The sequence below is a fragment of the Streptomyces sp. 71268 genome (assembly GCF_029392895.1).
In the GTDB taxonomy this organism is placed as follows: domain Bacteria; phylum Actinomycetota; class Actinomycetes; order Streptomycetales; family Streptomycetaceae; genus Streptomyces.
Genome location: NZ_CP114200.1, coordinates 5,399,829 through 5,457,499, shown reverse-complemented (window position 1 = coordinate 5,457,499; position 57,671 = coordinate 5,399,829). Strand labels below are relative to the sequence as shown.

46 protein-coding genes and 1 pseudogene (1 of these 47 only partly in view) are annotated in these 57,671 nt (G+C 74.2%); 16 read left to right on the top strand and 31 right to left on the bottom strand.

Annotated elements, in window-relative coordinates:
- Positions 1-64 precede the first annotated feature (64 nt).
- Positions 65-2,209: a fructose-specific PTS transporter subunit EIIC gene (locus OYE22_RS21580; RefSeq protein ID WP_277324252.1), complete on the top strand. Its 2,145-nt coding sequence runs from the start codon at positions 65-67 to the stop codon at positions 2,207-2,209.
- Between the two features lie 79 nt (positions 2,210-2,288).
- Here the strand turns inward: OYE22_RS21580 and OYE22_RS21575 are convergent, their stop codons facing one another.
- The 8 genes from OYE22_RS21575 to OYE22_RS21540 all read right to left on the bottom strand — a co-directional run bounded on the left by OYE22_RS21575 (position 2,289) and on the right by OYE22_RS21540 (position 11,705).
- Entirely contained in the window at positions 2,289-3,245 is a 957-nt protein-coding gene (locus tag OYE22_RS21575) for a cation diffusion facilitator family transporter (protein ID WP_277321947.1), read from the bottom strand.
- Between the two features lie 223 nt (positions 3,246-3,468).
- Positions 3,469-4,686 carry a mannose-6-phosphate isomerase, class I gene (gene manA, locus OYE22_RS21570; RefSeq protein ID WP_277321946.1) on the bottom strand — a complete coding sequence of 406 codons (1,218 nt, stop codon included), beginning with the start codon at positions 4,684-4,686 and terminating at the stop codon, positions 3,469-3,471.
- Positions 4,687-4,962: 276 nt separating this feature from the next.
- Entirely contained in the window at positions 4,963-6,411 is a 1,449-nt protein-coding gene (locus tag OYE22_RS21565; protein ID WP_277321945.1) for an SIS domain-containing protein, read from the bottom strand.
- Positions 6,412-6,457: 46 nt separating this feature from the next.
- Complete coding sequence (locus OYE22_RS21560) at positions 6,458-6,640, bottom strand: Trm112 family protein (protein WP_277321944.1); 183 nt, start codon at positions 6,638-6,640, stop codon at positions 6,458-6,460.
- Positions 6,641-6,987: 347 nt separating this feature from the next.
- Positions 6,988-8,346: a phosphomannomutase/phosphoglucomutase gene (locus OYE22_RS21555; RefSeq protein ID WP_277321943.1), complete on the bottom strand. Its 1,359-nt coding sequence runs from the start codon at positions 8,344-8,346 to the stop codon at positions 6,988-6,990.
- 321 nt (positions 8,347-8,667) lie between these two features.
- Positions 8,668-10,284, bottom strand: a complete 1,617-nt coding sequence (locus tag OYE22_RS21550; protein ID WP_277321942.1) for an L-lactate permease — start codon at positions 10,282-10,284, stop codon at positions 8,668-8,670.
- 212 nt (positions 10,285-10,496) lie between these two features.
- Positions 10,497-11,042 (bottom strand): CAP family protein, encoded by a 546-nt coding sequence (locus OYE22_RS21545; RefSeq protein WP_277321941.1) that lies wholly within the window; start codon positions 11,040-11,042, stop codon positions 10,497-10,499.
- Between the two features lie 228 nt (positions 11,043-11,270).
- Positions 11,271-11,705 (bottom strand): DUF3499 domain-containing protein, encoded by a 435-nt coding sequence (locus OYE22_RS21540; RefSeq protein WP_277321940.1) that lies wholly within the window; start codon positions 11,703-11,705, stop codon positions 11,271-11,273.
- A 463-nt stretch (positions 11,706-12,168) separates the two neighbouring features.
- Here OYE22_RS21540 and OYE22_RS21535 point away from each other — a divergent pair.
- Positions 12,169-12,603: pseudogene (locus OYE22_RS21535) on the top strand (metallopeptidase family protein); the annotation flags it as partial.
- 206 nt (positions 12,604-12,809) lie between these two features.
- Here the strand turns inward: OYE22_RS21535 and OYE22_RS21530 are convergent.
- The 4 genes from OYE22_RS21530 to OYE22_RS21515 all read right to left on the bottom strand — a co-directional run bounded on the left by OYE22_RS21530 (position 12,810) and on the right by OYE22_RS21515 (position 19,463).
- Complete coding sequence (locus OYE22_RS21530; RefSeq protein ID WP_277321939.1) at positions 12,810-14,354, bottom strand: DUF5719 family protein; 1,545 nt, start codon at positions 14,352-14,354, stop codon at positions 12,810-12,812.
- Positions 14,351-14,800 carry a hypothetical protein gene (locus tag OYE22_RS21525; protein WP_277321938.1) on the bottom strand — a complete coding sequence of 150 codons (450 nt, stop codon included), beginning with the start codon at positions 14,798-14,800 and terminating at the stop codon, positions 14,351-14,353. Before OYE22_RS21525 ends, OYE22_RS21530 begins: the two co-directional genes overlap by 4 nt.
- Positions 14,797-18,465 (bottom strand): glycosyltransferase family 2 protein, encoded by a 3,669-nt coding sequence (locus OYE22_RS21520; protein WP_277321937.1) that lies wholly within the window; start codon positions 18,463-18,465, stop codon positions 14,797-14,799. Before OYE22_RS21520 ends, OYE22_RS21525 begins: the two co-directional genes overlap by 4 nt.
- Positions 18,466-19,199: 734 nt before the next feature.
- Complete coding sequence (locus OYE22_RS21515) at positions 19,200-19,463, bottom strand: WhiB family transcriptional regulator (RefSeq protein WP_176161945.1); 264 nt, start codon at positions 19,461-19,463, stop codon at positions 19,200-19,202.
- Positions 19,464-20,178: 715 nt separating this feature from the next.
- On the opposite strand from OYE22_RS21515, the gene OYE22_RS21510 reads away from it, so the two are divergent.
- From OYE22_RS21510 to OYE22_RS21500, 3 genes are all read left to right on the top strand, one after another.
- Positions 20,179-20,739 (top strand): cysteine dioxygenase family protein, encoded by a 561-nt coding sequence (locus OYE22_RS21510; protein ID WP_277321936.1) that lies wholly within the window; start codon positions 20,179-20,181, stop codon positions 20,737-20,739.
- Between the two features lie 62 nt (positions 20,740-20,801).
- On the top strand, positions 20,802-21,767 hold the full coding sequence (gene cofD, locus OYE22_RS21505; protein WP_277321935.1) for a 2-phospho-L-lactate transferase: 966 nt from the start codon (positions 20,802-20,804) through the stop codon (positions 21,765-21,767).
- A gap of 8 nt (positions 21,768-21,775) precedes the next feature.
- A complete protein-coding gene (locus OYE22_RS21500; RefSeq protein WP_277324251.1) occupies positions 21,776-23,143 on the top strand; it encodes a coenzyme F420-0:L-glutamate ligase in 1,368 nt (455 codons plus the stop codon).
- Positions 23,144-23,207: 64 nt separating this feature from the next.
- Here OYE22_RS21500 and OYE22_RS21495 read toward each other — a convergent pair whose 3' ends face one another.
- The 3 genes from OYE22_RS21495 to OYE22_RS21485 form a co-directional block, all read right to left on the bottom strand.
- Positions 23,208-24,113 carry a DNA-3-methyladenine glycosylase 2 family protein gene (locus OYE22_RS21495; protein ID WP_277321934.1) on the bottom strand — a complete coding sequence of 302 codons (906 nt, stop codon included), beginning with the start codon at positions 24,111-24,113 and terminating at the stop codon, positions 23,208-23,210.
- Between the two features lie 77 nt (positions 24,114-24,190).
- On the bottom strand, positions 24,191-25,273 hold the full coding sequence (locus OYE22_RS21490) for an NDP-sugar synthase (protein WP_277321933.1): 1,083 nt from the start codon (positions 25,271-25,273) through the stop codon (positions 24,191-24,193).
- Between the two features lie 156 nt (positions 25,274-25,429).
- The gene (locus tag OYE22_RS21485; protein ID WP_277321932.1) at positions 25,430-27,004 is read right to left on the bottom strand and encodes a peptidoglycan recognition protein; all 1,575 of its coding nucleotides are present in this window, start codon (positions 27,002-27,004) and stop codon (positions 25,430-25,432) included.
- A 136-nt stretch (positions 27,005-27,140) separates the two neighbouring features.
- On the opposite strand from OYE22_RS21485, the gene OYE22_RS21480 reads away from it, so the two are divergent.
- From OYE22_RS21480 to OYE22_RS21465, 4 genes are all read left to right on the top strand, one after another.
- Positions 27,141-27,911 (top strand): TIGR03089 family protein, encoded by a 771-nt coding sequence (locus tag OYE22_RS21480; protein WP_277321931.1) that lies wholly within the window; start codon positions 27,141-27,143, stop codon positions 27,909-27,911.
- 253 nt (positions 27,912-28,164) lie between these two features.
- Positions 28,165-29,367, top strand: coding sequence for an LCP family protein (locus tag OYE22_RS21475; RefSeq protein WP_277321930.1), 1,203 nt, complete (start codon positions 28,165-28,167; stop codon positions 29,365-29,367).
- Between the two features lie 219 nt (positions 29,368-29,586).
- The gene (locus OYE22_RS21470; protein WP_277321929.1) at positions 29,587-31,314 is read left to right on the top strand and encodes an LCP family protein; all 1,728 of its coding nucleotides are present in this window, start codon (positions 29,587-29,589) and stop codon (positions 31,312-31,314) included.
- 55 nt (positions 31,315-31,369) lie between these two features.
- A complete protein-coding gene (locus OYE22_RS21465; RefSeq protein ID WP_277321928.1) occupies positions 31,370-33,292 on the top strand; it encodes an LCP family protein in 1,923 nt (640 codons plus the stop codon).
- Positions 33,293-33,364: 72 nt separating this feature from the next.
- Here the strand turns inward: OYE22_RS21465 and OYE22_RS21460 are convergent, their stop codons facing one another.
- Entirely contained in the window at positions 33,365-34,393 is a 1,029-nt protein-coding gene (locus tag OYE22_RS21460) for a glycosyltransferase family 2 protein (protein ID WP_277321927.1), read from the bottom strand.
- Between the two features lie 258 nt (positions 34,394-34,651).
- Between OYE22_RS21460 and OYE22_RS21455 the strand changes: the two genes are divergently transcribed.
- Both OYE22_RS21455 and OYE22_RS21450 read left to right on the top strand, forming a co-directional pair.
- Positions 34,652-36,187, top strand: a complete 1,536-nt coding sequence (locus OYE22_RS21455; protein ID WP_277321926.1) for an LCP family protein — start codon at positions 34,652-34,654, stop codon at positions 36,185-36,187.
- Between the two features lie 170 nt (positions 36,188-36,357).
- Entirely contained in the window at positions 36,358-36,600 is a 243-nt protein-coding gene (locus OYE22_RS21450) for a hypothetical protein (RefSeq protein WP_277321925.1), read from the top strand.
- Between the two features lie 28 nt (positions 36,601-36,628).
- Here the strand turns inward: OYE22_RS21450 and OYE22_RS21445 are convergent, their stop codons facing one another.
- Positions 36,629-37,168 (bottom strand): acyl-CoA thioesterase, encoded by a 540-nt coding sequence (locus OYE22_RS21445; RefSeq protein WP_277321924.1) that lies wholly within the window; start codon positions 37,166-37,168, stop codon positions 36,629-36,631.
- Between the two features lie 387 nt (positions 37,169-37,555).
- On the opposite strand from OYE22_RS21445, the gene OYE22_RS21440 reads away from it, so the two are divergent.
- Positions 37,556-38,899, top strand: coding sequence for an LCP family protein (locus tag OYE22_RS21440; RefSeq protein WP_277321923.1), 1,344 nt, complete (start codon positions 37,556-37,558; stop codon positions 38,897-38,899).
- Between the two features lie 230 nt (positions 38,900-39,129).
- Positions 39,130-39,315: an antitoxin gene (locus OYE22_RS21435; protein WP_277321922.1), complete on the top strand. Its 186-nt coding sequence runs from the start codon at positions 39,130-39,132 to the stop codon at positions 39,313-39,315.
- Between the two features lie 182 nt (positions 39,316-39,497).
- Here the strand turns inward: OYE22_RS21435 and OYE22_RS21430 are convergent, their stop codons facing one another.
- Positions 39,498-40,463, bottom strand: a complete 966-nt coding sequence (locus tag OYE22_RS21430; protein ID WP_277321921.1) for a hypothetical protein — start codon at positions 40,461-40,463, stop codon at positions 39,498-39,500.
- Positions 40,464-40,917: 454 nt separating this feature from the next.
- Positions 40,918-42,039, bottom strand: coding sequence for an acyl-CoA dehydrogenase (locus OYE22_RS21425; protein ID WP_176166104.1), 1,122 nt, complete (start codon positions 42,037-42,039; stop codon positions 40,918-40,920).
- Positions 42,040-42,295: 256 nt separating this feature from the next.
- On the opposite strand from OYE22_RS21425, the gene OYE22_RS21420 reads away from it, so the two are divergent.
- Positions 42,296-43,636, top strand: a complete 1,341-nt coding sequence (locus tag OYE22_RS21420; protein WP_277321920.1) for a UDP-glucose/GDP-mannose dehydrogenase family protein — start codon at positions 42,296-42,298, stop codon at positions 43,634-43,636.
- A gap of 23 nt (positions 43,637-43,659) precedes the next feature.
- On the opposite strand, the gene OYE22_RS21415 is transcribed toward OYE22_RS21420, so the two are convergent.
- From OYE22_RS21415 to OYE22_RS21385, 7 genes are all read right to left on the bottom strand, one after another.
- Entirely contained in the window at positions 43,660-44,346 is a 687-nt protein-coding gene (locus OYE22_RS21415) for a response regulator transcription factor (protein WP_277321919.1), read from the bottom strand.
- Positions 44,347-44,430: 84 nt separating this feature from the next.
- On the bottom strand, positions 44,431-45,885 hold the full coding sequence (locus tag OYE22_RS21410; RefSeq protein WP_277321918.1) for a histidine kinase: 1,455 nt from the start codon (positions 45,883-45,885) through the stop codon (positions 44,431-44,433).
- 352 nt (positions 45,886-46,237) lie between these two features.
- On the bottom strand, positions 46,238-47,113 hold the full coding sequence (locus OYE22_RS21405) for an ABC transporter permease (protein WP_348652236.1): 876 nt from the start codon (positions 47,111-47,113) through the stop codon (positions 46,238-46,240).
- Positions 47,110-48,102, bottom strand: coding sequence for an ATP-binding cassette domain-containing protein (locus tag OYE22_RS21400; RefSeq protein WP_277321917.1), 993 nt, complete (start codon positions 48,100-48,102; stop codon positions 47,110-47,112). The genes OYE22_RS21405 and OYE22_RS21400 overlap by 4 nt, the downstream gene beginning before the upstream one ends.
- 512 nt (positions 48,103-48,614) lie before the next feature.
- Positions 48,615-49,142: a polyketide cyclase gene (locus tag OYE22_RS21395; protein WP_277321916.1), complete on the bottom strand. Its 528-nt coding sequence runs from the start codon at positions 49,140-49,142 to the stop codon at positions 48,615-48,617.
- A 79-nt stretch (positions 49,143-49,221) separates the two neighbouring features.
- A complete protein-coding gene (locus OYE22_RS21390) occupies positions 49,222-49,788 on the bottom strand; it encodes a hypothetical protein (protein WP_277321915.1) in 567 nt (188 codons plus the stop codon).
- The gene (locus tag OYE22_RS21385; RefSeq protein ID WP_277321914.1) at positions 49,785-50,219 is read right to left on the bottom strand and encodes a hypothetical protein; all 435 of its coding nucleotides are present in this window, start codon (positions 50,217-50,219) and stop codon (positions 49,785-49,787) included. The genes OYE22_RS21390 and OYE22_RS21385 overlap by 4 nt, the downstream gene beginning before the upstream one ends.
- A 196-nt stretch (positions 50,220-50,415) precedes the next feature.
- On the opposite strand from OYE22_RS21385, the gene OYE22_RS21380 reads away from it, so the two are divergent.
- Entirely contained in the window at positions 50,416-51,618 is a 1,203-nt protein-coding gene (locus OYE22_RS21380) for a helix-turn-helix transcriptional regulator (RefSeq protein ID WP_277321913.1), read from the top strand.
- 58 nt (positions 51,619-51,676) lie between these two features.
- Here the strand turns inward: OYE22_RS21380 and OYE22_RS21375 are convergent, their stop codons facing one another.
- The 4 genes from OYE22_RS21375 to OYE22_RS21360 all read right to left on the bottom strand — a co-directional run bounded on the left by OYE22_RS21375 (position 51,677) and on the right by OYE22_RS21360 (position 56,461).
- A complete protein-coding gene (locus tag OYE22_RS21375; protein ID WP_277321912.1) occupies positions 51,677-52,831 on the bottom strand; it encodes a methyltransferase domain-containing protein in 1,155 nt (384 codons plus the stop codon).
- A 366-nt stretch (positions 52,832-53,197) separates the two neighbouring features.
- Complete coding sequence (locus OYE22_RS21370; protein WP_277324249.1) at positions 53,198-54,406, bottom strand: dipeptidase; 1,209 nt, start codon at positions 54,404-54,406, stop codon at positions 53,198-53,200.
- A gap of 385 nt (positions 54,407-54,791) precedes the next feature.
- Positions 54,792-55,316 carry a 5-(carboxyamino)imidazole ribonucleotide mutase gene (purE, locus tag OYE22_RS21365; protein WP_277321911.1) on the bottom strand — a complete coding sequence of 175 codons (525 nt, stop codon included), beginning with the start codon at positions 55,314-55,316 and terminating at the stop codon, positions 54,792-54,794.
- Positions 55,313-56,461 carry a 5-(carboxyamino)imidazole ribonucleotide synthase gene (locus tag OYE22_RS21360; RefSeq protein WP_277321910.1) on the bottom strand — a complete coding sequence of 383 codons (1,149 nt, stop codon included), beginning with the start codon at positions 56,459-56,461 and terminating at the stop codon, positions 55,313-55,315. The genes purE and OYE22_RS21360 overlap by 4 nt, the downstream gene beginning before the upstream one ends.
- Positions 56,462-56,631: 170 nt before the next feature.
- Here OYE22_RS21360 and OYE22_RS21355 point away from each other — a divergent pair, with 170 nt between their 5' ends.
- Positions 56,632-57,147: a GtrA family protein gene (locus OYE22_RS21355; RefSeq protein WP_277321909.1), complete on the top strand. Its 516-nt coding sequence runs from the start codon at positions 56,632-56,634 to the stop codon at positions 57,145-57,147.
- Positions 57,148-57,315: 168 nt separating this feature from the next.
- On the opposite strand, the gene OYE22_RS21350 is transcribed toward OYE22_RS21355, so the two are convergent.
- Positions 57,316-57,671, bottom strand: the end of a protein-coding gene (locus OYE22_RS21350) for an ATP-binding protein (protein WP_277321908.1). It continues 898 nt past the right edge of the window; 356 of the gene's 1,254 nt are visible here — the last part of the coding sequence; its start codon lies beyond the right edge, outside the window; it ends in the stop codon at positions 57,316-57,318.

Genomic DNA, 57,671 nt, shown 5'->3' with positions numbered 1-57,671 from the left:
CGTGACCACCAGTTCGGCCGATGCGCCCGGCGGCGCGGCGGAGGGCGGGCTCCGGCTGCTCGCGGTGACCGCCTGCCCCACCGGGATCGCCCACACGTACATGGCCGCCGAGAACCTGACCCGGGCCGCCGAGGCGCTGGGGCACCGGATCAAGGTGGAGACCCAGGGGGCGATCGGGGCTGAAAACGTACTCTCCGACAACGATGTCAGCGAGGCGGACGCCGTCATCATCGCCGCCGACAAGGACGTCGACCGGAGCAGGTTCGTCGGCAAGCCGGTGCTGGTGGTCGGGGTGTCCGACGGCATCCACCGGCCCGAGGAGCTGATCGCGCGGGCGCCGGGCGCCCCCGTGCACGGCGGCGAAGGGGCGGAAGGTCGCGCGCGGGACGGGGCGGGCGCCGTACGCGACCCGGCGCACGTGCCGGGTGCGCCGGGTGCGCTGAACGAGGCTGATGTGCCGACCGGCGGCGGTAGCGGTGATGGTGGCGCCGGGCGGGGTGGCCAGCGAAGCGTGACGTACAGGGCGCTGATGAACGGCGTCTCGTACATGATCCCGTTCGTGGTCGTGGGCGGGCTGCTGATCGCGGCCTCGCTGGCGCTGGGTGGGGAGAGCACGTCCGAGGGGATCGTCATCCCCGACGGGTCGCTCTGGAAGGCCGTCAACGACATCGGCACGGTCGGTTTCGAGCTGATGATCCCGATTCTGGCCGGTTACATCGCGTACGCCATCGCCGACCGGCCCGCGCTGGCGCCCGGGATGGTGGGGGGTTGGATCGCGGCGCACGGCGAGTTGTACGGCTCGGAGGCGGGGGCGGGGTTCATCGGGGCGATCGTCGCCGGGTTCCTGGCCGGGTACCTGGTGCTGTGGATCAAGCGGGTGCGGGTGCCCCGGTTCGTCCAGCCGATCATGCCCGTGATCGTCATTCCGATCCTGGCCACCACGGCGCTCGGGCTCTTCCTCGTCCATGTCCTGGGCAGGCCGATCGCCTGGGTCTTCGAGCACCTCACCGACTGGCTCGGCGAGCTGACGGGCACCAGCGCGGCGCTGCTCGGCGTCATTCTCGGCCTGATGATCAGCTTCGACATGGGTGGGCCGGTCAACAAGACGGCCTTCCTGTTCGGTGCTGGCCTGGTCGCCGAGAACCCCGAGATCATGGGCATGTGCGCGGCGGCCATTCCGGTACCGCCGCTCGGGCAGGGCCTGGCCACGCTGATCCGTCGCCGGCTCTACGACGGCCAGGAGCGCGAGACCGGGCTGGCGGCGCTGTTCATGGGGTTCTTCGGGATCACCGAGGGGGCGATCCCGTTCGCGGCGGCCCGCCCGGCGCGGGTCATCCCGGCGAACATGCTGGGCGGCGCGGCGGCCGGGGCGGTCGCGGGGCTGGCCACGGTCACGGCGGTGCCGCACGGCGGGCCGGTCGTGGCGGCGTTCGGAGCCGTGGGCGGCACGCCGATGTTCCTGGTGGCGATCGCGATCGGCACGGTGGTCACGGCCCTGACGACGGTGGCCCTGCTGTCGCTGGAGGCGGGGGGACGGGTGGCGGGCGTGGCGGGCGTGGCCGACGGGGTGCCCGTGGCTGGTGCGGGTGGTGCGGAGCGCGAGGCGCCGGAGGCCGGGCGTACGACGGGGGCGCCGGCCGAGGCGGTGCGTACGGCGCGCTCCTCGGCCGAGGCCGTCCGTACGGAGTCGGCGTCGGCGCCCGCCGCTGCCCCCGCGCCCGCACCCGTACCCGCTCCTGTTGGGGCGGGGATGACGGGGCTGGCGCGGTACGTGTCGCGGGACAGCGTCGCGGGAGGGCTCGTGGCGGCGGACCGGGACGGGGCGATCCGCGAGTTGGCGGCGTTGGTGGCGCGGAGCGGGCGGGTCGCCGACGTGGCCGCGTTGGAGCGGGCGGCGCTGGAGCGGGAGGAGCGGGGGACGACCGGGCTCGGCGCGGAGATCGCCGTTCCGCACGCGAAGACCGACGCGGTGACGGCGCCCGTGGTCGGCTTCGCGCGCTCGGCCGAGGGCATCGAGTGGGGCTCCCCCGACGGCACCCGGGCCCGGCTGATCTTCATGATCGCCGTGCCCGAGGCCGCCGCGGGCGACGAGCACCTGCGCATCCTCGCGCGGCTGGCGCGGGCGCTCACGGATGCCGGCTTCCGCGCGAGGTTGCGGGACGCCCCGGACCCGGCGGCGCTCACGGAGGTGCTGGCGGAGATCCCGTAACGGGCCGCCCCGGCCCCGCTCCCCCGGCCGGGACGCCCCGGCGCGCGCTCCCCCGCCGCCGGCCGCGACGGCCCGTCGGTCAGGGGGCCGTCGGCTTGGTGGGGGAGGCGCCGGACGCGGCGGCCGTGGCGCTGTAGATGTCCGGCTCCAGGTAGATGACGCGGGCGATCGGGACGGCGGCGCGGATGCGTTCCTCGGCGGCGTCGATCGCCGCGGCCACCTCCGTCGCCGTGTCGTCGTGGCGTACCGCGATCTTGGCGGCGACCAGCAGTTCCTCCGGGCCGAGGTGCAGCGTGCGCATGTGGATCAGGCGGGTGACGGTCTCGCCGTCGACCACGGCCGCCTGGATCGCCTCCACCTGGTTCTTGTCGGCGGCCTCGCCGAGCAGCAGCGACTTGGTCTCGGCCGCGAGCACGATGGCGATCAGGACGAGGAGAACGCCGATGCACAGCGTCCCGATGCCGTCCCAGACGCCGTCGCCGGTGGCGAGGGCGAGGCTGACGCCGACGAGCGCGAGGACGAGGCCGACCAGCGCGCCGAGGTCTTCGAGGAGGACGACGGGAAGCTCGGGGGCCTTGGCGCGGCGGACGAACTGGGACCAGCTCAGCGCGCCGCGTACCTGGTTGGACTCCTTGATCGCGGTGCGGAAGGAGAACGTCTCGGCGATGATCGCGAAGACGAGCACGCCGACCGGCCAGTACCAGTGCTCGATCTCGTGCGGGTGCTTGATCTTCTCGTAGCCCTCGTAGAGCGCGAAGACGCCGCCGATGGTGAAGAGCACGATGGAGACGAGGAAGCCGTAGATGTAGCGCTCTCGGCCGTAGCCGAAGGGGTGCTGTGGGGTCGCCTCCCGCTTGGCCTTCTTGCCGCCGAGGAGCAGCAGACCCTGGTTGCCCGAGTCGGCCAGCGAGTGCACGCCCTCGGCGAGCATGGACGACGAGCCGCTGAACGCGAAGGCCACGAACTTGGCCACCGCGATGGCCAGGTTGGCGCCCAGTGCGGCGACGATCGCCTTGGTTCCGCCCGATGCACTCATGTGTGCCAGATGTCCCTTCCGCCGTGTCCGCCTGGCGCCTGACGCGGGGTCGGCGCTTTACGGCTGCTTTACGGCGGGCCATTGTTGCAGCCTTCCGCGGCTGAGCGGTGTCAAGGCGTGGCGTCGAGGTGCGGGTGGATGTCGGGCGGCTGTCGGTGGGGTGCGTGGCGGCCGCCGGCCCGGCGGTGCGTGTGGCGTTGGCGCGGGCCGGCGGGGCGGGGCGTCAGAGGGCGAGCGTGGCGCGGTAGAGCGTGCCCTCGCCGGTGAGTTCGACGGCCTCGGGGGCGGGCACGTAGGCCGACTCGCCCTGGGCCAGGCGCAGTTCGGTGGCCGCGCCGGGGGACGTCGGCCCCTGGGCGCGCAGCGTGACCTGGCCATCGGTGCAGAGCAGGACCTGCGGGGCGCCGGTCGGCAGCGGGCGGGGGGCGGCGTCGGCGGGCAGGACGTGGCGGGAGAGCCGGAACTCGTCGATGGGCGTCGCGTAGACCTCGGCGCCGTCCGGCTCCGCCTCGGGGCGCAGTACGCCGGGCGGGGCGCTCTCGAACCGTACGACCCGCAGCAACTCGGGAACGTCGACGTGCTTGGGGGTGAGGCCGCAGCGCAGCACGTTGTCTGAGTTGGCCATGAGTTCGACGCCGAGGCCGTTGAGGTAGGCGTGCGGGACGCCGGCGCCCAGGTAGAGCCCCTCGCCGGGCTGGAGCCTGACGTGGTTGAGCAGCATGCCGGCGATCACGCCGGGGTCGCCGGGGAAGCTGCGGGCGACGGCGGCGTACGCGGCGTAGGCGTCGGCGTGCGGGCCGCCCGCCGCGGCCAGCCGGGTGGCGGCCTCGGCCGCCTCGGTGACCGTGGCGGCCATGGCCTCGCGGTCGGCGCTGAGGACGGCGGTGAGCACCTCGCGCAGCGCGTCGGTGTCCGGCATGGCGCGCAGGATGTCCACGTACGGCTTGAGCGAGTCGACGTCGAGCGCGGCGAGCAGGTCGGCGGCCTCGGCGGGCGGGCGGAAGCCGCACAGGCCGTCGAAGGGGGTGAGCGCGCAGATCAGTTCGGGCTTGTGGTTGGCGTCCTTGTAGTTGCGGTGCGGGGCGTCGACGGGCACGCCGCGCCGCTCCTCGTCCGCGAAGCCGGCTCGGGCCTGGTCGAGGTCGGGGTGGACCTGGAGGGAGAGCGGGACCTGTGCGGCCAGCACCTTGAGCAGGAACGGCAGCCGGTCGCCGAAGCGGCGGACGGCCTCCGGGCCGAGTTCGGCCTCCGGGTCGGCGGCGATGACCTCGTTGAGGCCGACGGGGCCCGCGCCCCGGTCGACGCGCGAGGGTGCGCCCGGGTGGGCGCCCATCCACAGTTCGGCCTGCGGCTGGCCGGTCGGTTCGGTGCCGAGGAGTTCGGGGATGGCGGTGACGGACCCCCAGGCGTAGGGGCGCACGGTGTTGGCTAGGCGGTCCATGTGGGGGTTCCTGACTCTCGGTGGCGTACCGGTGCCGGCGGAGGTCGGACGGGCCGGGGCGGTCCGGGCGGCGTGGCGCGCGGACCGGCGGCGGGCGGGGCCCGGCCTCGGACCCGGGCCCGGTCGGGCGAGCGGGTGCGACGAGGGCCGGGGCCGTGGCGGGTGCCGGTGACGGGACGCTGTGGTGGTTGTGGTGCGGCGGGTTGCCGGGTGGTGCGGGTGACGTACGGGGTTACGCGGCCGACGGGTTGCCGACGGGTGCGCTCCCCGCGCTGTTCATGATCCCTCTGCGCCGGCAAGCGCCAGGTAAACGGCGGCGAAATCCGTGATGGCGAGAAGCTCGGCCGCGCGCTCCACGGCGTGTTCGGCGGTGGGTTCGAGCTCGCTGACCGGGGTGTCGTGCGAGAGCGCGAGTTCGCGGGCGGCCGGCGCGGCCGACAGGTCGGCGGTGACCGCCGGGACGTCGGGGGCGTCGGTGTCGGCGTCGGGGGCCTGCCGGTCGCGGAGCAGTACGACGCGGGCGCGCAGCGCCTCCGGCTCCTCCACCCGGTCCCGGAAGAAGTCGTCCGGGTCGGCTCCGCCGGCGAGCGGGCTGGTCAGCAGCGCGCCGTGGACCCGCAGCGCGTCGGGCAGCTCCGCGGTGAGCGCGGGCCGGCCGGCGACCGCGCCGAGCAGCCGGGCGAAGCGGCGGCCGACGGCCGCCGCGACCTCGCCCTCGGTCCACACCAGCGGCAGCGCGTCGGCCAGTTCGGCGGCGAGCGACTTGGCGGGGTTGCGGTAGGTGGCCTGGGCGGGGCCGCAGCGCTCGGCGACCTGGTCGAGCCGGTCGGCGACGCGTTGCAGCGTCTCGGGCGGCGCGTGCACCAGGCCGATCCGGTCGACGAGGGCGAGCAGCGGCGTGAGCACGGCCCACAGCGCGCCGGGCGAGGGGTCGGCGGGGTAGGGGTTGGTGCGCTGGGCCGCGAGGGGCTCGCCCGCGCCGTGCGGGTGGGTGCCGAGGGCTCCGACCGCGGGCGGCTCGGGCCTGGGGTGGGCCTCGCCGGGGGCCAGCGGCGGCGGGTTGGTGCCACCCTCGCCGGGCGCGGGGCGCTGGGGCTCGTCGGGCTGGTCGACCCCGGGGGCCGTGGGCCACTCGGCGTGCGGGGTGCCGGGCGGGGTCGGGTCCGCGCCGTACGGGTCGGCGTCGGCCGGCGGCTGGCCGTACCCGGTGCCGGGGTCCGGCTCCAGCAGCGGGGCCGGCGTGGTCGGGAGGTGCAGGCCACGGGCGCGCTCGACGGCCTCGACCAGCGGGGTGTCGGTCGGGGTGAGGGCCACCACGGTGCAGCCGCGCCGGTACGCCTGGTCCAGGAGTACGCCCAGGCCCGGTTCGGAGCCGTCCGGGCTGGTCACGGCCACCAGGTCGAGCGGGCCGGCCCAGCCGGGCAGGGTCCAGCGCAGGGCGCCGGCGGCGGGCGCGACGCCGGTGGGACGGATCAGGGTGACGGGCACGCTGCCGCCGGTGAGGGCGCCGAGCAGGTCGGCGGCGCACTCCGCCACGCTCCCGGGGCCCGCCACCAGGACCGCGCGGGGCCGGCCGTCGGGCTGGAGGTCCGCGATGCCCGCCTCGGCGGCGTACCGGGCGGCCGTGCGCACCCGCGCGCCGGACTCGGCGGCGCCGCGCAGCAGACCTCGGGTATCAGCACGGGCCAGGGCTTCGGGGGCGTCCAGGAGCGATTCGTCGAGCATGGTGCGTCGGCCTCCGATCGCCGTGGGGCGTGCGCGCGGTACGCGGTCAGGCGGGGCGGCGTGCCTCGTCCACCAGGAGTACGGGGATGCCGTCCCGGATCGGGTACGCCAGGCCGCAGCCCGCGCCCTCGCAGACCAACTCCGGCTCGGTCGCGGCCGACTCGTCCCGCAGCGGGGCGTGGCACGCCGGGCAGGCGAGGATCTCCAGGAGGCTGGCTTCGACCGGCATGGTCTTCCCTTCGGGACGGGCAAGTGCTGTGCGGCCCAGGGTACGCCGCCCAGCGGGCCGGGCGTGCGACGGGCACGGGGCCTCGGCGGCGGGCCCGGCCGCCGGTCGGGGCCGGGCCGGGACCGGGCGCTGGGGTCGGTCGGGGTGGCGCGGGGGCCGGCCGGGACCGCGCGGTGATCGGCCCGGGGCCGGCGGGCCGTGCGCGGGAGCCCGTACGAGGGCGTCGTACGGGCTCCCGCGTGCGCGCCCCGTACCCGGCGCCGGCGGGCGGGCCGGGCGCGGACGGGCGCGGCGGGCGGGTCAGCCGCGGGCGGGCCGGGCCCAGCGGGCCGGGCCCAGCGGGCGGGTCAGGCGCGGACGATGGCGAGGACCTCGTCGCGTACCTGGGCCACCGTCTGCGCGTCCCGGGCCTCCACATTCAACCGCAGCAGCGGCTCCGTGTTGGAGGCGCGGAGGTTGAACCACCAGGTGGCGGCGGTGACGGTCAGGCCGTCGAGTTCGTCGAGCTGGACGTCGGGGCGCTGCTCGAAGGCGGCCCTGACGGCGGCGGCCCGGCCCGGCTGGTCGGCGACGGTGCTGTTGATCTCGCCGGAGGCGGCGTACCGGTCGTAGCGGGCGACGAGCTGGGAGAGCGGGCCGTCCTGCTCGCCGAGCGCGGCCAGGACGTGCAGCGCGGCCAGCATGCCGGTGTCGGCGTTCCAGAAGTCGCGGAAGTAGTAGTGCGCCGAGTGCTCGCCGCCGAAGATCGCGCCGGTGCGGGCCATCTCCGCCTTGATGAAGGAGTGGCCCACGCGGGTGCGCACGGCCGTGCCGCCGGCCTCCTTGACGATCTCGGGCACGGACCAGGAGGTGATGCAGTTGTGAATGACCGTGCCGCCGGGGTGCTTGGCGAGTTCGCGCTCGGCGACCAGCGCGGTGATCGCCGACGGCGAGACCGGCTCGCCCCGCTCGTCGACGACGAAGCAGCGGTCGGCGTCGCCGTCGAAGGCAAGACCTATGTCGGCGCCGACGGCCCGGACCTTCGCCTGGAGGTCGACGATGTTCTTCGGGTCGAGCGGGTTGGCCTCGTGGTTGGGAAACGTTCCGTCGAGCTCGAAGTAGAGCGGGACCAGCTCGATCGGCAGGCCGTCGAAGACGGTGGGGACGGTGTGGCCGCCCATGCCGTTGCCCGCGTCCACGACCACCTTCAGCGGGCGGCTCGCGGCCAGGTCCACCAGGGAGCGCAGGTGGGCGGCGTAGTCGGCGAGCACGTCGCGCTGGGTGATGGCGCCGCGGGTGGCCGCGCTCGGCGGCGCGCCCTCGGTGGACCAGCGCTCGACCAGGGCGCGGATCTCGGCGAGGCCGGTGTCCTGGCCCACCGGGGCGGCGCCGGCGCGGCACATCTTGATCCCGTTGTACTGGGCCGGGTTGTGGCTCGCGGTGAACATCGCGCCGGGCAGGTCGAGCGCGCCGCTGGCGTAGTACAGCTCGTCCGTCGAGCACAGGCCGATCTCGGTGACGTCCACACCGAGCGCGGCGGCGCCCTCGGCGAAGGCCCGCGAGAGCCCCGGGGACGACGGGCGCATGTCGTGGCCGACGACCACCGCGTTTGCGTTCGTCACTTGTGCGAAGGCCGCGCCGAAGAGTGCGGCCAGCGTCTCGTCCCACTGGTCGGGGACGACCCCACGCACGTCGTACGCCTTCACGAGCTGCGACAGATCAGCCACGGCCTACTCCTTCTGGGCAACGTTGAAGGGTGCCAAATCTACCGGTGGCAGGGGGAACGCCCACCGGCCGGTGGCCCCCGCGGGCACGGCTACCGCCGCGGCGGCGGCCCCACGCTACGCCCTCGCCCCGCCGCCCCCGTACGGAGTCGGCCACCCCCACGGCCATGGGCCACCCGGGTGACGGCGCGGCCGGAGCCGGCGGCGGGGGGCCGGAGCCGGCGGCGGGGTGGCCGGAGCCGGCGGCGGGAGTCGGCGGCGGGGTGGCACGGCCTGGCGGCGGGGCGGCCGGGCCCGCGGCGGGGCCGGGGCGCGCCCGTGCCCTCACGGCAGCATCCAGCCCAGCACCGGCGTGCTCTGGGCCAGCACGATGAGGCACATCACCAGGAGCAGCCCCAGGCTCCACGGGAGCACCTTGCGCAGCAGGTCGCCCTCGCGGCCGGTCAGGCCCACGGCGGCGCACGCGATGGTGAGGTTCTGCGGCGAGATCATCTTGCCGAGCACGCCGCCCGAGCTGCCCGCCGCCGCCAGCAGCTCCGGCGAGAGGCCGGACTCGCGGGCGGCGGTGACCTGGAGCCCGCCGAAGAGCGCGTTGGCCGAGGTGTCCGAGCCGGTGACCGCGACGCCGAACCAGCCGAGCACCGGCGAGAGGAAGGCCAGCCCGCCGCCGGCCGCCGCGACGAAGTGGCCGATGGTGGCCGCCTGGCCGGACAGGTTCATCACGTACGCGAGCGCCAGCACCGAGGTCACCGTCACGATCGCGGCGCGCAGCTCCCGGACGGTGGCCAGCCACTCGCCGAGCGCCGCCCGCCAGGGCACCCGCAGCACCCGGGCGGTGCCGAGGCCGGCGAGCAGCACGAGCGTGCCGCCCGTGGCCAGCAGTGGCAGCGCGAACGCGTTGGCGGCCAGCCGCTCCCCGTCGGGGCTCGCCGCGTCGAGGAACGGCCAGTCGAACCGCCGGGTGGCCCGGCCGAGCAGTTCCTTGACCGGGCCGAGCTGCGCGATCGAGAAGACCGCGACGATCAGGGCGTACGGGGCGTAGGCGCGCAGCACCTCGGGGCGCGGGTCCACCCGGTCCACGTCAGCGCCGTGCGCGCCGGTGAGCACGGTCGCGCGAACCTGCTCGGTGGCCGGGCGGCGAGCGGACGGGGTGGCGGCCAGGGCCGCGGCGCCGGCGAGCGCGGCGGCGATGTCGGCGAGCTGGGCCGAGAGGTAGTTCGCCGCCGCGAACTGTGCGAGTGCGAAGGCGAAGCCGCAGGCGAGCGCGGGCCGCCAGGTCTCCCGCAGGCCGCGCGGGCCGTCCACGAGGGCGACCAGGAGCAGCGGCACCAGCAGCGCGAGCAGCGGGGTCTGTCGCCCGACGACCGCGGCGACGGTGTCCAGCGGCAACTCGGTGACCTGCGCGAGGGTCACCACGGAGGTGCCCATGGCGCCGAAGGCGACCGGCGCGGTGTTGGCGACCAGGGCGACCACCGCCGCCCTGACCGGATCGAAGCCGAGCGCGACCAACATCACCGAACAGATCGCCACCGGCGCGCCGAACCCGGCCAGCGCCTCAAGGAGCGCCCCGAAGCAGAACGCGATCACCAGCGCCTGCACCCGGGGATCGTCCGAGAGCCGGCCGAAGGAACGGCGGAGCACGTCGAAGTGGTGGGTGCGCACCGTCATCCGGTACACCCACAGGGCGTTGACGACGATCCACAGGATGGGGAAGAGGCCGAACAGCGCCCCCTGCGCCGCGCCGGACAGGGTCTGCTCGACGGGCATGTCGTACGCGCCCCAGGCGACGAGCCCGGCGACGGCGAGGCCGGCGAGCCCGGCACGCGGTGCCCGGACGCGCGCCGCGCCGAGCAGGGTGAGGACGGTGGCGAGCGGAAGGGCGGCGACGAGCGCGGACAGGGCGAGGGAACCGGCGACCGGTTCCAGTTGCGGCACGAACAAGCGGGCCTCCCGGGGTGGAGGAATGGTCGTGTCCGCGACAAGGTGGCGTCAACAAGGCAGGGCGTCCCGGAGGCCCCGCCCCCGGCCGCCGAGCCGCCGCCGTCGCGGGGCGGCGGCCTCGGGGACCGGGGCAGCGGGGCGGAAGCCCCCGGGGGCCGGGTCAGTGGGGCCGGGGCCCGGTCGCCTCGGGGCGGGCCGTCAACGGGGCGGGGTCACCTGGGGGCCGGGACGTTCGCGGCGAACTGGCCGACGTAGTTGCCGGCCGGGCTGTAGTTCACGACGACGTACGTTTCGTTCCGCGACTTCGCCAGCCCCACGCCCATCCTGCGGCTGCTCTTCCACACCACCTGGGTGAAGTTGCCCCACTTGGAGAAGGTGCTCATGTCGGGTTCGCGGCCGTAGTACGTGTACTCCCTGACCTGGTTGTACCAGGCGTCGGCCACCTGGGCGCCGCTCGGCGAGGCGCCATCGGAGCTCCACGCGTAGTGCAGGTTCTCGCCGTACTTGTTGGGGGACCGGTGCTCGAACTTCCCGGACTTCGCCAGCTGGTCCGCCCACTCCTGTGCCCAGCTGCTGATCGCGGGATCGAGGACCAGCGGCGGGACGCCGTGGCGGGCGCGTTGGGCGTTGGTGCGGTCCAGGAGCTGTTGGTCGAACGCCGGGGTGGGCGAGGGGGTGGCGGGGGTGGCCAGCGTGAGGGTCGCCGTCACGGCCGCCATGGCGGCCAGTGCGCCGCGCGGGGCGGTACGTCGGATCATCGTCTTCACGCAGCCCTAACGAGGCCGCACCAGCCACGTCACCCCGCGACGCACGGGGATGGAGCGATGGCGTACGACGGGGAGCGTCCGCGAGCGGTCCGGACTTCGCGAGCGGGTGCGCGGTCGGTGGTGCGCGAGGACGGTGGTGCGCGGGAGGGGCGCGGGAACGCCCGGCGCGGCGGCGCGCAAGGCCGGCCGAGAGGCGCGGGGAGGTGCCGGGGGACGGCGTCAGGAGTCGGGAGAGCGGAGGACCCGCAGGTGGGCGCGGCGGGCGACCTCCATGGGGTCGGCCTCGCGGCCGTGCGTCGGGCCGGCGCCAGGGGCTCCGGGGCCTCGGTCGTGCGGGCGGGCGGCCTCGCGCACCGCGTTGGCGAGCGCTTCGAGGTCGTCACCGCTGGGTCTGGTGGGGCCGGTGTCCACGGCGAGCCGGACGACCTCCCAGCCGCGCGGCGCGGTGAGGCGTTCCGAGTGCTCCGAGCACAGGTCGTAGCAGTGCGGCTCGGCGTAGGTGGCGAGCGGTCCGAGGACCGCGGTGGAGTCCGCGTAGACGTACGTCAGCGTCGCGACGGCGGGACGGCCGCACGCGGTGCGCGAACAGCGACGTACAGGGCTCACGACGTTGGACGGTACCGCACTCTTGAACGGGCCGCGAAGACTCTCCATGACCTCACTCCACCGTGTCGTCCTCATTCATCTTATGAACCCGGCGGCCAGCCAACCAGCCTGACCTGCGTAAGGCCAGCGATCACGGGATTTCGCCGGGGATGATTCCTGTCACCATTCGATCCCATTGACGTCCGTGTGCGCGCGCTCAGGACGCCAGGAGGCGCCGTCATGTGAACGCCAACATGGCTGGAATGTTCATCCCTTGACAGGGTGCGTCACGCCGCGCAGCCACGTGTACGCGGGCGCCCGGCGGCTACTCTCGTCAGTGATGGACACCCCCGTACCTCCCCCGCCCGGCGCTGGGGGCACGCCCACCGCGCCCCGCGCCGGGGACGCCGCCCGCGGTCCGGCCGACGCCCGGGACGCCGGCGCCGCGTCGGCCGACGCCGGCGGGCCCCGCGCGCGCGGCGGGGCCGCCCGCGCGACGGGCGGCGCCGGGGACGCTCCCGCGCCGACCGGACCGCGCCCGCGGCGCCGGGACCGGCACGGTCGTGGCATGCGCGGGCCGATCGCGCCGCCGCAGGTGCCGCTGTCGATCAGCCGCGCGGACGCCTTCGACGACCTGGTGCACGACTCGGCCGAGCGGCTGGGACGGCGCTGGCCGCAACTGTCCGGCGTCGACTTCGCCGTACGTGAGGTACCGGGCGTCGAGGCGAGCGCCGGCGACGGGCTCGGCCCCGCGGCGTGGAGCGACGACGCCGTGCCGCTCGGCCGGTTCATCGCCGGTGAGGGCGAGCGCCCGGCGCGGATCGTGGTCTTCCGGCGCCCGATCGAGATCCGTACCAAGAGCCGCGACGAGCGCGCGCTGCTCGTGCACGAGGTCGTCGTCGAGCAGGTCGCCGAGCTGTTGGGGCTCGCCCCCGAGTCGGTCGATCCGCGCTACGGGCAGGACTGAACCGCCACCGGTTTCCGCCCCGGAGCCGCCGGCTTCCGCCCCCGAAGCCGTCGGCTTCCGTTCCGAACGCGTCCGCGTCCGAATGGTTTCGGCCATTTCCGAACCTCGTCGCGGGCCACGATCCGCCCGGCCGCGCTTCCCCGCGACCGACCGGTCTCGGCCATCTGGTGGCGTGCCGCGGCCGGGAATCGCCTCCCGGTGCGGGCTCAGTCGTCGTTGAGCAGCGACAGGTCCTGGTTGCCACGCGGCACCGCGACCGTGCCCCGGTCGTCCGGCAGCCCCTGGATGGTGAACATCGGCATCCCGCCCGCCTCCACCTCAAGCAGCCGCGACGCGTACACCGGCCCGCCGTCCAGGCGCTCGACCGTCACCGCGTACGAACCCTTCGCGCCGTCGGGGCGGGGCGGGTCGAGGGCGAGCGTCGTGCCGGCCTTGACGGTGACCTCCCGGCTGGCCGGGCTGCCGCCCTCGCTCCCGGCCGACGAGGTGACCCGCACGGTGGCAGCCTCGTCGGGCGCGGTCAGGGACAGCGTGCTGCCCTTGGACCGGTTGTCGGCGACCGTGCCCCGGCTTTCGATCGGGGCGGAGGCGGGAATGAACGCCGTCTCCTGCTGGTCGCCCTTGCCCCGCGTCACGCGCAGCGCGGCGACGAACGGCGCGGAGCCGCTGCCCTGCGGCGTGAGCACCAGCGAGCCAGGCTCGCCCTTGGTGAGGTCGCCGAGGTCGATCGCGCTGGTCATCCGGGTCTTGACGCTCACCTTCTCGTGGCCGGCGGGGGTGAGGGAGCCCGAGGGGTTGGAGAGCTGGATCTTCAGGTCGGCGTCGCCGGAGCCCGTGGCGTAGGCGACCAGCCGGACCGAGGTGGCGTCCTTCGGGATGCCGGGGAGCACCGCGCGGGTGCCGGGCGGGGCCGCGGCCGGCAGCCAGTCGCTGCCGATGTTGGCGTCCACGGCCTGCACGCTGGCGCCGATGCGTCCGGAGCGCACCGCCGCGTGCAGCGTCACGTTGATGGTCGGCTTGCTGACCAGGGTGGAGAGCAGTACGGGCTTGGTGGAGTGCGGCGGGATGTTGATCGACTCGCCGCTGGGCGCCTCCAGTCGGCCGTTCTCGCCGTACAGCTCCAGGTCGACCACCGCCTGGCTGTTGTCGGGGTTGGTGAGGTGGACGTAGTCCTGCCGGTCCCCCGCCGTGCTCACGCCGGGGAACCAGAAGTCGGTGCCGGGGGCGACGCAGGAGGCGCCGAGCAGGCCGCGCCCGTCGCCCGCGGTCACGGTGGTGGTCTGCTGCACGGTCCAGCCCGGGGCGAGCGCGCCGTCCGCGACGCCGATCAGCGCGGGCGCGTCGGAGCGCGAGGTGTTCTCGGAGACCGGCGTCCCGGGCTTGGTCAGCGGCACCACCGGGTCGCCGGTCAGCGCGTCGCCCTCGCCCCGGTCGCCGTCCCGCGCCTCGCCGTCCCCGCCGCCGTCGTCGGCGGGGTGCGCGGGGAGCAGCTCGGCCGCGCCCTTGCCGCCGCCCTGGCCGGGTGCCTGCGGAGTGTAGGCGGTGTACGTGGTCTCGCCCAGCTCGGACGAGGTGGGCGCGGGGCACACCAGCGCGGAGCGCTCGACCGGCATCCGGGCCGCGGCCGCCGCCCGCTTGCCGCCCGGGCCGGACTTCGCGTCGGAGTCGGAGTCCCCGGTCATCGACGCGAGGCCGGTGATGGCGGCCAGGGCGGTGGCGGCGGCGAGCAGGGACAGGGTGGTGCGGTTCATGCCTGGCTCCCGTCGCGGCGGGGCCCGGGGATGGTGCCGTCGCCGTACGTCGTCTCGTCCTGCCCGGCCGCCCCCGCGCCCGGGTCGGCGGCGTCCGGGTAGGGCTGCTGCCCGTACCCGTAGGGGTCGTAGCCGCCCTGGTAACCGCCGTCGCCACCGCCGTACGGACCGGCCTGGCCCGCCTGGTAGCCGCCGCCCGGGTAGCCGGTCACCTGGTCGCCGGCGGCGGGCTGCCCCTGGTAGCCGGCGTCGACGCCCTGCGTGTAGGGGTCCTGGTAGGGCTGCTGGTACGGCGCGGTGCCGGGTTGGCCGGGCTGCTCGGGGGCGTATCCGGGGCCGCCGTCCCACTGCCGGCCATAACCCGGCTGGTCGAAGCCCTGCTGGTCGAAGCCCTGACGCGGGGCCGCGTACGGGTCGACCAGCGGCGTGCCCTGGACCGGCGTCACGGTCGGGTCGCCGGGCGGGGCGGCCGGGGGTGGCGGGGGGTGCCTGGGGCGCGGGTGCCGACGGGGGGCAAGGGCGGGGCCGGCGGCCCCGAGGTGTCCGGCGGGCCCCAGCCGGGGCCCGCGCCGTCGGGGGCGGGGGCGGCGCCGGGCTCCGGCGCGCCGGGGTGGGGCGTGCCCGCCGCCTCGGCCGCGGCCCGCAGCCGGCGCGCCCGGCGGCCCTCGCCGGCCACGGGCGTCGCCACGTCGCCGTCGCCCGGGCCGGGGGCGCCGGTCGGCGCTCCGGGGGCGGCGGCCGTCGGGGCGGCCGGGGCGTCGGCCGCCGGCAGGTCGTCGTCCATCTCGCGGCGCCGCCCGGGCAGCGCGAGCACGAGCAGCACCACGGCGAGCAGGCCCTGGGCCCACACCCACAGCGTGTGGCTGGTCGGCGTCTCGTACGTGAGGGACAGCCGGCCGCCGGTGGCGGGCAGTTCGAAGCCCTGGGCCCAGCCGTCCACGGTGGTCCGCTTGAGTTCCTGGCCGTCGAGGGTGGCCCGCCAGCCGGGCGCGGCCTCGTCGGCGACGCGCAGCACCCGGCCCTCCGGCCCGTCGGGCACGGTGCCGTGCGCCGAGACGGGGCCGGCCGCGACCGGGACCGGGACGGCCGTCGCGTCGCCCGCGCCGGCGTCGGCCTTCGCGGGCGGCATGACGGCGACCCGGGACACCCGCTGGTCGACGCGCCACAGGGCGCTGCCGTCCTGCTGGCTGAGCCGGGTCAGGCCCGGGGTCGTGTCCAGGACGCGGGCGAACTGGCGCGGGGCGCTGTCGCGGACCAGCACGTAGCGCACGGCGTAGCCGCCGAGTTCGGTGGTCTGGTCGGCTCCCGAGCCGGCGACCAGGTTGGCCACGACGCTGTCGAGCCGCTGGTCGCTACCGGCCTCGGTGGCGGCCTCGGCGTCACCGAGCCGCGCGCCGGAGCCGCGCACCAGGATGTAGTCGACCCGCGCGGCGCTGCCGTCGAGGACCAGGGTGCGGGCCTGGTCGCGGGTGCGGGCCTCCTCGGCGACGAAGGCCGGGACCTGCACCGGGTCGCGCCGTTCCATCGGCCCGTCGGCACCGCCCAGCATCCAGGCGCACGCAGCGATGAGCGGCCCGAGGCCGGCGGCGAGCGCGATGAGCGCGGCCACCGGCTGCCGCCAACCGAAGCTCTGCTCGGCGACGCGGGCCCGGGCGCCCTCGGCGCCCACCAGGCCCGCGCACAGCAGCGCGAGGCCGTAGACCAGGGTCGCCGGACCGGCCCAGTGGTCGCCGCCGGCCAGCGCCGCGAACAGGAAGCCGGTCAGCGCCGCCACCCACGCGGCGCGCACCGCGAGTTGCCGCTCGGAGCGCAGCAGCGCGGCGAGCGCGGCCAGCAGCACGCCGACCATGAGCAGCGCGCCGGGCGCCCCCGGGCCGCCGGGGGTCAGGGTGAGCAGTTCGAGTGCGGAGGCCTCGCCGGTAGCGTGGTCGAGCCCGGCCTCGTCGAACAGCCGCCCCGGGTGCGTGAGTAGCGACAGCGACCAGGGGGCGAGCACCAGCAGCGGGGTGAGCGCGACGGCCAGGAAGCGGGTGCCGTACGCGAGGAGTTGGCCGACCCCGCCACGGGCGCCGCGCAGCACGAGCACGCCGGCGCCGGTGACCATCGCGATCGGCCACACCACCGGCGTGAACGCCATGGTGAAGGTGAGCAGCAGCGCGTACGCCCACACCGCCCGCCAGGAGGGCGCCTGCCGGGCGGCCCCGCCGGCGCCGCGCGGCAGGGTGAGCCCGGCGGCGGCGACGGCGGCGCGCGCCATCAGCGGCAGCAGCACGGCGAGTACGGCGGTGCCGAGCCGCCCGCTGGCCAGCGCGCCCGTGGTGGCGGGCAGGAACGCGTACGCGACGCTGGCCCAGGCGCGCAGCAGCCGGGAGCCGATGAGGGGCCGGGAGGCGAAGTAGGCGCTGAGTCCGGCCAGCGGGACCGAGCAGACCAGGAGCAGGGTGAGGGTGAAGCCGGTGCTGCCGAGGAAGAGGGTGGCCAGCGCGGCGAGGACGGCCAGGTAGGGCGGGCCGGCCTCGGCCGAGCCGACGCCGACGGGCTGCCAGGTGTCGGTGTAGCGGGCCCACAGGTCGCTGACGTCGCCGGGCGCGGGCAGCAGGGCGCCGCCGGCCAGCGAGCCGCCGCCGATCAGGTCGCGGCAGGCGACGAGGGAGATGAGCAGCAGCGCGACGAAGAGCACCGGGCCCGGTTTGCGGGCGACGCGCTTGAGCCGGACGAACTGCTCGACCTCCAGGAAGTCGGCGTCGTCGCCGCCGGGTCCGGACTCGACGGCCCCGTGCCGGCCGCCGGACGCGGTCTCCGGTTCGGAGCGCCCGCCGAGGCCGCTGGCGAGCTGTTCGACGGTGGCCCGGACGGTGGCCCCGGGCGGCGGGAACAGCGGGCGCAGTTCGCTCGCGGCCACCGCGGGCCGGCCACGCGCCCGCCGCGCCGCGAGCACCCGCTCGGGGCGCAGCAGGACGGTGCACAGCCCGGCGAACTCGTCCACGGCCTGCCCGGGGGCCTTGCCCACCAGGTAGCCGAGGGTGCGCAGCAGGGTGCCGAGGACGACGCGCAGGAAGACGTAGGGGAGCAGCGCGCCTCGGGTGTTGGCGAGCAGCGCGTAGACGGCGCCGGTCTTGTCGACGCGGTGCGGCGACGAGGCGCGGGGCGCGAGGCGACGCAGGGCCGAACCCCGCTCGCCGCCGTCGGCGGGGGCGGTGCGGCCGGCGCGGCCCACGCAGTCGATGGGGCGCCGCTCGCGCGCGGCGGCCTCCGCGTGCCGCAGCACGGCGTCGGGGGCGACGAGCACCTGGTGCCCCAGGGCCTGGGCGCGCCAGCACAGGTCCACGTCGTCGCGCATCAGCGGGAGGCGGGCGTCGAAGCCGCCGAGTTCGTCCCACACGTCGCGCCGGATGAGCATGCCGGCGCTGGAGACGGCGAGCACGGGCCGTACCTGGTCGTGCTGGCCCTGGTCCTGTTCGCGGCGCTCAAGGCCGGTCCAGCGGCGCCCGCTGCGGGCGATGCTGACGCCGACTTCGAGCAACTGCCGCTTGTCGTACCAGCTCCGCAGCTTGGGGCCGATGACGGCCGCCCGCGGGCTGGCGTCGGCGACGCGCAGCAACTCGGCCAGGGCGGTGGGTTCGGGGGCGCAGTCGTCGTGCAACAGCCACAGCCACTGCACGGGTTCGCCGTGGGGCAGTTCGGGCATGTCGTACGCGTCGTCGCGCCAGGTGCGGGTGGCCGGGTCCCAGCCGCTGGGTCGCCTGAGGTACGGCAACTGGTCCGGCGTCAGCACCGGGGCCGTGCGCACCGCTTCGTCGACGGCCGTACCGAAGCCGCTGCGGCGCGCGAGGTGCAGGACCCGTTCCTGGCCGAGCGCGTCGGTGAGCAACTGGGCGGAGGCGTCGGCGCTGCCGGTGTCGGCGCCCACCGCGTACTGCACCGGGCGCTCCTGGCCGAACAGGCCGGCGAGCGCGTCCGGCAGCCAGCGGGCTCCGTCGTGGGAGACGAGTACGGCGGTGACCACGTGCCGCGGGAACTCGGGCGTGGCGGACGCCGCGCCCGAGTGGGTGGGCGCGAACTCGGTGGACGCGGCCGGGTAGGAGGCCGCCGGTTGGCTGTGCACGGACATCGAGGTACGGGCCCCGGTTCGCTGGACTGCGGTGGACGCGTGTGCCCCGCTGGGGCGCCGGCGTCTCGGACGGGCCCCCACACTAACGGCTCGGCCGCCCGGCCCCGTCGCGCTGTCCGGGGCGCACCCCCGGCCCGCTCGCCCCGGTCGCGTCGCCGCTCCGCCCGGGCCGCGTCCCGAACCCCGCGCGCCCGGGGCGCGTACCGCCGCGCGTACGGCGCTCGCGCGCGCACGGGGCCACATACGGCCGGGCCGCGCCGGCTGACGAGGCCGCAGAGCCGCACCGGTTCGGAGGCCGGCGCGCGCCCGAGCCCCCACCCCGCTCCCGCCCGCCCCGCCAGCCCGTGGCCCGGATGTGGCCGGGCGCCGCTCGGATACGTTCACATCGCGCACTGCATCGGACACCGACATGTCCCGCCTTGTCCCGACACACCCGGTGCCATCCCCCGTACGCATGTCCGCGCCGTACGAGCCGAGCGCCTAACCGGACCCGACGCGGCGTCAGCGAGCGGCGCGGGCGCGGCCGTCCCGGGCTCGGCGAAGGCGAGCGGGCCCGGCCCCGGCGGCGGGCCAGACCCCGACAGCGGGGCGGGCCCGGCGCGTGCCGGCGTCACCGGCAAGAGCGACGCGCGAGGCACGGACTCATACGGGCGCTCAACGCGACGGTCCGCCTCCCGTGCGCCGTGGCGCCGAGGGCGGACCGTGGGTGAAGCCTCTGTGGGGGGACCAGCCGTTCAGACCGCGGCCTTTTTGAGTCGTCGGCGTTCACGTTCGGACAGACCGCCCCAGATTCCAAAGCGTTCATCATGCGCGAGGGCATATTCGAGGCACTCGGAGCGGACCTCACAGGCGAGGCAGACCTTCTTCGCCTCGCGCGTGGACCCGCCCTTTTCCGGGAAGAACGATTCAGGATCGGTCTGAGCGCACAGTGCGCGCTCCTGCCAGCCGAGCTCCTCGTCCGCCTCTTCGACCAGCAGTTGCTGGAACAACTCGGTCATGTGCGCCCCTCGTCCGTCATTGCGTCGCGTGCCGCCGCCGTGAGCGTGAACGACACGTGTGAAATTACAAGTGTGCCGATCCGAGCCAGTCAAGCCGAGATCTGCTATTGGGCCGCTTATTCACTCTGCGGAACCAAGGGCTCGCAGAAAGTGTTCAAATCAGCCTAAAGCCGGACACATCTACCGCCCCGCCGCGTTCGGCGCACGCTACGGCGCCTTCCCGCCGAAACAGACGCCACGCCTGCCGGTCCCAGTTGCGGTCCACACGCCAAAGCGAACCTGATCACATCCCGCCACCCGCACGGGACAACGATCGCGAGCACCCGACGGCGTCAACGACTGCGGATGCTGCGCCACCTCTCCGGTGACCCGACTGCACAAACCTTTCTCCGGCCGGAGTAACCGGATGAGGTGAAACATTACCCCCAAAATGGACAGCCGGTTGACAGGATCGAGCAGACCCGGTCTCCTTGGTCACATGTCAGTGAGCCCCATGCCCCGGCCGACCCGTGCCTACGGGTTCCGCTGCGCTGTGCAGGCCCGCTGTCGCTGTTCCAGCTGTTGATGCCACCGAGCTCCAGCTTTCCGCTTGCTTCCGCTTGCCTCTGTTTTTCCCTCGTTCCACCGCCGCCGCGTGCGCGCCGGGTCGCCCGACGCCGTGCGCGGGGCTGATCGCACCGCGCGCCACCCGCACTTCTGCCGAGGAACTCCGTACATGAACAGCGACGTCCAGATCGCCGGGGACTGGCTCGACATCCCCCACCTGCTGCCGCCGGTCCCCGCCCACCCGAGCACCGTCTCGGGCTTCGCCCGCCTCGCCCGCACCATCGCCGCCGACCGCGCGAGCTGGGCCCCGCTGGTCGACTACGACGCGACCAGCCGCTGGTACCACCGGCTGCGCACCGGCCCCGGTTACGAGGTCTGGCTGCTGAGCTGGGTCCCCGGCCAGGGCAGCGGGGCGCACGACCACGGTCGCTCCAGCGGCGTCTTCACCGTCCTGCGGGGGCGGTTGACCGAGCGCACCGCGTACGGGCAGCGGACTCTGGGCCCCGGCGCGCAGCACGTGGTCGCGCCCGGCTACGCGCACGACGTCGTCAACGACTCCCTCGAACCCGCCGTCAGCCTGCACGTCTACTTCCCCGGCCTGACGGACATGCCCTTCCACTCCGACCAGCCCGGCCACTCCGCCGCCGGCGAGGCGGCCCTCGCGGCCACCGCGCACGCCCCTGAGCAGCGGTCCACCGCCACGGCGGTGCTCGGAGCCGGCGGCAACTGAGGCCGCCCGCCCGGCGCCGCACCGGACCACGGTGTGCGCCGCGCGACTGACAGACTGTGCCCATGCGCATTGTGGTTCTGGCAGGGGGGATCGGCGGCGCCCGGTTCCTACGCGGTCTCAAGTCGGCGGCGCCCGACGCGGACATCACCGTCATCGGCAACACCGGGGACGACATCCATCTCTTCGGCCTGAAGGTCTGTCCCGACCTGGACACCGTGATGTACACCCTCGGCGGTGGCATCCACGAGGAGCAGGGCTGGGGCCGGGCGGACGAAACCTTCGCGGTCAAGGGCGAGTTGGCGGCGTACGGCGTCGGGCCCGAGTGGTTCGGGCTCGGCGACCGGGACTTCGCGACGCACATCGTCCGGACGCAGATGATCGGCGCGGGCTATCCGCTCAGCGCGGTCACCGAGGCGCTGTGCGCCCGCTGGCAGCCCGGCGTGCGGCTGCTGCCGATGAGCGACGACCGGGTCGAGACGCACGTGCTCATCGACGACCCGGAGGCGGAGGGCGGTCGGCGGGCCGTGCACTTCCAGGAGTACTGGGTGCGGCTGCGGGCCTCGGTGCCCGCGCACGCGGTGGTGCCCGTCGGCGCCGAGCAGTCCAAGCCGGCGCCCGGCGTCCTGGAGGCCATCGCCGCCGCCGACGTCGTGCTCTTCCCGCCGTCCAACCCCATCGTCAGCGTCGGCACCATCCTGGCCGTGCCCGGGATCAGGGAGGCCATCGCGGACGCGGGCGTGCCGGTGGTGGGCCTGTCCCCGATCGTGGGCGACGCGCCGGTGCGGGGCATGGCGGACAAGGTGCTGGCCGCCGTCGGCGTGGAGTCCACGGCCGCCGCCGTCGCCGCGCACTACGGCTCGGGGCTGCTCGACGGCTGGCTGGTGGACACGGTGGACGCGCACGCGACCGCCGAGGTGGAAGCGGCCGGCATCCGCTGCCGGGCCGTGCCGCTGATGATGTCCGACCTGGCCGCCACGGCCCAGATGGCCCGCGAGGCGCTGACCCTGGCCGAGGAGGTGCGGGCGTGAGCGACTCCGTGCCGGCGTCCGACGCGGAGTCGGCTGGGACTGCCGGGCCGGCCGGGCCCGCGGCCTTCCGGGTGTGGGCGCTGCCCGGCATCCCCGAAGTGCGGCCCGGCGACTCGCTCGCCAAGCTGATCGCCGCCGCGGCGATCGGCCCGGACCTGCCAGGGCTCGCCGACGGCGACGTCGTCATCGTCACCTCCAAGATCGTCAGCAAGGCGGAGGGTCGGGTCGTGCGGGCCGACGACCGGGAGGCGGCGATCGACGCCGAGACGGTGCGCGTCGTCGCCCAGCGCGGCGCGCTGCGGATCGTGGAGAACCGCAACGGCTTCGTGATGGCCGCCGCCGGTGTGGACGCCTCCAACACCCCGGCCGGCACCGTGCTGTTGCTGCCCGCCGACCCGGACGCCTCGGCCCGGGCCATCCGCGCGGAGCTGCGCGAGGCGCTCGGCGTCGACGTCGGCGTCGTGATCACCGACACCTTCGGGCGGCCCTGGCGCGCCGGGCTGACGGACGTGGCCATCGGCGCCGCCGGCCTGCGCGTCTTGGACGACCTGCGCGGCGGCACCGACGAGCACGGCAACCCGCTCGCGGTCACCGTCGTGGCCACCGCCGACGAGCTGGCCGCCGCCGGCGACCTCGTCAAGGGCAAGGCCAGCGGCTGCCCCGTCGCGGTGCTGCGCGGGCTGCCGCGCCTGGTGGGCGAGGCCGCCGACCCGACCGAGGTCGGGGCGCGGGCCCTGGTGCGCTCCGCGACCGACGACATGTTCCGGCTCGGCACGTCGGAGGCCGTACGGGAGGCGGTGACGCTGCGGCGTACGGTGCGCGAGTTCACCGACGCGCCGGTGGACGGGGCGGCGGTGCGGCGCGCGGTCGCCGCCGCGGTCACCGCGCCCGCCCCGCACCACACCACGCCCTGGCGGTTCGTGCTGCTGGAGAGCGCCGAGGCGCGTACCGAACTGCTCGACGCGATGCGCGAGGCGTGGATCGCCGACCTGCGGGCCGACGGTTTCGGCGAGGAGAGCATCGCCAGGCGGATACGCCGCGGGGACGTGCTGCGCCGCGCCCCGTACCTGGTCGTACCGTGCCTGGTCGCGGACGGCGCGCACGACTACCCGGACGAGCGGCGGGCCACCGCCGAGCGCGAGATGTTCGTGGTCGCGGCCGGCGCGGGTGTGCAGAACCTGCTGGTCGCGCTGGCCGGCGAGGGGTTCGGCTCGGCCTGGGTCTCCTCCACGATGTTCTGCCGCGACGTGGTGCGCGGCGTGCTGGAGCTGCCGGCGAACTGGGACCCGCTGGGCGCGGTGGCCGTCGGCCGCCCGGCCACCCCGCCCGTGCCGCGCCCGCCCCGCGAGGCGTCGGCCTTCATCGAGGTGCGCTAACGGCGCGGGGCGCGGGCCGGCGACGACCGGCCCGCACCGCGCGCCGTACCGGGGCGGGCGCGGCTCACAGGGCCCGGATGTCGCCCGGTGAGAAGCGCGGCGCGCGGCGCGGCGGGACGACGCCGGCGAGCAGGATCAGCCGACAGGCGCGGTAGCGCTGGTCGGCGTACGGGGCGAGCAGTTCCAGCATGGTGGCGTCGTCGGTGCCGCGCCGGCCGGTGAGGGCGTAGCCGACGATGCGGGGCAGGTGGAGGTCGCCGACGGTGACCGCGTCCGGGGCGCCGTTGCTGCGCTGGAGCACCTCGGCCGCCGTCCAGGGGCCGATGCCGGGCACGGCCTGGAGCCGGGCCATGGCCCGCGGCAGCTCCATCGACGCCGCCTCTTCGAGCCGGCCGGCCACCCGGGCGGCGCGTACGACCGTGTCCGACCGCTTGCCGTCCACGCCGGCCCGGTGCCACTCCCAGGACGGGATCAGCGCCCAGCCGCGCGCGTCGGGCATCACCCGCAGCCGCGTCTCCGGGCCCGGCGCGGGCTCGCCGTGCCGCCACAGCAGCAGCCGCCAGGCGCGGTACGCCTCGTCGCTGGTGACCTTCTGCTCCAGGATCGAGGGCACCAGCGACTCCAGCACCAGGCCGGTGCGGATCAGCCGCAGGCCCGGGTGGCGGCGGTGCGCCTCGTGCACCAGGCGGTGGCGCGGGCGGAAGCGGTCCGGGTCGTCGTCGGCGCCGAGCAGGGCGGGCAACCGGTCGAGCAGCCAGTCGGCGCCCTCGCCCCACGCCCGCGCCTCGATGGCGCCGCCGTGGCGCGCGAGGCGGATCGTGCCGGGGCCCTGCGGCGTGCGCGAGGCCCGCCAGACCGCCCCGTCGGCGGCCACCCGGAACGCCGGATCGCCCGGCCCCCGGCGCAGCACGCCGAGGTTGCGCACCAGGTCGTACGGGCCTGGCGGGACCCAGGTGCGGGTGGCGGACATCTGGCCAGGGTACGTGGGCGGGCCCGGCGACCGGGCCACTGGCCCGGTGCCTTCGCCGGCGCCTCCTCCCGTCCCGGCTACTGGTCGGAGGAGAAGCGCACCGCGCCGGTGGGGATGGCCACGTCGCACCAGACCCGCATGCCGTCGCGCAGTTCGTTGTCGGCGCCCACCGAGGCGCCGTCGCCGATGACCGCGCCGTCCAGGATGGTGCGGGCCCCGATCCGGGCGCCCGCGCCGATCAGCGAGTCGCGCACCCGCGCGCCCTCGCCGACGACCGCGCCGGCGAGCACGGTGCTGCCCTCGACCCGGGCGCCCGCGCCGATCCGGGCGTCGGCGCCGATCACGGTCCCGCCGGTCAGCTTCGCGTCCTCGGCGACCTGCGCCCCCGCGAGCACCAGCCGGTCCCCGCGGCGCCCGGGCAGGGCCGGCGAGGGGGCGCGGCCGAGCACGAGGTCGGCCGAGCCGCGGACGAACGCCTGCGGGGTGCCGAGGTCGAGCCAGTACGTGGAGTCCACCAGGCCCTGGAGGTGCGCGCCGGCGGCCAGCAGCCCGGGGAAGGTCTCGCGCTCCACGGAGACGGGCCGGCCGGCGGGTATGGAGTCGATCACCGAGCGGTTGAAGACGTAGGCGCCCGCGTTGATCTGGTCGGTGACGATCTCCTCGGGGGTCTGCGGCTTCTCCAGGAAGGCCGTGACCCGCCCGGTCGCGTCGGTGGGCACCAGGCCGTACGCGCGCGGGTCGCTGACCCGGGTCAGGTGCAGCGAGACGTCGGCGCCGGTGCGCTGGTGGGTCTCGACCAGGGAGTTGATGTCGAGCCCGGTGAGGATGTCGCCGTTGAAGATCAGCACCGGGTCGTTCGGCCCTGAACGCAGCCGCGAGGCCACGTTGCGGATGGCGCCGCCGGTGCCGAGCGGCTCCCGCTCGGTCACGTACTCCAGGTGCAGCCCCAGCTGTGAGCCGTCGCCGAAGTAGGGCTCGAAGACCTCGGCGAGGTAGGACGTCGCGAGTACGACGTGCTCGACGCCCGCGGCGCGGGCGCGGGCCAGCTGGTGCGCGAGGAAGGGCACGCCCGCCGCCGGGACCATGGGCTTGGGCGTGTGGACGGTCAGCGGGCGCAGCCGAGTGCCCTTGCCGCCGACGAGGAGGATCGCTTCTGTCACCTGGTCGTCTCTGCTTCCTGCGGGGCGCTTCGCTGCGGGCTGGCTCGCCCCCGGGCCGGTGGGCCCGGGGGAGGTCGGCGGCCAGTGTATGCAGAGGTCGCGGCCCGGTTCGCGCCGGTCAGCCGAGACGGCTCGGGGTGGGCGGCACCGGGGGCGTCAGCGCCCCTGGAGCCTGGCCGCGACGTAGCGGGCCGCTCCGAGCTGGCGGTAGAGCTGCGTTCCCGGGCAGTCGGTGGTGAAGCCGTCCCGGTGCCCGGAGATCACCTTGAGCCGCACGGTGACGCCCTTGCGGTACTTGTTGCTGCCGCCGGAGACCAGGTAGGTGCTGCCGGCCGGGTTGCGGCCGTGCAGGCCGAGCTTCCACGCGGTGAGCTTGGCCACGGCGCGTACCGCCGCTTTCGGGGGCGTGGAGCGGGAGTAGGTGCCCAGGACGGCGATGCCGGTGCTGTTGGAGTTGAAGCCGAGGGTGTGGGCGCCGAGCACCGGCTTGCCGGGGCCGCCGGCGCGGCCCTCGTAGATGTTGCCGCACTTGTCGACGAGGAAGTTGTAGCCCAGGTCCCGCCAACCGCTGCTCTTGACGTGGTAGCGGTAGATGCTGCGGATGACCGAGGGCGCCTGGGCGCAGCGGTAGTTGTTGCCCGTGGCGCTGTGGTGCACGAAGGCGGCCTTGACGGTCCTGGTGTAGCCGAGCTGTCGTTCGCGCAGCCGCTCGTCCGCGCTCCAGCCCTTGCGCAGGATGATGCGGGGCCGTGGGGCGAGGTACCGGCGCTTCCCGTCGCGCTGGGCCTCCGCCTGCTCGTCGGTCTCGGCCGGGAGGACGAGGTCGGCGGCGGCGCTGCGGGTCTGGTCGAGCACCAGGTTGTCGGTCGTCGCCTCGGCCGTGGACTGGTCGGGCTGGTCGGGCTGGTCCGGCTGTTGCCCGGGCTGGTCGGGCTGCTGGTCGGGCGCCTGCGGCTCGGCGGGGTCGGCCGCGTCGCCGTTCTGGTCACCGTACTGGTCGCTGAGCTGGTCGCCGTTCCGGTCACCGTGTTGGTCGCTGTGCTGATCGCCGTGCTGGTCACTGTGCTGGGCCGCGGGGCCGTCGGCGGGGCCGGCCTTGGTGGCGGGGTCGGCCGGGCCCGCGGTCTGGGCCGTGGCCGCCGGCCGCGGGTCGCCGGGGTGCACCAGTTCCAGGCGCAGGCCGCTGGGCAGCGGCCCGGCGGCGTGTCGGTCGGTCGGCGCGAGCGGGCGGTCGGGCGCGGGCCGCGCGTGCGGCCGGACCCGGAGCTGCACGCCGTCCGAGTCGCCGACCCACAGCGGGGCGGTGGCGCCGCGCACCCGACCGGCGCGCCGGTCGGCCGCGTCGAGGTCGGGGGCGTCGTCGCCGTGCGTCTCGACGTCCTGCCAGCCCGACCAGCGGTCGGTGCCGGCGGCCCGGGTGCGCACCTGCACCTGGCCGTGCAGGTCGGCCCGCGCGTCGTCCCAGACGACGCCGACGAGGGAGAAGGGCCGCACCTTCCGGGCCGTGATGCCGTACTCGGGCTCCACGTTGGCGCGTTCGGGGCTCGACGCCGGCCGAGCCAGCGGGGACAGCGGCAGCGACTGGGTGCTGCCGGGCAGTGCCGCGCTGGCGGGCGCGGCGTGGGGCGCGGCGGTGTGGGGGGCGGCTATGGCCCCCTGGCCGGGGGTCAGCGGGAGGGCCAGGGCGGCCGTGCACGCGACGCCGACCGCGGAAGCTAGGGTTGCACGCATACCGAAATGCTGGACATCTCGGACATATCTGTCTATTCGAAAGATGACGGTCGGTAGTCGGGAACGCCCGCCACCGCCCCTGGCACCGCCCCGGGTTGACTGCCCGCCAGCCCGCCCGGCGCGTACCCTTGCGGCGATGAACGCCACCGATCGCACCCCCGCCGACCTGCTGCAATCCGCACTCGCCGCGGACCCGGCGCGCCCCCTCGTGACCTTCTACGACGACGCCACGGGCGAGCGCGTCGAACTGTCCGTGGCCACCTTCGCCAATTGGGTGGCGAAGACCGCCAACCTGCTCCAGGGCGACCTCGGCGCCGAGCCCGGCGACCGGCTCGCGCTGCTGCTGCCCGCGCACTGGCAGAGCGCGGTGTGGCTGCTGGCCTGCTCCTCCACCGGAGTGGTGGCCGAGGTCGGGGGCGACCCGGCCGCCGCCGACCTGGTGGTCAGCGGCCCGGAGACGCTGGACGCGGCGCGCGCCTGCTCCGGGGAGCGCGTCGCGCTGAGCCTGCGCCCGCTGGGCGCGCGCTTCCCGCAGGTGCCGCAGGGGTTCATCGACTACGCGGTGGAAGTGCCGGCGCAGGGCGACCGGTTCGCCCCCTTCGCCCCGGTGGACCCGACGGCCCCGGCGCTCACGGTGGGCGCCGACGGCCCCGCGCTGTCCGGGGTCGAGGTCGTCGAGCGGGCCCGGGCCGACGCCGCGCGGCGCGGCCTGGAACCCGGCGCGCGCCTGCTGTCGAGCCTGCCGTACGACACCTGGGACGGCCTGTCCGCCGGGCTGCTGGCGCCGCTGGCCGCGGGCGGCTCCGTGGTGCTGTGCCGCAACCTGGACCGGCTCAGCCCCGCCGAGGTCGACCAGCGCCGGGCGTCCGAGCGCGTCACGGCGATGGCCACCGCGCCGGCGAGCTGAGCCGCCGGTCCGGGCGCGCGGCGGGGCCGCCGGCCCGAGTGGGCGGCGGGGCCCCCGGTCCCGCCGTCGGGGCGCTCCGGGTAGCCCGTCCGGCGCACCGTGGGGCCGGACCGCAGGCCGGGGCGGGCCGTGGGGGCGATGATCGTCGTGACGCACCACCACGCGCGGGGCCGACGCGTTCGCTCCAGTGACCGGTCGCCCCACGCGCCGCGGACTCCGCGGGGGCCAAGGCCCGCGGGGGAAGGACCCCGACGTGAGCGAGCGCCCCACCGACCCGGAAGCAGACGAGCCACCGCCGTCCGGCCCGCCGGCGCCGCGCCAGCGCCGTTGGCTGCGCTGGACGGCGGTGACCGCCTCCGTCCTGGTGCTGCTCGTGGCCGGCGCGGGTTGGATGCTGTACGAGCGCCTCAACGGCAACATCACCACCGACCGCGACACGGCGGAGCTGCTGCGCAAGTACGAGGCCGAGCGGCCGACGGTGCTGGTCAAGGGCGCCCAGAACATCCTGCTCATCGGCAGCGACGACCGCGGCGGACCCAACGGCAGGTACGGCCGCGACCGGGGCACCCAGCGCTCGGACACCGCGATCGTGCTGCACCTGTCCCGCGCCCGGGACCGCGCCACCGCGGTGAGCATCCCGCGCGACCTGATGGTGCGCATCCCGCACTGCGAGCGGCCCGGCGGCAAGCGGCAACGGGCGACGTTCGGGCAGTTCAACTACGCGTTCGAGAAGGCGGGGGCGGCCTGCACGATCCGTACCGTCGAGCAGCTCACCGGCGTGCGGATCGACCACCACATGATCGTGGACTTCGAGGGCTTCAAGCGGCTGGTCGACGCGGTGGGCGGGGTCCAGGTGTGCCTCGCGGCGCCGATGCGGGACGCGAAGGCGCGGGTGGACCTGCCGGCCGGACGCCAGATGCTGGATGGCGAACAGGCGCTCGGCTTCGTACGGGCCCGCTACACGCTCGGCAACGGCAGCGACACCCAGCGGATCGCGCGCCAGCAGGCGTTCATGAGTTCCCTGGTACGCAAGGTGCAGGGCAGCGGGGTGTTGCTCAACCCGACGAAGCTGTACCCGGTCCTCGACGCGGCCACCTCCGCCCTGACCACGGACCCCGGCCTGGACTCGTTGCGAGATCTGTACAACCTGGTGCGCGGTGTAAGGGACATTCCGTCGGACAAGGTGGATTTCCTCACCGTGCCGCGCCGCGCCTTCCGGCACAACGCCGCGCGCGACGAACTCGTACAGCCGGACGCCGACCGGCTCTTTGCCCAACTACGAGAAGACCGTCCGGTGACACCCCGGCGAAGCACGGTCGAAGCGGCCGACAACGCCGGCGGGAAGAACGGCACGAAGGCCGACAAAACCGACAGTGTGCCCGGCGGGACACCGCCCGGCGCCGCCTCCCCCGGACCCTCGCCGACCGCACGTGGGCTGTGTGAGAAGAGAAGGTGAAAAACTCCGCCGGACCGTGTCACGGCGCCGAATGGATTGGGCAAATTGCCCAGTTGTAGGAACGCGCGAACGGACACCGGCGTCGCTGCCGAATGAAGTTGGCGGATAGTGTGAGCGATCCGGAGCGCTGGACCAGGCTTTTCCGCGCCCTGCAGCAGACGATTGACCGCGCGCCGAGGGGGAGGCGCTGCGTGGCACCGACGGAGGACACAGACGACCGTGGACGCGCAAGGCCATGGGCAGGCGGGCGATTTCGACCCCGCTGACCAGTGGGTATTCAATCCGAGCACCGGCAGCTACGAGCTGCGGCTGGACACCACCGCGGACACCTCGGAGCCGCCCGCGTCCGCACCCGCACCCGGCGGCAGGGCCGCGGCCAGGGAGGCCGCCCGTCGTCGCGCCGTCCCCGAGCAGCGCGGGCGCCGCGCCGCGCCGCGCGGCGGCCGGGATGCCAAGGGCGCGGCCGGTGGCGTGCCGCAGCAGTCGGGGCCCGTCAGCCGCCGCAAGCCCAAGCCGAAGAAGTCCAAGACCAAGAAGGTCCTGCTCTGGGGCGGCGGGACGATGGCGTTCCTGCTGGTGGGCGGCTCGGCCGCGGCGTACTTCGTCTACCAGCACCTCAACGGCAACATCAAGAAGGTCGACGTCGGCGAGAACAACCCCGCCGTCATCGACGGGCCGGTCAACATATTGGTGATCGGCACCGACACGCGCTCCGGCAAGGGCAACGGGAACTACGGCGACAAGGACAGCGTGGGCCACGCGGACACCACGATCCTCTTCCACGTCTCCGAGGACCGTTCGAACGCCACCGCGCTGAGCATTCCGCGCGACCTGATCACCGACGTCCCGGACTGCACCGTCAAACAGGAGGACGGCTCCCGCAAGACCATCCCCGGCGAGCGTCAGGTGCGGTTCAACGCCAGCCTCGGCCAGGACGGGCGCGACCCCGGCTGCACCTGGAACACCGTCGAGAAGCTGACCGGCCTCGAGGTGGACCACTTCATGATGGCCGACTTCAACGCGGTCAAGACGCTGTCGTCGGCGGTGGGCGGCGTCGAGGTGTGTCTGGCCCGCGACATCGACGACCCGAAGTCGAAGCTGAAGCTGAGCGCGGGACGGCACAAGATCCAGGGCGAGGACGCGCTCGCCTTCGTCCGGACCCGGCACGGCGTCGGCTTCGAGAGCGACCTGGACCGCATCAAGCTCCAGCAGCAGTTCCTGAGTTCGATGATCCGCGAGATGAAGTCGGGCGGCACCTTCTCCAACCCGAAGAAGATGTGGAAGCTCAGCAATGCCGCCACCGACGCCCTCACCGTCGACACGGGCATTGGGAGCGTAAAAAAGCTGATGGATCTCGGTAAGGACCTGAGCAAGGTCGACATCAAGAACATCACCTTCGCGACAGTGCCGGTCTTCGACAACACCGATCAGGTGACCGTGCTGTTGGACAAACCCAAGGCGGAGCCGCTGTTCGCCATGGTCCGCCAGGACGTGTCGCTGACCGAGGTCAAGAAGAAGGAAAAGGCCGCCAAGAGCAAGGAGGCCGCCCGGCTGAAGGGAACCAAGGCCGATCCCGCGAACGTTCGGGTGAAGGTGCTGAACGGCAGCGGCAAGCTGGGGGCGGCACAGGAGACGGTGACCTGGATGCAGAACGAAGAGGGGATAATTCACAGCACCAACGGCCAGAACGCGCCGTCGGACATCAAGAAGACCACCTTGGAGTACGCGCCCAACCAGGCCGACCAGGCCCGACGGCTCGCCGACAGCATGGGTCTGCCGGGGTCCGCGCTCAAGCCGGGCACGGTGGAGGCCGACCCCATGGCGGAGATGACGTTGACACTGGGCGAGGACTACAAGGGCAAGGGCGTTCCGATCACCGCCCCGCGCAAGGCACCGGAGGGTGTCCAGCGCATAGGGGCGGACGATAAGAACGTCTGCGCGAAGTAACCTGCGATTCGCCCGCCCCATCAGGCCGGCAGCACGACCGAGTAGGGGAGGCCGGATGCGGCACAACGGCACGCGAGGGGGGCGATCGAGACGGCGCGTTCCGGAGGCCCGCGAACTCGGCTGGGACGACAGCCTGTACGAGGGCGACGCCGAGAAGGCCGAACCCCGGGCCGCCTCCGGCCGGGCCGGCGCGGACCTGCCGGGCGCGCGCCCGGGCGAGGGCGGCGCGGCGGGCCCCGGTGCGGCGAGGTCCAGCACGGCGGGGTCCGGTGCGGCGAGGTCCGGCGCGGGCTCGCGCGCCGGGGGGCGGCGCGCCCGTGGGCCGGCCGCGCCGCCGGCCGCGCCCGGCGGCGGTGACGACGGGGAGCGCGGCGGCGGCCATGGTGGCGGTGGCGTACCGGCGCCCCGGGGCGGCGGCGCGCGGCGCGCGGGCAGTCGGCGGCGGAACCGGGAGCGGGGCAAGGGGCGGCGCGTGCTGCTGTGGTCGGCGGGCGGGCTGGCGTTCGTCATCCTCGGCACGGCCGGCGCCGGCTACCTCTACTACCAGCACCTCAACGGCAACATAGAGAAGGACACCCTCAACCTCGGCGAGAACCGGCTGGACCGCAGCACGCCCAACGCGGACGGCCAGACCCCGCTGAACATCCTGCTGCTCGGCTCCGACAGCCGGAACACCGAGGAGAACATCAAGCTCGGCGGCTCGCGCGCGGACGCCGACCGCAAGCCGCTGGCCGACGTGCAGATGCTGGTGCACGTCTCCGCCGACCGCAGCAACATGTCGGTGGTGAGCATCCCGCGCGACACCCGGGTGACCATACCCAAGTGCATCGACGACGACGGCACGGTCTACCCGGAGTCCGATCGCAACATCATCAACTCCAGCCTGCAGAACGGCGGCCCCGGCTGCACGGTCGCCACCTGGGAGGGGCTGGCCGGGGTCCCGATCGACCACTTCATGATGATCGACTTCGCGGGCGTGGTGGACATGGCCGACGCCGTCGGCGGCGTGCCGGTCTGCGTGGACAACAACGTCAAGGACCCCGACTCGGGGCTGCACCTGGAGAAGGGCGAGCACGACATCAAGGGCCAGCAGGCCCTGCAGTGGCTGCGCACCCGGCACGGCTTCGAGGACGGCAGCGACATCGGCCGGGCCAAGGCCCAGCACATGTACATGAACGCGATGGTCCGCCAGCTCAAGTCCGGCACCAAGCTGTCCGACCCGGGCAAGCTGATGGACCTGGCCGAGGCGGCGACCAAGGCGCTCAAGGTGGACCCGGGGCTCGGCACCGTCAAGAAGCTCTACGACCTGGGCAACGACCTCAAGCGGGTGCCCACCAAGCGGATCACCATGACGACGATGCCGTGGATTCCGGACCCGCGGAGCAAGGCACACGTCGTGCCCAAGCCGGGCGACGCGGACAAGCTGTTCGAGCTGATCCGCAACGACATCGCGCTCGACGGCAAGGACAAGAAGAAGCTCCCGCCGAAGAAGACCGCCGAGCCCACGGTGCCGGCCGCGCCCAAGGGCGAGATCGCCGTCGCCGTCCAGAACGGCACCGGCTCCCCCTCGCTGGCCCCGGTGCCGCAGCGCGCTTCGGCCATCGCGGACGCGCTGATCGCGAACGGCTTCAACCAGGCCATCGCGGACCCGACGCCCAAGCCGCAGGCGACGACGACGGTCACGTACGCGACCGAGGAGCAGCGCGCCAACGCGCTGGCCGTCGCGGAATCGCTCGGCCTGCCCAAGAGCGCCGTCCAGCTCGGCTCAGGGCTGCCGCAGGTGACGGTGGTCGTCGGCGCGGACTGGCGGGAGGGCACCAGCTACCCGAAGCCGGCCGACGGCGGGGACGCGGGCAGTGGCGACGGCGCCGGGAGCGAGGAGCGGGACCAGGACACCAAGGCCCCGGACAGCGCGGACGCGCTCAACGGCGACGACAAGACGGCGTGCATGAAGGTGAACCCGGTCTACACGTTCTAGCCCCGGCCGGGCCGGGCCGCCACGGCGGGCGGCCCGGCCGTCGGCGTCGTACGGCGGTGTTCGCGGCCTGGCTCAGACGCCCGAGCCGCTGGCGACGACGGCGGGGCGGCGGCTGGCGATGACCTTCTTCGCCAGCGCCCGGGGGCTGGTCAGGAAGCCCCAGCCCCAGGAGAGGTGCATGGTGGCGAGGGCGAGCGGAATCCGCAGCCGGGCGCCGACCGGCAGCCCCCTGCCCGCCGGGACGGAGCCGGCGACGATCGCCGCGAGGTAGCCACCGGGGACGACCAGGCCCCACGGGGTGAGCGCGACGCCGACGACCAGGCCCGCCGCGATGGCCACCACGGCGGTGGGCGGGGCGAGGTAGCGCAGGTTGATCGAGCCCTGGTGGTAGCGGGCGACCACGTGCCGCCAGCGGCCGTAGTCCTTGTACTGCTTGGCCAGCGCGCGCATGCTCGGCCGCGGCCGGTAGGAGACCTTCAGCTCGGGCGAGAACCAGATCAGGCCGCCCGCCTCGCGGATGCGGAAGTTCAGCTCCCAGTCCTGGGCGCGGATGAACTCCTCGTTGTAGCCGCCCTGTTGCTCCAACGCCTCGCGGCGGAAGACGCCCAGGTAGACGGTCTCGGCCGGGGCCGCGTCGCCGCCGGTGTGGAAGGCCGCGTTGCCCACGCCGATCTTGGAGGTCATGGCGGCGGCGACGGCGTGCTCCCAGTCGTTCTCCCCCTCGGCGTGCATGATGCCGCCCACGTTCTGCGCGCCGGTCTCCTCAAGGAGTCGCACCGCGGTGGCGATGTAGTTCGCGGAGAGCATGCCGTGGCCGTCGACGCGCACCACCACCGGGTGGCGCGACGCCTTGATCGCCGCGTTCAGCGCGGCGGGCGTGCGTCCCGTGGGGTTGGGCACCGTGTGCACCCGAGGGTCCTCGCGCACCAGCTCGGCGGCGATCTCGTCCGTACGGTCCGTCGAGGGGCCGAGGGCGATCACCACCTCCAGCTCGCCGGCGTACTCCTGTTCCAGGATGTGCCGGACGGAATTGCGCAGGTGACGCTCCTCGTTGAGCACCGGCATGATCACGGATACGGCCGGAGGCTGTGACTCAGACATCTTCCCTCGGGGGTACAGGGGTCGCCGCCCAGGTGACTGCGGGTAGTACGGGCCACGTTACCGCTAATGGGGGATGCGGAGGCGCACCGGGCGGGTGGCCGCCGGCGCGACGCCCGGCGTGGGGAGCTGTGGCGCTCATCATATGGACTTACGATGTTCACTTCGACCGGCTTCATTACAGCTCGCCACCCTTCGTCCAATTCTGCGCTGTTTCGCCCTGCTTCACCCACGCTGCGCCGGGCGCCCCGCCCATCCTGCGTGCCCGCCCGCCCCAGCCCGTCGCGGAGGTCTCCCCCAGTGACCCAACCGGCCCGCACCCCGCACCCGCCCCCACCGCGCCGGCCCCGTATCCCACGCGGCCCCGCCGCCGCCCCGCCCGCCGCGGCGGCTCGGACCAGGCCGGGGCGCGGCGACCGGCCTCGCTGGGGGCGGCGGCTGTCCGTGTCCGCCGCGGTGACGGTGCTGATCGCCGGCGGGGCCGGGCACGCGATGGTCTCCGGCCTGGAGAACGGCATCGACCGGGTCGACGCGTTCGGCTCCCTCGACCACCGCCCCGCCGCCGGCGACGGGACGAACTTCCTGGTCGCCGGCGTCGACCGGCGCGAGGCGATCACGCCCGAGGAGAAGGCCAAGTACCGGCTCGGCGGCGCCCCCTGCAACTGCGCCGACACCCTGATGCTCGTCCACCTCTCGGACGACCACGACCGCGCCAGCGTGGTCAGCCTGCCGCGCGACTCGTACGCCGAGATCCCCGCGTACACCGACCCGGCCACCGGCACCGTGCGCCGCACCCACCCGCAGAAGATCAACGCAGCGTACGCGGAGGGCGGGCCGAGCCTGACCGTGCGCACCGTCGAGCACATGACGGGCGTGCACATCGACCACTACCTGGAGGTCGACTTCGCCAGCTTCATGCGGACCGTGGACGTGGTCGGCGGCGTCGAGGTGTGCACCGTACGGCCGCTGAGGGACCGGTACACCGGGCTCGACCTGGCCGCCGGGCGGCACACGCTGGTCGGCGGCGAGGCCCTGCAGTACGTACGGTCGCGGCACGTCGACGGCGCCGCCGACCTCGGCCGGATGCAGCGTCAGCAGCGGTTCCTGGCCGCCCTCATCGACAAGGCGACCACCAGCGGGGTGCTGCTCAACCCGGTCAAGTTCGCGAAGGTGGCCTCGTCGGTGCTCGGCTCGGTACGCGCCGACCGGCAGTTGGGCAGCGCCGAACTCCTCAAGCTGGGCAAGGCCATGCGGGGCTTCTCGCCCGCCTCGTCGGAGTTCGCCTCGGTGCCCGTCGGGGACGTGAGCTACTCGGTGCCGGGCGTCGGCTCGACCGTACGGTGGAACGAGGCGCGGGCCGACAAGCTCTTCGAGGCCATCCGCGAGGACCGCCCGCTGGCCCCGCAGCGGCCGCGCCGGCCCCGGGCCACCGCGGTCGAGATCGACCCGGCGCAGATCCGGGTCCAGGTCGTCAACGGCACCGACCGCACCGGGCTCGGCGCCAGGACCGACCGCGCCCTGCGCGCGACCGGGTTCGCCACCACCGGCGTGGCCAGCAACGCGCGCGAGCGCGGCGCCCCGCACACCGTGATCGCGCACGACCCACGCTGGCGGGACTCGGCCCGCTCCCTGGCCACGGCCCTGCCCGGCGCCACGCTCCGCCCGGTGCGCGGCCAGGGCCCGGTGCTGCGGGTCACGCTCGGCACCGAGCACCGGGGGGTGCGCCCGGTACGCCCGGAGCACCCGACCCCGGTCGCCGGGTCGGCGGTGAAGGGCGACGAGGTCAACTGCTCGTAGCGGCGCCGTCGGCCGGTGCCGCCCCGCTCCTGTCCGCCCGACGTCCTCGACCGGCTTCGTCCGCCCTCTGTGTCCGGCGGCCAACCAGTCGCATGATGACGGGTGGGGTCGGCGCACGGGGGTGCGCCGCGACGTCCCGCCCCGGCACGGGGCGGCGGGGGGAGAAGGACATGAGGGCACGAAGACTCGTCACGGCGGCCGCGGCGACGGCCGTGGGCGCGCTGCTCGTGGGCTGCACGCAGTCGGACCGCAGCGAACTCGTCACGTGGACCGACGAACACGGCCGGGCCTGCACGGGCGTGGTCATCATCGACTCGGAGGACGGCGACCGCGAGATGTCCAGCCTCGACTGCGACTACGCCCCGGACGGCAGGCAGCCGGGGCGCACCACGACGACGCCGGTGCCTCGCTGAGCCCGGTTCGTGTGCCGGGGAGGCCGGGTCACTCGTCCGGGCGCTGCTCGCGCAGTTCCCGGATGGCTCGGCGCCTGGCGAGCCGGTGCGTGCGCCGGATCTGCGCCTCCTGGAAGCGACGCGCGTCGCGCTCCGAGTCGGGGATGACCGGCGGCACGCTGCGCGGCATGCCGTCCGCGTCGACGGCGGCGAACACCAGGTAGGCGCTGCCGACCTGGGTGGCGGGGGTCGACTCGTTCCACCGCTCGGCCATGACGCGCACGCCGATCTCCATGGAGGTGCGGCCGGTCCAGTTGCACTGCGCGTGCACGTGGACGAGGTCGCCGACGCGCACCGGCGAGAGGAACGCCATCTCGTCCATGGACGCCGTGACGGCGGGCCCGCCCGAGTGCCGGCCGGCGACCGCTCCGGCCGCGTCATCGACCAGTTTCATGATCACGCCGCCGTGGACGGTCCCGAGGAGGTTCGTGTCCGCCGCCGTCATGATGTGCGACAGCGTCGTGCGCGACGCCGAGGTCGGCTTGCCGGGAAGATCGTCCCCGGCCGCCGTAGGGCCCTGATCAGTCATGCCCTCCACCATAAGCGGACGGCCCCGACATCATGTTCGGACGCCGTCGACGCCGCCCTGTCGTTGCTCGCCGTACATCTACGCTGGTCAGCCCGGGTGTCGCGGGCGCGATCGAGCGTACGGGGCGACCTGGCGCCGGCCGGCCCGGGCTCACCGGCACACCGCCCGCCCACCGCCCGACACGGTCCGTACGCGATGTCGGCACGCTGGGCGACCCCCGGCGCGGGCCCGTGGGCGGACTGCCCGGTATCGCCGCCTCCACGGCCCGGGCCTGAAGGGTCGAGACCGCCGTTCACGCGCCCCGTAATGCATCAGCTCTGCAACAGCACCGCCCCAAGACCGCACCCGCCCTGTGAGGGCGCTGGTGTGAGCGGGCAAACTTCGGCTATGAGCAATTGGCCCGAGGGGTGGAATGGCGACGGCGACCGGGGGCGCGGCGGCGGCGCCGGTCGCGGTGCCGGTCGCGGCCCCGCGCCCGACATCGCACGTTCGATGCCGCACGTCCGCCGCGACCCCGCGTCCCGCGGCCCGCACGGCGAGCCGCCGCTGCCGCCCGGGATGTCGCCGCGCGGCGCGGTCCCGCCCCAGCAGCAGCCCCCTGGTTACGACGGCGCGCACGCCGGCGACGGCTATGACGACGGGTACAACACCGGTCAGGTCTACGGCGCCGGCCGCGGTCCCCTCCCCCGCGACCCGGGTGGCGGCCAGCCGCCGCACGGCGCCCCGCCCGGGCCGCCGCCCGCGCGCCCGAACTGGCGCAAGCGGATCACGATCGGCCTGGTCAGCGTCTTCGCGTTCCTCCTGGTCGTCTCCGTCGGCACGTACTTCTGGGCCGACTCCAAGCTCAAGCGCGAGGTCGACCTGGGCGCCGTGGAGGACCGGCCGAGCGGCGGCAGCGGCACCAACTACCTGATCGTGGGTTCCGACAGCCGCGAGGGCATGTCCGACGAGGAGAAGAAGGACCTGCACACCGGCTCGGCCGACGGCAAGCGCACGGACTCGATGATGATCCTGCACGTCGGGGACAACGGGAACACCATGGTCAGCCTCCCGCGCGACTCCTGGGTGACGATCCCCGCGTTCACCGGCTCCGAGTCCGGCAAGCGCATCCCGCAGCAGCAGCAGAAGCTCAACGCCGCGTTCTCCATCCAGGGCCCGGAGCTGCTGGTCCGGACGATCGAGTACAACACCGGCCTCAAGATCGACCACTACGCGGAGATCGGCTTCGGCGGCTTCGCGAAGATCGTGGACGCGGTCGGCGGCGTCGAGATGGACATCCCGCGCGACATCAAGGACAAGAAGTCCGGCGCCGACTTCAAGAAGGGCAAGCAGACGCTGGACGGCAAGGACGCGCTCGCCTTCGTCCGCAACCGGTACGAGGCGGGCAGCGACCTGGAGCGTACGAAGAACCAGCAGAAGTTCCTGTCCACGCTGGCCTCCCAGGCCGCCACGCCGGGCACCATCATGAACCCGTTCCGGCTCTACCCGACGATGAGCGCGGGCCTCGACTCGCTGATCGTGGACAAGGACATGAGCCTGTGGAAGCTGCGCTCGATGTTCTGGGCGATGAAGGGCGTCACGGGCGGCGACGGCAAGCAGATGAACATGCCGGTCGCCAACCCCGGCTACAGCACCCCCAAGGGCTCGGCGGTGCTCTGGGACATGCCGCAGGTCAAGAAGCTGGTCGAGCAGTTGAAGAACGACGAGAAGGTCACCGTCTCGGCGAAGTGACCGCCGCCTGAGCAGTCCCGCGCCGGTACGGTGAGCCGGCGCCCGGTGGCGGCGGCGGTGTGGCAGGACGATGAGGCAGCGAGCGGGCCCCGACAGTACGTGTCGGGGCCCGCCGGCGTGTGCGGGCCCGGACGCTGGCCCGCGGGCCGCCGAACGGGTGCGGATGCGGGGTCGGCCGGGCTCGGAGATGCTGGTGACAAGAGCAGAGCCGGATCGGCAAGGAGGACGCCATGTCCATGCTCGACAAGCTGAAGAACATGCTCAAGGGGCACGAGGACACCGCGCGCAAGGGCATGAACAAGGCCGGTGACGCCGTGGACCGCAAGACGGGCGGCAAGCACCGCGACAAGATCGACACCGCCCAGCAGAAGTTCGACGACCAACTGGGCAAGCGCCGGGACGACCCCGGCCGCTGACGCGGAAGCGCCAACCCCACGCGATCGACCGGCCCCCGCCGGGGCCCGCGAGGACGCTCCCCACGGGGACCGGTCTCGCGCGAGCGGTGCGTGACCGGCGTCGGGACGGTCCGCGCTGGGGCGGCGCCGGCCTCGCCGGAGCCCGCCCGGGGTGGATGTGCGTACGCCGGAGTACGCGGGGCTCACTCGCGGTAGACGAGGCCCCCGTTGAGGGTGCCCTGTCCGTCGGTGCCGGCCCAGAAGACGGCCAGGCGGTGCGCGCGGACGTTGGCGGTGGGCGCCATGCCCACCAGCGTGGGGGCGCCGATGCCGCGCTCGTTGAGGATGTTCACCGAGGTGATGGGGTCGGCCCCGTTCGTCAGTCGGCCGAGGTCGAGGGCGGCGACGTTGAGCAGCCCGGTACCGTCCACGCCGGTCCACCCGACGTGCACCCCGCCCCGGTACGAGGCGACCGACGGCTGGGCGATGCTCTGCTGGGCCGAGCGGACGACCGCCGGCGTCTCCCCGCTCGGGGTCGGCGAGGTGGTGAACGCGAACCGCAGGAAGCCGTCCGACGCGGTCCAGGCCCACAGGAACCGGCCGCCGGGCACGTCGCTGAGGCTGAACCGGCGCACGGGGCCGCGCGTCGCCCCGACCCAGGCCAGCGTGGAGAGCGCGCTGAACACCAGTGGGCTGGTCTCGTTCGCCACGACCTGGTTGCCCTGCTGGTCCACCACGCCGAGCTGCGGGACCGCCCGGCTGGAGCCCGCCAGCGTGGGGGCGCCGCGCCCGCTGAGGACGCCGTCGCTCACGATGGTGCGGCCGGCGAGGCGGCCGGTGAAGGTGAAGGTGCGGGTCTCGATCTCCAACGTGGCGACGTGCAGCCGCTGCCCGGCGCTGATGTCGACCCAGGCCATCTGCCCGTGGATGTCCGCCAACAGCCCGCCGGCGAGGGCCGGCGCGTACGGCGAGGCGTCGGCGAGGACCGTCTTCCGCAGTACGGTGCCGGCGAGTTGACCGGGCGGGCCGGTCGCGTTGGCCACGGTGATGTTGCGGCTGTTCTGGTTGCCGCGCCAGGCGAGGATCGGCGTGTCCATCGGCTGGATCACGGCGGGGCCCGACGTACTGCCATCGCCCCACCAGGTCACTTTGTCGAAGACGTCTCCCACGGCTGCTCCCCGAGGATGAGCGGTGCGTCCGCGTGGCCGCACCTGTCGTCCTCACGGTAGGCCGCGGGAGAAGCCGGTGACGGGCCTCGCGCCGCCGCGCCCCGCCGGCCCGAAGCGCCGCCACCACCCGCGCGCCCCCGCCACCGCCACGCGCCCGCCACTCGGGTCCCGGCGCGCGCCGGGACGCGGGGCGCGCCGGGGTACGCCGGTGGCGGCCGATGGTGGCCTGGGGCGCGGCTGTGAACTAGGGCAGGGCTGTGAACTGGGGCAGGGCTTTGAACTGGGCACGGCTGTGAGCCGGGACCGGCGCGGGGCCTGGCGCGCCCCGGACGCCCTGGCACGGCATCGAGCGCGGGAAACGGAAACGACCCCCGGCGCGATACCGGGGGTCGTGTTCCGTACGTGGGTCACGCGGGCACGCCAGTCGCGGTGGCGGCGTCCCGCGCGGCTCCCGTTACGGCAGGTTGCGGGCCATGACGATGCGCTGCACCTGGTTGGTGCCCTCGTAGATCTGGGTGATCTTCGCGTCGCGCATCATGCGCTCGACCGGGTAGTCACGCGTGTAGCCGTAACCGCCGAGGAGTTGGACCGCGTCGGTGGTGATCTCCATGGCGGCGTCCGACGCGTAGCACTTGGCCGCGGCGCCGTAGAAGGTCAGGTCCTCGTCGGGGCCGCCGGCCGCGACGCGCTCGGACTTGGCCGCCGCCGCGTAGGTGAGCTGCCGCGCCGCCTCCAGCTTCATCGCCATGTCGGCCAGCATGAACTGCACGCCCTGGAAGTCGCCGATCGGCTTGCCGAACTGCTTGCGCTCCTTGACGTACCCCTTGGCGTAGTCGAGGGCGCCCTGCGCGATGCCGAGGGCCTGGGCCGCGATGGTGATGCGGGTGTGGTCCAGGGTCTTCATCGCGGTGGCGAAGCCGGTGCCCTCGGCGCCGAGCAGCCGGTCCGCGGGGATGCGGACGTTGTCGAAGTAGACCTCGCGGGTGGGCGAGCCCTTGATGCCGAGCTTCTTCTCCGGGGCACCGAACGAGACGCCCTCGTCGCCCTTCTCGACGACGAAAGCCGAGATGCCCTTGGACCGCTTCTCCGGGTCGGTGACGGCCATGACCGTGTAGTAGTCGGAGACGCCCGCGTTGGTGATCCACCGCTTCACGCCGTTGAGGACGTAGAAGTCGCCGTCCCGGACCGCCTTGGTCTTCATGCCCGCGGCGTCCGAGCCCGCGTCCGGCTCGGACAGGCAGTACGAGAACATCGCGTCGCCCTTGGCCAGCGGGCCCAGGTACTTCTTCTTCAGCTCCTCGGAGCCGGAGAGGATCACCGGGAGCGAGCCGAGCTTGTTCACGGCGGGGATCAGCGAGGAGGAGGCGCAGACGCGGGCCACCTCCTCGATGACGATCACCGTCGCGAGGGCGTCGGCCCCGGCGCCGCCGTACGACTCGGGGACGTGCACGGCGTGCAGGTCGTTGGAGACCAGCGCGTCCAGCGCCTCCTGCGGGAAGCGGCCCTCTTCGTCCACCTCGGCCGCGAACGGCGCGATCTTGGCTTCGGCGAGGGCACGCACCGACTCGCGGAGCATGTCGTGCTCCTCGGCCGGGCGGTAGAGGTCGAATCCGACAGTGTTCTTCTCCGCGGAGGCCACGGTGTCCTCACTCCCTGAGTAGGCGTACCCGAGCGTTAATAACCGTTAAGTAACCCAATCCTAGGGGTGGCGGCCGAGACGCGGGTACGTGAGTTAGACGACAGCGGCTCAGTTTCCCGGATGAGCCCCCGACTATGCTCGGGCCACGCAGTCCGGCCCGCCCTCACCACGATTCGTACCCACGGAGCACAGCATGGCCCCCAAGATCACTGTGATCGGCACCGGGTATCTCGGCGCCACCCACGCCGCGGCCATGGCCGAACTCGGGTTCGAGGTGCTGGGCCTCGACATCGACCCCGCGAAGATCGAACTGCTCTCCTCGGGCCGGGTGCCGATGTACGAACCGGGCCTTGAGGACCTGCTGCGGCAGCACGTCGCCGGCCACGAGGGCAGCACCGGGCGGCTGCGGTTCACCACCTCCTACGAGGAGGTCGCCGACTTCGGCGACGTGCACTTCGTGTGCGTCAACACGCCACAGAAGCAGGGCGAGTACGCCTGCGACATGCGGTACGTGGACAGCGCCTTCGAGTCCCTCGCCCCGCTGCTGCGCCGCCCCGCGCTGGTCGTCGGCAAGTCCACGGTCCCGGTCGGCAGCGCGAGCCGGCTGGCCGCGCGCCTGCGCGAGCTGGCGCCGGTGGGCGAGGACGCGGAGCTGGCCTGGAACCCGGAGTTCCTGCGCGAGGGCTTCGCCGTCCAGGACACCCTGCGGCCGGACCGCATCGTCGCGGGCGTCACCAGCGAGCGGGCCGAGAAGGTGCTGCGCGAGGTGTACGCGGCGCCACTGGCCGCGGGCACGCCGTTCGTGGTGACCGACTTCCCCACCGCCGAGCTGGTGAAGACCTCCGCGAACTCCTTCCTGGCCACCAAGATCTCGTTCATCAACGCGATGGCCGAGGTGTGCGAGGCCGCCGACGGCGACGTGGTCAAGCTGGCCGAGGCGATCGGCCATGACGAGCGGATCGGGAAGAAGTTCCTGCGCGCCGGGATCGGGTTCGGCGGCGGATGCCTGCCCAAGGACATCCGGGCCTTCATGGCCCGCGCCGGCGAACTCGGCGCCGACCAGGCCCTCACCTTCCTCCGCGAGGTCGACTCGATCAACATGCGGCGCCGCGGCCACATGGTCGAACTGGCCCGCGACGCCGTGGGCGGCTCCTTCCTGGGCAAGCGGGTCGCGGTGCTGGGCGCGGCGTTCAAGCCGGACTCGGACGACGTACGGGACTCGCCGGCGCTCAACGTGGCCGGTCAGATCCACCTCCAAGGCGCGCAGGTCACGGTGTTCGACCCGAAGGGGATGGACAACGCGCGCGCCCTGTTCCCCACCCTGGGGTACGCCCCGAGCGCCCTGGACGCGGTGCGCGGCGCCCATGTCGTACTGCACCTGACGGAGTGGCGCGAGTTCCGCGAACTGGACCCGGAGGAGCTGGGCGCCGTCGTGGACGACCGCCGCATCCTCGACGGCCGCAACGCGCTCGACCCCGACGTCTGGCGCCAGGCCGACTGGACGTACCGCGCCCTGGGCCGCCCCCGCCTCTGAGGCCCCCCGGGGCCGTGACGGCGTCATGGCGCGGGACGCACCAGTCGTGTGTCGTACGCCAGGATCACGGCCTGCACCCGGTCGCGGGCGCCCGTCTTGGCGAGGATGCGGCTGATGTGGGTCTTGACCGTGGACTCGGCGAGCCGGAAGCGGGCGCTGATCTCGGCGTTGGACCAGCCCTTGCCGATCACGGTGAGGATCTCCCGCTCCCGCTCGGTGAGGGCCTCAAGCCGCGGGTCGGGCGCGCCCTCCGCACGGTTCCCACCCGGCCCGGCGCCCGGCGTCGGCAACCGGTCCGCGTAGGCGTCGAGCAGGCGGCGGGTCAGGCCCGGGGCGACCACGGCGTCGCCGCTGGCCACCGCGCGGATGCCGGCGAGCAACTCCTCCGGCTGGGCGTCCTTGACCAGGAAGCCGCTGGCCCCGGCGCGCAACCCGGCGTACGCGTACTCGTCGAGGTCGAACGTGGTCAGGATCAGCACGCGGCTGCGGTCGCCGGCGGCCACGATGCGGCGGGTGGCCTCCACGCCGTCCAGGCCCGGCATCCGGACGTCCATCAGGACGACGTCGGGGCGTAGTTCGGCGGTCTGGCGGACGGCCGCGGTCCCGTTGTCCGCCTCGCCGAGGACCGCCATGTCGTCCTGGCTCTCCAGCAACATGCGGAAGCCGAAGCGCTGCAACGGCTGGTCGTCGACGATGAGGACGGTGGTCACGACGCACCACCCGCCTCTCGCCTCTCGCGCGTCCCGCGCTCTGTACCCGTCGCCCGCCCGTCCCGCCTCTCGCGCGTCCCGCGCTCAGTGCCCGTGGCCCGCGCGTCTCGCCTCTCGCGCGTCGCCCGTTTGGCGCGCACAGCGTCCGTCGCGGCGGCGTCCGCGTCCTGGGGGTCGGGGTCGGGCGCACCGGGCTCGGCTCGCGGGGCCGGCTCGGGGTCCGCGCCGCCGGGGGCTGGTGGGCGTGGGGGGTGGGGTGGTGGTGGACGCGGGGAGTTCCAGGCGTACGTGCCAGCCGCCGTCCGAGCGTGGCCCTGCGGTGAGGGCCCCGTCGTAGAGCGCGGCCCGCTCGCGCATGCCGCGCAGGCCCCTGCCCTGGTGGCCGTCGCCCGTCGCGAGCTGTGCGTGGCGTAGCCGGCGCACGGGCCCACCCGTGTCGGTGACGGCGACGGACAGCGCGTGCGGCGCGTGCGTCACCTCGACCATGGCCGTGGCCTGCGGGCCCGCGTGCTTGAGCGTGTTGGTCAGCGCCTCCTGTACGACCCGGTACACGGTCAGCTCGCGGCCGGGTGAGCCCGGCGCGGGCGTGCCGCGCTCCGACAGGCGGACCGGTAGCCCCGCCTCCCGTACCCGGTCCACGAGTGTGCCGAGGTCGGCGAGCGTGGGCTGCGGACCGAGTTCGGGCTCGGGCCGCGCGTCCGTGTCGTCGTCGTCGCGCAGCACGCCGAGCAGTCTGCGCAACTCGTCCAGCGCCTGCCGGCTGGTGGCGCCGATCGCCGTCAGCGCCTGAGCCGCGCGCTCGGGGTTCTTGCGCGCCGCGTACGAACCGCCGTCGGCCAGGCCGGTGATGACCGAGAGGTTGTGGCCGATGATGTCGTGCATCTCGCGGGCGATGCGGGCGCGTTCGGCCGCGGCGGCGAGTTGGGCCTGCTGGTCGCGTTCGACCTCAAGCTGGCGGGCCCGATCCACGAGCGAGGCCGTGTAGTCGCGGCGGCTGCGGACCGCTATGCCGAGCAGCGCCACCACGACGCTGCCCGTGACGACGGGGAGGAACGCCTGCCCCCAGTCCCCCTCGGGCCAGCGCGAGGCGCCCACCGCCGCCTGCGTGACGACCAGCGCGCCGGCGACCGTCAGGGCCTTGCCCGGTAGCCGCAGGGCGATGCAGAAGAGCACGATCAACTGACCCAACTGGCCGACCTGGAGCCGCGTACCCACCCACGCGTCCACCAGGCCGACCGCCGTCATGACGGCGAACGCGGCCAGCGGGCGTCTGCGATGCCAGGGCAGTGCCAGGACGAAGCCCGCCGCCATGGCCGCCACCAGCGCCACCGGCACCTCGCCGGAGTGGGCGATCCGCCGCCAGTTGCCGCCGCCCACGTCCACGCAGGCCGCGATGGCGAACACCAGCGTCAGCAACGCGTCCCACAGCACCGGGCGGCGGGCGTCGAGGGCACACACCCGCCGCGCGGCCCGGTGCGCCCATCGGATCGGATACGGGCCACTCGGCGTCCACTCCTGGACGCCCCCGACCGCACTCATCCCCGCCACCCCTCGTTCGTCACTCTCCCCGTACCGACCCCACGTCGGCCGACCTCGCCGGCCGACATGTCGGCCAACCCTCGCCGACCTCTCGTCGGCCTCCCCCGTACCGGCCCACGCCGACCGGTCCCGTGCCGTCCCTGCTTCGGCCGGCCCCGTGCCAAGCCTGCGTCGGCCAGTCCCGTATCGACACCTCGTCGGCCTCACATCGGCCGGCGAGGTGTCGGGCCGGCCGCCCGTACGCCGTCCCACCCGGCACCATCCTCGTACCCCGCGCGCCGGCCGCCCGCCCCGCGGGTGGGCGTACGCCCGGCGCCACGCACCCGGCCCGCGCGCCGCGCGAACCCGTCGCTCACACGTCCCGGCGCCTGAGGAACAGCGCCGCCAGCGCCAGCGTCCCCGCGACCGAGCAGCACAGGGCGAGCAGGGCCGGGCCCGGGGCCAGCAGGTCGGGGCCCCCGCCCACCAGCATCAGGGCCTGCGCCGCCTTGCTGGGCAGGCAGGCGACGACGTCGTCCACCACGTCGTACGGCAGCAGCCCGACCACCTCGGGCAGTACGAGCACCGCGCCTATGTACGCGCCGATCGCCGCCGGAACGCTGCGCAGCAGCGCGCCGAGGCCCAGGCACAACAGGCCGAGGAGGGCGATGCCCACCGCCGCCCCGCACAGTGCCCGCACCACGCCCGGGTCGCCGAGGTCCGCCTCCATGTCCGTACCGGACAGGAAGACCTGGGCCAGCGGGAAGGTGAGGAAGACGGTCGCGAACATGACCGCGAGGGCCACGCCGCCGAAGACGGCCGCCTTGGCCCACAGCACGGGCAGCCGGCGCGGCACGGCGGTGAGGGAGGTCCGGATCATGCCGGACGCGTACTCCCCCGCGGTCACCAGAACGCCGAGCACGGCGAGCAGTATCTGGCCGAACTGCGTTCCCAGCAGGGTGAGTTCGACGGGCTCGACGCCGTCGCCGTCGCCGCTCTGGTACGTCCCAGCGACCACCGCGCCGAGACCGGCTGTCACCAGCAGGGTGGCGGCGAGGATGCTCCAGGTGGTGCGCAGCGACCACAGCTTGGCCCATTCCGAGCGGACCACGCGCGGCCAGGTGATCCGGTAGTCGACGGGTGGGCCGGGCACGGCGGCCGGGCCCGTGGCCTGCCGCCCGGACTGGCGCTGCTGTTGCGACTGGTGCTGTTGAGGCTGGGTGGCGAGGTCGCCGGGTCGGCCGGTCACGTGGCGGCTCCTTGGGACGCGGTGGCTTGTTGCGTGGTGGGAGTGGAGGTGGAGGGGGACTGAGGGGCGGTCGGGTCGTCGGCGTGGGCCACGTACTCCACCGCGTCCCGCGTCAGCTCCATGAACGCCTCCTCCAACGAGGCGCGGCGCGGGGTGAGTTCGAAGAGGGGTATGCCGTGTGCCGCCGCGGTGCGGCCGATGCGCTCACCGTCGGCGCCGGTGACGCGCAGCGTGTCCGGGCCGTCGTCGGCCGCCTCGATCCGCACGCCAGGGCCCGCGAGCAGGGTTCGTAGCCGGTCCGCCTCCGGCGAGACGACCGTGATCTCCCCGAGCCCCGCGTCGCGTACGAACTGCTCCACGGTGGTGTCGGCGAGCAGCCGGCCGCGGCCGATGATGATCAGGTGCTCCGCGGTGACCGCCATCTCGCTCATCAGGTGCGAGGAGACGAAGACCGTACGGCCCTCGGCCGCGAGTGACTTGAGCAGGTTGCGTATCCACAGCACGCCCTCCGGGTCGAGCCCGTTGACCGGCTCGTCCAGGATGACCGTGGCCGGGTCGGCCAGCAGCGCGGCGGCGATGCCGAGCCGTTGCCCCATGCCGAGGCTGAACCCCTTGACCCGCCGGTCCGCCGCCTCGCCGAGCCCCACCCGGTCGATGACCGCGTCCACCTGGCGGCATGGGATGCCGTGCGTGTGCGCGAGGGCCTGGAGGTGCGCCCGGGCCGTGCGGCCGGGATGGAAGGAGCGGGCTTCGAGCAGCGCGCCGACATGGCGCAGCGGCGCGGGGTGGCTGACGTACGCGCGGTCGCCGATCGTGGACCGGCCGCTGGTGGGGGCGTCGAGCCCGAGCAGCATCCGCATCGTGGTCGACTTGCCGGCGCCGTTCGGGCCGAGGAACCCGGTGACCGTACCCGGCCGCACGGTGAAGGTCAGGTCCCGCACGACGGTCTTCTCGCCGTACCGCTTGGTGAGCCCGTAAGCCCTGATCATCGCTGTGCTCCCGTCATCGCCGCGCCCCCTGGTTGGGCCGCCCCGCGGCCTGGCCCGCGGGTGTCGGAGCACGTCAGAGCAGGTGCGTCGGCGTACGCCCTGACGTGCGGGCCCGGCGCTCCCGTGGCCCACATCCGACGTTAGGCACGCCGCCGCCCCCACTCGTCAGCCCGCGGTCCGCTGCGGGCCGGCCGGACGTAGTACCGGGGTACGACGGGTCCCCTGGGGGATGCCACGGCGGGGCGGGCGGGGTGGGGGTAAGGGCAGGGGCCGGGCAGAGGGCCGTGAGCCAGGTGCGGCCTGCGGGACAGAGGCAGGCACGGGGGCGAGAGTGAAGGCGAGGAGGGAGGGCCGGGAGGGAGAACGAGGGCGGGGGCTCCGCGAGAGCGGGCGCGACCCCGGTTGAGCGCGCGAGCTGCGGCGAGCGGGTCGGAGGAAGGGAAGGGGGCAGGTCGCGAAGGGGGCGGGCCGGCGGCCCGCCCCGTCAGCCTGACGGCCTCAGCGCGGCGGGGTCAGCCGCTGACGGCCAGGTCGGCCAGGTGCTTGAGCGAGTTGGAGAGGTGGTCCGGGCCGAACATCGGGAACTCCAGGTACTCCCGAATGGACGGCGGCACCTCGGTCCAGTCGTAGGTGAGCGTCACCTCCGTCTCGGACGGGCCCAGCGGCACCAGGTCGTACCGCCAGAACCAGCCGCCGAACGTCAACCGGCCGTCCTCCTTCTCCTCCCCCGTCAGCCAACCGATGGCGCGCGGCGCGTCCAGCACGTGCACCTTGTTGGCCACCCGGTAGTTACCGTCGGGGTGGTTGGGGTGGTACATGGCCATCCGGAAGATCTGCCCCTCCTCGGCCAGCGGCGCCCGCTCGACGGCCTCCTGCACCCACCCGGTGCCGTCGATCGCCGCGTGCGTCGCCGGGTCCGCCAACACGGCGAACACCCGCTCGGCGGACGCGGCGACCGTCAGCGTGGCGCTCACGTACTCCCGGCCCCCGCCCTGGCCCTGCTCCCGGCTCTGATCCTGCTTCTGCTCCTGTCGTTCCACGGTCTGCGGCTCCTCGTCGTCTCGTCCGTGTCTTCCGCCTGTCGCGATCACGGTAGGCGACGCGGTACGCGAGCCAACGTCACGCCCCGGGCGGGGAGTTGCGCCGGTCGCGTGGAGTTGGGTGCCGGGCGTGCCACCCGTGGCGGGGCGCGGGGTGCGGCGCCGTGTCGCCCGCGGGCCACGTGTTCACGATGAACGCCGGGATCGCCGCGACCGCCGCGCCGAGGGCCGAGGCCAGCCCCACGTCGTCGGCCAGCGCGTCCGTACCGGCCCAGCGCCGCTGGTGCGGGCAGGCGGGTGAGCAGGCGCAGCGGGCCCCGTCCGGCGCGGGAACGTCATCGCCGGCCACCCAGCCACCGTCGACGATGACGATCAGTTCCTCTGGCTCCCGGCCCGTGGGCGCCCGCTGGTCGACGGCCAGTACGCGGTGGGCGTTCGGCAACGTCAGGCCGAGTGCGTACGCGGTACGTTCCGCCGCGGCCATCAGCGGTTCGCCCGCCCGCAGCAACACGCTGGGCACCTGCCAGGGGCCCGCGCCCGTACGGACCTGCAACACGCGCGGCCAGCCCGCCGAGAGGTCACCGGGGTGGTCGGGGTCGCGTGGCCGCCACACCAACAGGCTCACGCGTACCTGTCGTTCCGTCATGCCGTCCCTCCCGTACCTCGACGCCACTCCTCCACACCCAGGCCACAGTCCTCGGGGGCCTTGCCGTTGGTCGTCATCACCCCGGCCGCGTCCGCGCCGTCCGACCAGAGGAAGCTGCCTGGCCCGGTCAGCGCGTCCAGGGAGAGTTGGACGCGATGCGCGTTGGGCCGCAGGTCGCCGGCGGCAAGGCCGGCGGGGTCGAACAGGCTCAGCTCGTAGGCGTGCTGGAACGCGCAGTCCGACACCGGCCGCCACCCGCGCCCGGCGCCGGACCCGACGTCCGCGAGGAAGAACCGCAGCACGCAGCCCAGCGCGGTCCGTACGGTGTGCTGTCCGGTGAGCACGGCGTTGCGCGCGCCGAGGTCGTGTGCGATGCCAGCGGACTGACCGCTGGAAGCGTCGTCCGGTACACGCACTCGACGTGAACCCATGGCTGTCATGTCACCGTCCCTGCACGAGAACACAGTTGACTGAGCATCTGTGGCATGGAGCCGCTCCCCGCTACCGTCCGTCATCCGGTCGTCACGAGAGTCAACTGGCGCATTTCAAGATCAGTTCACACTGATCTTGCACAACTGGGTGGGATGAGTGGGCTATGGCAGGCCCCTACGATGGGAAACTCCCCCCATGAGCAGCACCACGGCGGACACGCCGCCAACGCCCGGAGAGAACATCGCCGTCCTCCGCAAAGCGCGGGGCATCGGACAGGCCAAGCTCGCGAAGCGCAGTGGGTTCTCGGTGAGCTATCTCAGCAAGGTGGAGACCGGCCTGCGGCCCGCGACTCCGCAGTTCGTCGCCGCAGTTGCGGCGGCCATGCGCATCACGACCGCCCGGGTCTACGGACAGCCGTTCGCCGACACGTCGCAGCAGGCCGAAGGGCTCGACGTGCTCCGTGCGGCCGTTCGCCGGCACACCCTGCCCCGCGAGGACGCGCTACCGCCCGCGGCCTTGCTCAGCGCGGTACGCGAGGCGGTGGACCTGCGGGCGCGGACCCGCTACCTGGACCTGCTGGCGCTGCTGCCCAAGCTGCTGGGCCAGGCCACGGCGAGCGCGTTCGAGGCCCCCGGGGACGCGACGGTCTGGGCACAGGTGGCCGACCTGTACGGGTGTGCGTACGGCGTAGCCCACCGGCTCGGGCAGGCCGACCTCGCCGACATGATCGTCTCCCGACAGATGTGGGCAGCCCGGCAGGCGTGGGCCCCGGACGTCGAGGCGTCCGCGGCGTGGAACGAGGCCGGCACGTACCAGACCGCCGGGCAGTACGACGACGGGCTGGCCGTCATCGAGCGGGCCATCAGCGCGTACGAGCGAGCCACGCACGCTCTCGGGACCACGCCCGAGCGGCTGGTCTCCCTGGGTTCGCTGCACCTGCGCGGCGTCGTCCTCGCCTCGCGGCACCGGGATGCCGCAGCGACCGAGGCGCACGTCACCAAGGCCAAGGCGCTGGCGGAACAACTCCCGAGGGACGTGCTCGCGCACAACCTGACGTTCGGGCCCGGCAACGTCGCCCTCTACGAGCTGGCCGCCCACATCGAGTTGGACAAGCCGGCCGACGCGGCGCGGATGGCGACACCCCTGCTGAGTTCCCCGCCCGCCGGCCTCCGCCCCACGCGGGTGGGGCGCCTGGCCATCGACGCCGCCCGTGCCCACCTCGCGGTACGCGGGTACGAGGAGGCCGAACGAGCACTGGGGCAGGCCTTCGCCGTGGCCCCGGAGATGGCCGCGGTGCACCCGATGAGCCGCGAGGTCATTCGCGTTCTCTTCGTCCTCAACCAGCGCACGCGGCCTCGCCTGCTGGAGATGGCGCGCCGGGTCGGTCTGGCCACGTAGGCGGCGAGCCCGGTGTACCTGTCACCGCGCGCTGACCAGGGGCACCGACACCCAACCGTCACCCCTCAGCCGGCGGCAGCTCCCGCTCGACCCACCACCGTCTGCCCGTCGCCGGGTCGCCGCTCCAGACGTACTGTTCCTCGCGGGTGCGGGTCATGCCGAAGTCGTACACCGTGGGCGAGCCGGCCTGTTGCCAGTCGCGCCAGGCGGCGTCGAGTTCGGCGGCGAGGCGACGCGGGCCGCCCTGGTAGGCGAGGGTGGGTCCGTCGGCCGGGCTGACGATGGTCGCCCAGGACGAGTGGCCGTCGTGCAGCCAGGCCGTCGCTCGCCGGTCGGGGGGCGCCGCGGTGCGCACCCGTACGTCGGGCAGGGCGACCCGCAGGGCGAACAGGAGGTTGGCGTCGGTGTGCAGTGAGGCCAGGTCGTCCCGTGCCATCGGGGTCTCCTCGTCCGGCGGGGCGGCTCCCCTGACCGTCTCCCACGGCCGGCCCTGGTCCGTTCCGCGACTGGGCATGAAGGTCGCCAGCCCCTGCATCCAACCGCTCGCCGAGCGGCCGTCGGCGGCGACGGTCAGGGCGACGTGACCGAGCCGTCCCCACGGGGCCACGATCCGGCCGCCGGGTCGCGTCTGCTCGACCCAGGCCCAGGGGACGAGGTCGACCGCGTAGGTGGCCATGACCCGGTGGAAGCGGCCGTGCGCGGGCGCCCCGCGCGTTCCGTCGCCGGTCAGCACGGTGACGCGGGCGCCGGCCGCGGACACGTTGCGCCGCGCGAGGTCGGACAGTCGGGGGTCGGCCTCGATGGTGGTGACCCGCCCGTCGGGGCCGACGCCGTGTGCCATGAGCGCCGCGTTGCGCCCCGTCGCCGCGCCGAGTTCGAGGACGGCGTGGCCCGGCTCCAGCATCAGGGAGTCGAGCATGTCGGCCACCACCGCCTCACAGCTCAGGCTGGAGGTGGGGAGGCCGTCCGTCACCTGGATGACGGTGGAGTCGTACGGGCCGCCGTAGACGAGGTCGGCCCACCGGCCCGGGCTCGCGGCCCGGTCGACGGGCTCGTACGCGTGGCCGGTCCAGGCGCGGAGCCGGTCCGGGGCGAAGGCGTGGCGCGGTAGCGCCCGCATGGCGGGGCGGACCCACGGGGAGTCCGCCGGCCACAGGCCCTTGCTCGTCATGGCGTTGGCCAACCGGGTCTGACGGCGGCGGAGTCGGGGCACGGGTACGGCTACTTCCGCCGGTTGCCCGAGGGCGGTGGCGGGTCCGGCACCTTCCCGTCGGAGTTGCCGGGCGGCGGCTTCCCCTGGCCTGGGTCCGGGTCCGGCTTGCGGTGATCGCCCACGGCGGCCCCTCCTGGCTGTCCTGGCTGTCCTCCCGGCTGGAGGCTGACACCAGCATGGGGGTGGGTGGGCGGCCGAGGTCCGCGAAGGACAGAAGTGGCCATCAATCGATCACCGACGACCGCGATGGCGCCACGCCCAGCCACGCGCGGTCAGACGGCCGTGCCGGGGCGGGGAGAGCCAGGCCAGCTTCGGCCCAACCCCACCCAACCCAGCCCGCCCCAACCGCAGGCGCAGCCCCAGCCGCTACCGCCTGCTCTTGCCGTCCAGCGCCTCGAACGTGGCGATCGACGGGGCGCGGCGGGCCCGCAGGTCGCGGGAGACGTCCTCCGCCGCGCGGAGTACCCGGACCGCGTTCTTCCAGGTCAGCTTGGCGAGGTCGGCCTCCGACCAGCCGCGGTCGAGGAGTTCGGCGATGAGGGTGGGGTAGCCGGAGACGTCGGCGAGGTCGGCGGGGGTGAAGGCGACGCCGTCGTAGTCGCCGCCGATGCCCAGGTGGTCGACGCCCGCGACCTCGCGCATGTGGTCCAGGTGGTCGGCGACCGTCTTGGCCGTGGCCAGCGGGCGCGGGTTCGCCGCCTCGAAGGCGCGCTGTACGCGCATGCCCTCGGCGGAGGTGTCCAGCGGGTGCAGGCCGTTGGCGCTCATGTTGGCGTCGGCGGCCAGGGTCCACTCGATGGCCTCGGGCAGGATGAACTTCGGTACGAACGTCACCATCGCCACGCCGCCGTTGGCGGGCAGTTGCTCAAGGACGCCGTCCGGGATGTTGCGGACGTGGTCGCAGACGGACCGCGCCGACGAGTGCGAGAAGATCACCGGGGCCTCGCTGGTGCGCAGCGCGGCCCGCATCGTCGCGGGGGCCACGTGGGAGAGGTCCACGAGCATGCCAAGGCGGTTCATCTCGCGCACGACCTCGTGCCCGAAGGGGCTGAGGCCGCCCACGCCCGGGTCGTCGGTGGCCGAGTCCGCCCAGGGCACGTTGTCGTTGTGGGTGAGCGTCATGTAGCGGACGCCCAGCTCGTACAGGGCACGCAGCGTACCCAGCGAGCAGTCGATGGAGTGGCCGCCCTCGGCGCCCATGAGCGAGGCGATCCGGCCCTCGGCGCGGGCCGCCTCCATGTCGTCGGCGGTCAGGGCGAGCCGCAGGTCGTCGGGGTAGCGGTCCACGAAGCGGCGTACGACGTCGATCTGTTCCAGGGTCGCGCTGACCGCCTGGTCGCCGGCGTAGTCGGAGCGTACGAACACCGACCAGAACTGCGCGCCGAGGCCGCCGGCCCGCATGCGCGGGATGTCCGTGTGCTGGTGGGCGCTCAGGTCGGTGGCCAGGTCGCGCTCGTCGAGGTCGTAGCCGATCTCCCGGAGCGCCCAGGGCAGGTCGTTGTGGCCGTCGACCACGGGATACTCGGCGAGCAGTTCGCGGGCGCGGGCCAGGAGTTCGGGGGCGGGGGCGACCACGGCCGGACCCGACTCCGACTGCTGCCCGTCGCTGGCGCCTTCACGTGACACGGTCACTCACATCCCCATCGTCGCTGTCGCGCGCGCTGTCGCTGGCGCGCGCGGTCGTGCGGTCGCCGGCGGAGGTGCCGGCGGTGGCGGCTCGTTCCGCGCTTCCGTGCTTCCGCGCTTCCGTGCTGACATCGTTTCCGCGGATGCTGGGTTCCCCGTCCCGGGCGGCCGCTAAACGACGGGCGGCGGCTGGCCGCGGCGCCGCGAGCCGTGCGCGGCGGACCGCGGCGCGGGGTAGGCGGCAGGTCGTGGGGCGGGCGCGCGGGGCGTACGGCGCGGCGCCACCGCCCGGCCCGCGCGACCGGAACCCGCCGCCCCGCGACGCCCGGGCCGGCTACTTCGCGAAGCCGAAGCTGCCCGAACCCTCGACGCGGGCCCGCAGGCGCTTGCCCTTCTCGGTGGCCTGCTCGTTCAGCTCCTCCTGGAACTGCCGCATCCGGGCCAGCAGGTCCGGGTCGTACGCGGCGAGCATCCGGGCCGCGAGCAGGCCCGCGTTGCGGGCGCCGCCGACCGAGACCGTGGCGACCGGGACGCCCGCCGGCATCTGCACGATGGACAGCAGCGAGTCCATGCCGTCCAGGTACTTCAGCGGCACCGGCACGCCGATGACCGGCAGCGGCGTGACGGAGGCCAGCATCCCCGGCAGGTGGGCCGCGCCACCCGCGCCGGCGATGATCGCCTTGAGCCCCCGGTCCGCGGCCTGCTCCCCGTACGCGATCATCTCGCGGGGCATCCGGTGCGCGGAGACGACATCGACCTCGTAACCGATCTCGAACTCGTCCAGGGCCTTGGCGGCGGCTTCCATGACGGGCCAGTCGGAGTCGGACCCCATGACGATCCCAATGAGCGGCGAAGTCATTCCGTGATCGTTCCTCGCAGGTAACCGGCGGCATGGCTCGCGCGCTCGCGCACGTCGGCCAAGTCGTCGCCGTAGGTATTGACGTGGCCGACCTTGCGGCCGGGCTTCACATCTTTACCGTACATATGGATCTTCAGGCCAGGGTCGCGCGCCATGCAGTGCAGGTACGCCCCGTACATGTCGGGGTAGTCGCCACCGAGGACGTTGGCCATCACGGCCCAGCGGGCGCGCGGGCGCGGGTCGCCCAGCGGCAGGTCGAGCACGGCGCGCACGTGGTTGGCGAACTGCGAGGTGACGGCGCCGTCCTGGGTCCAGTGGCCCGAGTTGTGCGGGCGCATCGCCAGCTCGTTGACCAGCACCGCGGGGCCGTCGGGGCGCTGGACCTCGAAGAGTTCCACGGCCAGGTGGCCGGTGACGTCCAGTTCCTCGGCGATCCGCAGGGCGAGCTGCTGCGCGTGCGCGGACAGCTCGGGGTCCAGGTCGGGCGCGGGGGCGATGACCGTGTCGCAGACGCCGTTCACCTGGATCGACTCGACCACGGGGTACGCCACGGCCTGGCCGTGCGGCGAGCGCACCACGTTGGCCGCCAGCTCACGCACGAAGGGGACCTTCTCCTCGGCCAGCACCGGCACGCCGGCGCGGAACGGCTCGGCCGCCTCGGCCTCGTCGCGCACGACCCAGACGCCCTTGCCGTCGTAGCCGCCGCGCACCGTCTTCAGGACGACGGGGAAGCCGTCGCCCTCGGCGGCGAACCGGGCGACGTCGGCGGGGTCGGTGACGATCCGGTGACGCGGGCACGGCACGCCGATCTCGTCGAGCCTGGCCCGCATGACGCCCTTGTCCTGGGCGTGCACCAGCGCCCGCGAGCCGGGCCGGACCGCGATGCCGTCGGCCTCCAGGGCTCGCAGGTGCTCCATCGGCACGTGCTCGTGATCGAACGTGATCACGTCACAGCCTTGTGCGAAGCTACGAAGGGTCTCCAGATCGTGGTAGTCACCGACGACGACATCGCCGACGACCTGCGCCGCGGAGTCCGTCGGGGTGTCGCTGAGGAGCTTGAACTTGACGCCGAGGGGGATGCCCGCCTCGTGCGTCATACGCGCGAGCTGGCCCCCGCCGACCATGCCAATTACAGGGAACGTCACCCACCCAGGGTAGCCGTATCAGCCAGTGGGCCCCGCGTGCGCTCGTAGGAACCTCCAAGGTGGGTCAGGGCGGTGATCCCCGATACCCGGACGCGCCCCCGGCCGCGGCTGGTTAGCATGAAGCAGATGGAGTAATGCCGACAACCGCGATACGGAGTAAGACGATCACTATGAGTGAACGGCGCGCGCTGCGTATGCGGCTGGAACTGCTCATGCGCGAGGTCGCCAAGTTCGGCGCCGTGGGTGGTGTGGGCCTCCTCGTCAATCTCGCGGTCTTCAACCTCGTCCGGCACATGACCGAGCTGCCCGTGGTGCGCGCGAGCATCCTGGCGACGGTCGTCGCCATCGCCTTCAACTACGTGGGCTTCCGGTACTTCACCTACCGGGACCGCGACAAGAGCGGCCGGGCCAAGGAGCTGAGCCTGTTCCTGCTGTTCAGCGCGATCGGCCTGGTGATCGAGAACGGCATCCTCTACACCGCGACGTACGGCTTCGACTGGGACACCCCGCTGCAGAGCAACGTGTTCAAGTTCCTCGGCATCGGCATCGCGACCCTCTTCCGCTTCTGGTCGTACCGCACCTGGGTGTTCCGGGCGCTGCCCGCCCGCGAGGCGGTGCAGACGGCCGAGTCGTTCCTCACCACGGCCGAGCAGCGCGAGCGCGCCCAGGCCGGCCGCGCCAAGTAGCCCACCCGCACGCCCCCGCGCCACCTCGCGCCCACGGCCCACGCCTCGTACGCGCGGCGCGGGCCTCTTACGTACGGCGCGCGCCCACCCACGTACGGCTCGCGCCCGCGCGCACACGGCTCACTCCTCGCGCCCACACGCCTGACACCTGCGGCTTACGCCTACGGCTCACGCCTCGTACGCGGACTCGGCCTCGCGGCTGAGGAAGAGGGCGAAGATCGGCGGCTGCTGCTGGAGGAGTTCCAGTCGGCCGCCGTCCGCCTCGGCCAGGTCGCGGGCCACGGCGAGGCCGAGGCCCGTGGAGTTGCGGCCGCTGACCGTGCGCTCGAAGACGCGGGCGCCCAGGTCGGCGGGGACGCCCGGGCCCTCGTCCGAGACCTCGACCACGGCCTGGTTGCCGGTGACCCGGGTGCGCAGCGCCACCGTGCCGCCGCCGTGCATCAGCGAGTTCTCGATCAACGTCGCCAGCACCTGGGCCACCGCGCCCGGGGTGCCGACCGCCCGCAGCCCCTTCTTGCCGGAGC

Coding starts and splice junctions, on each gene's coding strand:
- OYE22_RS21575 (WP_277321947.1), bottom strand. CDS start 3,245: ATGAGTGCATCGGGCGGAACCAAGGCGATCGTCGCCGCACTGGGCGCC.
- manA (WP_277321946.1), bottom strand. CDS start 4,686: ATGGACCGCCTAGCCAACACCGTGCGCCCCTACGCCTGGGGGTCCGTC.
- OYE22_RS21565 (WP_277321945.1), bottom strand. CDS start 6,411: ATGCTCGACGAATCGCTCCTGGACGCCCCCGAAGCCCTGGCCCGTGCT.
- OYE22_RS21560 (WP_277321944.1), bottom strand. CDS start 6,640: ATGCCGGTCGAAGCCAGCCTCCTGGAGATCCTCGCCTGCCCGGCGTGC.
- OYE22_RS21545 (WP_277321941.1), bottom strand. CDS start 11,042: ATGATCCGACGTACCGCCCCGCGCGGCGCACTGGCCGCCATGGCGGCC.
- OYE22_RS21540 (WP_277321940.1), bottom strand. CDS start 11,705: ATGGAGAGTCTTCGCGGCCCGTTCAAGAGTGCGGTACCGTCCAACGTC.
- OYE22_RS21530 (WP_277321939.1), bottom strand. CDS start 14,354: ATGAACCGCACCACCCTGTCCCTGCTCGCCGCCGCCACCGCCCTGGCC.
- OYE22_RS21520 (WP_277321937.1), bottom strand. CDS start 18,465: ATGTCCGTGCACAGCCAACCGGCGGCCTCCTACCCGGCCGCGTCCACC.
- OYE22_RS21515 (WP_176161945.1), bottom strand. CDS start 19,463: ATGACCGAGTTGTTCCAGCAACTGCTGGTCGAAGAGGCGGACGAGGAG.
- OYE22_RS21510 (WP_277321936.1), top strand. CDS start 20,179: ATGAACAGCGACGTCCAGATCGCCGGGGACTGGCTCGACATCCCCCAC.
- cofD (WP_277321935.1), top strand. CDS start 20,802: ATGCGCATTGTGGTTCTGGCAGGGGGGATCGGCGGCGCCCGGTTCCTA.
- OYE22_RS21495 (WP_277321934.1), bottom strand. CDS start 24,113: ATGTCCGCCACCCGCACCTGGGTCCCGCCAGGCCCGTACGACCTGGTG.
- OYE22_RS21485 (WP_277321932.1), bottom strand. CDS start 27,004: ATGCGTGCAACCCTAGCTTCCGCGGTCGGCGTCGCGTGCACGGCCGCC.
- OYE22_RS21480 (WP_277321931.1), top strand. CDS start 27,141: ATGAACGCCACCGATCGCACCCCCGCCGACCTGCTGCAATCCGCACTC.
- OYE22_RS21465 (WP_277321928.1), top strand. CDS start 31,370: ATGCGGCACAACGGCACGCGAGGGGGGCGATCGAGACGGCGCGTTCCG.
- OYE22_RS21460 (WP_277321927.1), bottom strand. CDS start 34,393: ATGTCTGAGTCACAGCCTCCGGCCGTATCCGTGATCATGCCGGTGCTC.
- OYE22_RS21450 (WP_277321925.1), top strand. CDS start 36,358: ATGAGGGCACGAAGACTCGTCACGGCGGCCGCGGCGACGGCCGTGGGC.
- OYE22_RS21445 (WP_277321924.1), bottom strand. CDS start 37,168: ATGACTGATCAGGGCCCTACGGCGGCCGGGGACGATCTTCCCGGCAAG.
- OYE22_RS21440 (WP_277321923.1), top strand. CDS start 37,556: ATGAGCAATTGGCCCGAGGGGTGGAATGGCGACGGCGACCGGGGGCGC.
- OYE22_RS21435 (WP_277321922.1), top strand. CDS start 39,130: ATGTCCATGCTCGACAAGCTGAAGAACATGCTCAAGGGGCACGAGGAC.
- OYE22_RS21425 (WP_176166104.1), bottom strand. CDS start 42,039: ATGCTCCGCGAGTCGGTGCGTGCCCTCGCCGAAGCCAAGATCGCGCCG.
- OYE22_RS21420 (WP_277321920.1), top strand. CDS start 42,296: ATGGCCCCCAAGATCACTGTGATCGGCACCGGGTATCTCGGCGCCACC.
- OYE22_RS21410 (WP_277321918.1), bottom strand. CDS start 45,885: ATGAGTGCGGTCGGGGGCGTCCAGGAGTGGACGCCGAGTGGCCCGTAT.
- OYE22_RS21400 (WP_277321917.1), bottom strand. CDS start 48,102: ATGATCAGGGCTTACGGGCTCACCAAGCGGTACGGCGAGAAGACCGTC.
- OYE22_RS21390 (WP_277321915.1), bottom strand. CDS start 49,788: ATGACGGAACGACAGGTACGCGTGAGCCTGTTGGTGTGGCGGCCACGC.
- OYE22_RS21385 (WP_277321914.1), bottom strand. CDS start 50,219: ATGGGTTCACGTCGAGTGCGTGTACCGGACGACGCTTCCAGCGGTCAG.
- OYE22_RS21380 (WP_277321913.1), top strand. CDS start 50,416: ATGAGCAGCACCACGGCGGACACGCCGCCAACGCCCGGAGAGAACATC.
- purE (WP_277321911.1), bottom strand. CDS start 55,316: ATGACTTCGCCGCTCATTGGGATCGTCATGGGGTCCGACTCCGACTGG.
- OYE22_RS21355 (WP_277321909.1), top strand. CDS start 56,632: ATGAGTGAACGGCGCGCGCTGCGTATGCGGCTGGAACTGCTCATGCGC.